This window comes from Ancylobacter polymorphus (assembly GCF_030813495.1).
GTDB classification, from domain to species: Bacteria; Pseudomonadota; Alphaproteobacteria; order Rhizobiales; family Xanthobacteraceae; genus Ancylobacter; species Ancylobacter polymorphus.
On record NZ_JAUSUI010000010.1, the window covers coordinates 111,039 to 166,971 of the forward strand.

General features: G+C 65.0%; 55 protein-coding genes and 1 pseudogene (2 of these 56 only partly in view). 29 read left to right on the forward strand and 27 right to left on the reverse strand.

The genetic code is table 11. From position 1 onward, the window contains the following. The 10 genes and pseudogenes from J2S75_RS19930 to J2S75_RS19975 form a co-directional block, all read left to right on the forward strand. Window positions 1-570 carry the 3' portion of a LysR family transcriptional regulator gene (locus tag J2S75_RS19930; RefSeq protein ID WP_307022538.1) on the forward strand. Its footprint begins 387 nt before the window's first position, so only the last 570 of its 957 coding nucleotides appear in the window; its start codon lies beyond the left edge, outside the window; it ends in the stop codon at window positions 568-570. Window positions 571-690: 120 nt separating this feature from the next. Beyond that, window positions 691-2,421, forward strand: coding sequence for a hydantoinase B/oxoprolinase family protein (locus J2S75_RS19935; RefSeq protein WP_307022540.1), 1,731 nt, complete (start codon window positions 691-693; stop codon window positions 2,419-2,421). Further along, on the forward strand, window positions 2,421-4,463 hold the full coding sequence (locus J2S75_RS19940; RefSeq protein WP_307022542.1) for a hydantoinase/oxoprolinase family protein: 2,043 nt from the start codon (window positions 2,421-2,423) through the stop codon (window positions 4,461-4,463). Before J2S75_RS19935 ends, J2S75_RS19940 begins: the two co-directional genes overlap by 1 nt. Before the next feature lie 125 nt (window positions 4,464-4,588). Then, the gene (locus J2S75_RS19945) at window positions 4,589-5,416 is read left to right on the forward strand and encodes an ABC transporter permease (RefSeq protein ID WP_307022544.1); all 828 of its coding nucleotides are present in this window, start codon (window positions 4,589-4,591) and stop codon (window positions 5,414-5,416) included. A gap of 53 nt (window positions 5,417-5,469) precedes the next feature. Further along, entirely contained in the window at window positions 5,470-6,306 is an 837-nt protein-coding gene (locus J2S75_RS19950) for an ABC transporter permease (RefSeq protein WP_307022546.1), read from the forward strand. A 19-nt stretch (window positions 6,307-6,325) separates the two neighbouring features. After that, window positions 6,326-7,117 (forward strand): ABC transporter ATP-binding protein, encoded by a 792-nt coding sequence (locus J2S75_RS19955; protein WP_307022547.1) that lies wholly within the window; start codon window positions 6,326-6,328, stop codon window positions 7,115-7,117. A 99-nt stretch (window positions 7,118-7,216) separates the two neighbouring features. After that, window positions 7,217-8,185: an ABC transporter substrate-binding protein gene (locus J2S75_RS19960; RefSeq protein ID WP_307022549.1), complete on the forward strand. Its 969-nt coding sequence runs from the start codon at window positions 7,217-7,219 to the stop codon at window positions 8,183-8,185. A 41-nt stretch (window positions 8,186-8,226) separates the two neighbouring features. After that, window positions 8,227-9,036 carry an SDR family NAD(P)-dependent oxidoreductase gene (locus J2S75_RS19965; RefSeq protein WP_307022551.1) on the forward strand — a complete coding sequence of 270 codons (810 nt, stop codon included), beginning with the start codon at window positions 8,227-8,229 and terminating at the stop codon, window positions 9,034-9,036. Window positions 9,037-9,108: 72 nt separating this feature from the next. Further along, window positions 9,109-10,533 carry an aldehyde dehydrogenase family protein gene (locus J2S75_RS19970; protein WP_307022678.1) on the forward strand — a complete coding sequence of 475 codons (1,425 nt, stop codon included), beginning with the start codon at window positions 9,109-9,111 and terminating at the stop codon, window positions 10,531-10,533. A 67-nt stretch (window positions 10,534-10,600) separates the two neighbouring features. Further along, window positions 10,601-11,358: pseudogene (locus tag J2S75_RS19975) on the forward strand (IS5 family transposase). 338 nt (window positions 11,359-11,696) lie between these two features. Here J2S75_RS19975 and J2S75_RS19980 read toward each other — a convergent pair. The 6 genes from J2S75_RS19980 to J2S75_RS20005 form a co-directional block, all read right to left on the reverse strand. After that, a complete protein-coding gene (locus J2S75_RS19980) occupies window positions 11,697-13,490 on the reverse strand; it encodes a thiamine pyrophosphate-dependent enzyme (protein WP_307022553.1) in 1,794 nt (597 codons plus the stop codon). Between the two features lie 160 nt (window positions 13,491-13,650). Further along, a complete protein-coding gene (locus J2S75_RS19985) occupies window positions 13,651-14,697 on the reverse strand; it encodes an ABC transporter substrate-binding protein (protein ID WP_307022555.1) in 1,047 nt (348 codons plus the stop codon). 71 nt (window positions 14,698-14,768) lie between these two features. Then, entirely contained in the window at window positions 14,769-16,262 is a 1,494-nt protein-coding gene (locus J2S75_RS19990; RefSeq protein WP_307022556.1) for an aldehyde dehydrogenase family protein, read from the reverse strand. Next, on the reverse strand, window positions 16,259-17,524 hold the full coding sequence (locus J2S75_RS19995; protein ID WP_307022558.1) for an amidohydrolase family protein: 1,266 nt from the start codon (window positions 17,522-17,524) through the stop codon (window positions 16,259-16,261). Before J2S75_RS19995 ends, J2S75_RS19990 begins: the two co-directional genes overlap by 4 nt. A gap of 17 nt (window positions 17,525-17,541) precedes the next feature. Next, entirely contained in the window at window positions 17,542-17,841 is a 300-nt protein-coding gene (locus tag J2S75_RS20000; RefSeq protein ID WP_307022560.1) for a hypothetical protein, read from the reverse strand. Then, on the reverse strand, window positions 17,828-18,193 hold the full coding sequence (locus J2S75_RS20005) for a Rieske (2Fe-2S) protein (protein ID WP_307022562.1): 366 nt from the start codon (window positions 18,191-18,193) through the stop codon (window positions 17,828-17,830). Before J2S75_RS20005 ends, J2S75_RS20000 begins: the two co-directional genes overlap by 14 nt. 160 nt (window positions 18,194-18,353) lie before the next feature. Between J2S75_RS20005 and J2S75_RS20010 the strand changes: the two genes are divergently transcribed. Next, window positions 18,354-18,833: a MarR family winged helix-turn-helix transcriptional regulator gene (locus J2S75_RS20010; protein WP_307022564.1), complete on the forward strand. Its 480-nt coding sequence runs from the start codon at window positions 18,354-18,356 to the stop codon at window positions 18,831-18,833. Between the two features lie 8 nt (window positions 18,834-18,841). Here J2S75_RS20010 and pcaQ read toward each other — a convergent pair whose 3' ends face one another. Continuing rightward, entirely contained in the window at window positions 18,842-19,756 is a 915-nt protein-coding gene (gene pcaQ / locus J2S75_RS20015) for a pca operon transcription factor PcaQ (RefSeq protein WP_307022680.1), read from the reverse strand. A 125-nt stretch (window positions 19,757-19,881) separates the two neighbouring features. On the opposite strand from pcaQ, the gene pcaD reads away from it, so the two are divergent. The 9 genes from pcaD (at window position 19,882) to J2S75_RS20060 (ending at window position 27,111) form a co-directional block, all read left to right on the forward strand. Then, window positions 19,882-20,676, forward strand: a complete 795-nt coding sequence (pcaD, locus tag J2S75_RS20020) for a 3-oxoadipate enol-lactonase (protein WP_307022566.1) — start codon at window positions 19,882-19,884, stop codon at window positions 20,674-20,676. A 25-nt stretch (window positions 20,677-20,701) separates the two neighbouring features. After that, a complete protein-coding gene (pcaC, locus tag J2S75_RS20025; protein WP_307022682.1) occupies window positions 20,702-21,064 on the forward strand; it encodes a 4-carboxymuconolactone decarboxylase in 363 nt (120 codons plus the stop codon). A gap of 31 nt (window positions 21,065-21,095) precedes the next feature. Beyond that, the gene (gene pcaH, locus J2S75_RS20030) at window positions 21,096-21,833 is read left to right on the forward strand and encodes a protocatechuate 3,4-dioxygenase subunit beta (RefSeq protein ID WP_307022568.1); all 738 of its coding nucleotides are present in this window, start codon (window positions 21,096-21,098) and stop codon (window positions 21,831-21,833) included. Then, complete coding sequence (gene pcaG, locus J2S75_RS20035) at window positions 21,833-22,459, forward strand: protocatechuate 3,4-dioxygenase subunit alpha (protein ID WP_307022570.1); 627 nt, start codon at window positions 21,833-21,835, stop codon at window positions 22,457-22,459. Before pcaH ends, pcaG begins: the two co-directional genes overlap by 1 nt. Window positions 22,460-22,469: 10 nt before the next feature. Beyond that, a complete protein-coding gene (locus J2S75_RS20040) occupies window positions 22,470-23,315 on the forward strand; it encodes a CoA transferase subunit A (RefSeq protein WP_307022573.1) in 846 nt (281 codons plus the stop codon). A 9-nt stretch (window positions 23,316-23,324) separates the two neighbouring features. Beyond that, window positions 23,325-24,104 (forward strand): CoA-transferase subunit beta, encoded by a 780-nt coding sequence (locus tag J2S75_RS20045; RefSeq protein WP_307022575.1) that lies wholly within the window; start codon window positions 23,325-23,327, stop codon window positions 24,102-24,104. Window positions 24,105-24,118: 14 nt separating this feature from the next. Further along, the gene (gene pcaF / locus J2S75_RS20050; RefSeq protein WP_307022684.1) at window positions 24,119-25,327 is read left to right on the forward strand and encodes a 3-oxoadipyl-CoA thiolase; all 1,209 of its coding nucleotides are present in this window, start codon (window positions 24,119-24,121) and stop codon (window positions 25,325-25,327) included. 2 nt (window positions 25,328-25,329) lie between these two features. Next, window positions 25,330-26,379 carry a 3-carboxy-cis,cis-muconate cycloisomerase gene (locus J2S75_RS20055; RefSeq protein ID WP_307022577.1) on the forward strand — a complete coding sequence of 350 codons (1,050 nt, stop codon included), beginning with the start codon at window positions 25,330-25,332 and terminating at the stop codon, window positions 26,377-26,379. A 279-nt stretch (window positions 26,380-26,658) separates the two neighbouring features. Further along, window positions 26,659-27,111 carry a hypothetical protein gene (locus J2S75_RS20060; RefSeq protein WP_307022579.1) on the forward strand — a complete coding sequence of 151 codons (453 nt, stop codon included), beginning with the start codon at window positions 26,659-26,661 and terminating at the stop codon, window positions 27,109-27,111. Window positions 27,112-27,710: 599 nt separating this feature from the next. Here the strand turns inward: J2S75_RS20060 and J2S75_RS20065 are convergent. The 3 genes from J2S75_RS20065 to J2S75_RS20075 form a co-directional block, all read right to left on the reverse strand. Then, entirely contained in the window at window positions 27,711-28,811 is a 1,101-nt protein-coding gene (locus tag J2S75_RS20065) for an ABC transporter ATP-binding protein (protein WP_307022580.1), read from the reverse strand. A gap of 19 nt (window positions 28,812-28,830) precedes the next feature. After that, complete coding sequence (locus tag J2S75_RS20070) at window positions 28,831-30,582, reverse strand: ABC transporter permease (protein ID WP_307022582.1); 1,752 nt, start codon at window positions 30,580-30,582, stop codon at window positions 28,831-28,833. 70 nt (window positions 30,583-30,652) lie between these two features. After that, the gene (locus J2S75_RS20075; protein WP_307022584.1) at window positions 30,653-31,645 is read right to left on the reverse strand and encodes a substrate-binding domain-containing protein; all 993 of its coding nucleotides are present in this window, start codon (window positions 31,643-31,645) and stop codon (window positions 30,653-30,655) included. A gap of 175 nt (window positions 31,646-31,820) precedes the next feature. Between J2S75_RS20075 and J2S75_RS20080 the strand changes: the two genes are divergently transcribed. Further along, entirely contained in the window at window positions 31,821-33,002 is a 1,182-nt protein-coding gene (locus J2S75_RS20080) for an ABC transporter substrate-binding protein (RefSeq protein WP_307022586.1), read from the forward strand. A 258-nt stretch (window positions 33,003-33,260) separates the two neighbouring features. Here J2S75_RS20080 and J2S75_RS20085 read toward each other — a convergent pair whose 3' ends face one another. The 14 genes from J2S75_RS20085 to traI all read right to left on the reverse strand — a co-directional run bounded on the left by J2S75_RS20085 (window position 33,261) and on the right by traI (window position 45,460). Then, complete coding sequence (locus J2S75_RS20085; protein ID WP_307022588.1) at window positions 33,261-34,415, reverse strand: Gfo/Idh/MocA family oxidoreductase; 1,155 nt, start codon at window positions 34,413-34,415, stop codon at window positions 33,261-33,263. A gap of 169 nt (window positions 34,416-34,584) precedes the next feature. Beyond that, a complete protein-coding gene (locus J2S75_RS20090) occupies window positions 34,585-34,989 on the reverse strand; it encodes an iron chelate uptake ABC transporter family permease subunit (RefSeq protein ID WP_307022590.1) in 405 nt (134 codons plus the stop codon). A gap of 303 nt (window positions 34,990-35,292) precedes the next feature. Next, window positions 35,293-36,579, reverse strand: a complete 1,287-nt coding sequence (gene trbI, locus J2S75_RS20095) for an IncP-type conjugal transfer protein TrbI (RefSeq protein WP_307022592.1) — start codon at window positions 36,577-36,579, stop codon at window positions 35,293-35,295. A 12-nt stretch (window positions 36,580-36,591) separates the two neighbouring features. Beyond that, window positions 36,592-37,044 (reverse strand): conjugal transfer protein TrbH, encoded by a 453-nt coding sequence (gene trbH, locus J2S75_RS20100; RefSeq protein WP_307022594.1) that lies wholly within the window; start codon window positions 37,042-37,044, stop codon window positions 36,592-36,594. A 3-nt stretch (window positions 37,045-37,047) separates the two neighbouring features. Further along, entirely contained in the window at window positions 37,048-37,884 is an 837-nt protein-coding gene (trbG, locus tag J2S75_RS20105) for a P-type conjugative transfer protein TrbG (RefSeq protein WP_307022686.1), read from the reverse strand. A gap of 17 nt (window positions 37,885-37,901) precedes the next feature. Next, window positions 37,902-38,561 carry a conjugal transfer protein TrbF gene (locus J2S75_RS20110; RefSeq protein WP_126280980.1) on the reverse strand — a complete coding sequence of 220 codons (660 nt, stop codon included), beginning with the start codon at window positions 38,559-38,561 and terminating at the stop codon, window positions 37,902-37,904. Between the two features lie 18 nt (window positions 38,562-38,579). Then, a complete protein-coding gene (gene trbL, locus J2S75_RS20115) occupies window positions 38,580-39,770 on the reverse strand; it encodes a P-type conjugative transfer protein TrbL (protein ID WP_307022599.1) in 1,191 nt (396 codons plus the stop codon). Next, window positions 39,764-39,964 (reverse strand): entry exclusion protein TrbK, encoded by a 201-nt coding sequence (trbK, locus tag J2S75_RS20120; RefSeq protein ID WP_307022600.1) that lies wholly within the window; start codon window positions 39,962-39,964, stop codon window positions 39,764-39,766. Before trbK ends, trbL begins: the two co-directional genes overlap by 7 nt. Next, window positions 39,961-40,761: a P-type conjugative transfer protein TrbJ gene (trbJ, locus tag J2S75_RS20125; RefSeq protein ID WP_307022602.1), complete on the reverse strand. Its 801-nt coding sequence runs from the start codon at window positions 40,759-40,761 to the stop codon at window positions 39,961-39,963. The genes trbK and trbJ overlap by 4 nt, the downstream gene beginning before the upstream one ends. Then, window positions 40,733-43,189 (reverse strand): conjugal transfer protein TrbE, encoded by a 2,457-nt coding sequence (locus J2S75_RS20130; protein WP_307022604.1) that lies wholly within the window; start codon window positions 43,187-43,189, stop codon window positions 40,733-40,735. Before J2S75_RS20130 ends, trbJ begins: the two co-directional genes overlap by 29 nt. A gap of 10 nt (window positions 43,190-43,199) precedes the next feature. Then, on the reverse strand, window positions 43,200-43,499 hold the full coding sequence (locus J2S75_RS20135) for a conjugal transfer protein TrbD (protein ID WP_029349440.1): 300 nt from the start codon (window positions 43,497-43,499) through the stop codon (window positions 43,200-43,202). Further along, window positions 43,492-43,863 carry a TrbC/VirB2 family protein gene (locus tag J2S75_RS20140; RefSeq protein WP_307022607.1) on the reverse strand — a complete coding sequence of 124 codons (372 nt, stop codon included), beginning with the start codon at window positions 43,861-43,863 and terminating at the stop codon, window positions 43,492-43,494. The genes J2S75_RS20135 and J2S75_RS20140 overlap by 8 nt, the downstream gene beginning before the upstream one ends. Further along, window positions 43,853-44,821, reverse strand: a complete 969-nt coding sequence (gene trbB, locus J2S75_RS20145; RefSeq protein WP_307022609.1) for a P-type conjugative transfer ATPase TrbB — start codon at window positions 44,819-44,821, stop codon at window positions 43,853-43,855. The genes J2S75_RS20140 and trbB overlap by 11 nt, the downstream gene beginning before the upstream one ends. 15 nt (window positions 44,822-44,836) lie before the next feature. Then, entirely contained in the window at window positions 44,837-45,460 is a 624-nt protein-coding gene (gene traI / locus J2S75_RS20150) for an acyl-homoserine-lactone synthase (protein WP_307022611.1), read from the reverse strand. Window positions 45,461-45,844: 384 nt separating this feature from the next. On the opposite strand from traI, the gene repA reads away from it, so the two are divergent. The 4 genes from repA (at window position 45,845) to J2S75_RS20170 (ending at window position 50,285) form a co-directional block, all read left to right on the forward strand. Further along, window positions 45,845-47,032 (forward strand): plasmid partitioning protein RepA, encoded by a 1,188-nt coding sequence (repA, locus tag J2S75_RS20155; protein WP_307022613.1) that lies wholly within the window; start codon window positions 45,845-45,847, stop codon window positions 47,030-47,032. Between the two features lie 72 nt (window positions 47,033-47,104). Continuing rightward, a complete protein-coding gene (repB, locus tag J2S75_RS20160; protein ID WP_307022615.1) occupies window positions 47,105-48,100 on the forward strand; it encodes a plasmid partitioning protein RepB in 996 nt (331 codons plus the stop codon). Between the two features lie 163 nt (window positions 48,101-48,263). Beyond that, window positions 48,264-49,613, forward strand: a complete 1,350-nt coding sequence (gene repC / locus J2S75_RS20165; protein WP_307022617.1) for a plasmid replication protein RepC — start codon at window positions 48,264-48,266, stop codon at window positions 49,611-49,613. A gap of 54 nt (window positions 49,614-49,667) precedes the next feature. Continuing rightward, on the forward strand, window positions 49,668-50,285 hold the full coding sequence (locus tag J2S75_RS20170) for a hypothetical protein (RefSeq protein WP_307022619.1): 618 nt from the start codon (window positions 49,668-49,670) through the stop codon (window positions 50,283-50,285). 15 nt (window positions 50,286-50,300) lie between these two features. Here J2S75_RS20170 and J2S75_RS20175 read toward each other — a convergent pair whose 3' ends face one another. Beyond that, window positions 50,301-51,383, reverse strand: coding sequence for a tyrosine-type recombinase/integrase (locus J2S75_RS20175; protein ID WP_307022621.1), 1,083 nt, complete (start codon window positions 51,381-51,383; stop codon window positions 50,301-50,303). Between the two features lie 77 nt (window positions 51,384-51,460). Between J2S75_RS20175 and J2S75_RS20180 the strand changes: the two genes are divergently transcribed. Further along, the gene (locus tag J2S75_RS20180; RefSeq protein WP_307022623.1) at window positions 51,461-52,012 is read left to right on the forward strand and encodes a hypothetical protein; all 552 of its coding nucleotides are present in this window, start codon (window positions 51,461-51,463) and stop codon (window positions 52,010-52,012) included. A gap of 41 nt (window positions 52,013-52,053) precedes the next feature. Here J2S75_RS20180 and J2S75_RS20185 read toward each other — a convergent pair whose 3' ends face one another. Together J2S75_RS20185 and J2S75_RS20190 are read right to left on the reverse strand one after the other, a co-directional pair. Next, a complete protein-coding gene (locus J2S75_RS20185) occupies window positions 52,054-52,461 on the reverse strand; it encodes a type II toxin-antitoxin system VapC family toxin (protein ID WP_307022625.1) in 408 nt (135 codons plus the stop codon). After that, window positions 52,461-52,715, reverse strand: a complete 255-nt coding sequence (locus tag J2S75_RS20190; protein WP_307022627.1) for a type II toxin-antitoxin system Phd/YefM family antitoxin — start codon at window positions 52,713-52,715, stop codon at window positions 52,461-52,463. Before J2S75_RS20190 ends, J2S75_RS20185 begins: the two co-directional genes overlap by 1 nt. Before the next feature lie 225 nt (window positions 52,716-52,940). Here J2S75_RS20190 and J2S75_RS20195 point away from each other — a divergent pair, with 225 nt between their 5' ends. The 3 genes in view from J2S75_RS20195 to J2S75_RS20205 are tightly spaced (at most 3 nt apart) and all read left to right on the forward strand, a layout consistent with a single transcriptional unit that may run on beyond the window. Continuing rightward, window positions 52,941-54,548 carry a TnsB C-terminal domain-containing protein gene (locus J2S75_RS20195; protein WP_307022629.1) on the forward strand — a complete coding sequence of 536 codons (1,608 nt, stop codon included), beginning with the start codon at window positions 52,941-52,943 and terminating at the stop codon, window positions 54,546-54,548. After that, entirely contained in the window at window positions 54,545-55,420 is an 876-nt protein-coding gene (locus J2S75_RS20200; protein ID WP_307022631.1) for a TniB family NTP-binding protein, read from the forward strand. Before J2S75_RS20195 ends, J2S75_RS20200 begins: the two co-directional genes overlap by 4 nt. Before the next feature lie 3 nt (window positions 55,421-55,423). Next, a protein-coding gene (locus J2S75_RS20205) for a TniQ family protein (RefSeq protein WP_307022633.1) crosses the window boundary here: on the forward strand, window positions 55,424-55,933 show its 5' portion. It continues 504 nt past the right edge of the window; the window shows 510 of its 1,014 coding nt (coding positions 1-510); it begins with the start codon at window positions 55,424-55,426; the stop codon falls past the right edge of the window.

Genomic DNA, 55,933 nt, shown 5'->3' on the forward strand with positions numbered 1-55,933 from the left:
GAAAGCGCTATCAACCGCGAGTGTGCTATCAATGGCGAAGTTGATTTCGCGCTCGTCTACAACGCACAGCCGCATGATGAACTTCAGATCATTCCGCTACTGCTTGAGCGCATCTTCGTCATCGCACCGCCCGAAGGTGTGGCGCAACGATGTTATCCCGACTTCTTCGAGTTCGACGACTTGGAGAAACTGCCACTGATCCTACCGAGCAGCCCGCACAGCTATCGTGCCGTACTGCATCAAGCGTCGGGGCGGAAGGACTTCGCACCGAATGTGATCATGGAGGTGAACGGCATCTCGACCTCGCTCGAAATGGTGCAGAAGGGACTCGGCTATACCGTATCGACCTATCAGCCGGTGCAGGGCCGCATCGAGGCGGGGAACCTCACCGGCGTTCCTCTGACCTCCGCCAATTGCGAGATCGCGCTGTCGCTCGTGCATCGCACTGATCGAGCGATGTCGCCGACGTTTCGCGACTTGAAGGCGATCATTCAAGAGGTCGCGTGCGGCATCGAGCCGTCACCGCACTGGCGGCCTGTCGCAGAGCTGGAACCCGCTATGCCGGTTTGAGATAGAACCGATCTCAAAATTATTCTTGATCGAAAGCTCCTCAAGAGCAACGTAATTCTAACGTTGCGCTTAAGACACAAAGCCAGTTCAAGCTTTGGAATCGTGGGGAGATGACTGACGGTGAACGCCATTGAACTCGAAGTTATTCATCAGTCGACTCTTCAGATCGCCCGGGAATTGACGTTGAATATGCTCCGTACTGGCTATTCGACGATCATTAAAGAGAGTCAGGACTTTACGTTCGCAATCTTTGATCGACGCGGACGGTTGGTTGCGCAAGGTATTCCGCAGCCGCTGCACATCGGTCCGCTGGTGGCGCAAGTGAATGAAATCCGGCGCAACTTCGCCGGCCGGACCAAGCCGGGTGATGCGTTCATCGTCAACCACCCTTATCGCGCCTGCCAGAATCACGCGACAGACGTGACCGTGATCTCGCCAGTGTTCATGGGGGAGGCACTTGTCGCCTACATCGGTAACATCGCTCACAAGCCTGATCTCGGTGGCAAAGTGCCGGGCACTAACAGCGGCGATGCCACCGACCTGTTTCAGGAAGGTTTGCTCATTCCGCCGCTGAAGATCCAGGTCGGCGGCGAGATAAACGAAGATCTGCGCGAGATGATCTGTGCCAATACCCGCACGCCGGAGGTCACCTGGGGCGACATCAACGCGCAGATCAAGACCAACAATTACGGGCTGGAGAAGCTCGCCGAGCTGTTTGACAAGTATGGTGTCGAGGCCGTGCTCGGCTGCTGGGAGCGCTGGATGGACATCTGCGAGGAGGAGCTTCGCAAAGAGATCGCCCGCATTCCCGAAGGCGTCTACGGTCCCGAAATCGACTATCTCGACGACGACGGCGTCGACCTCGAGCGCTCTCACCGTGTGTCGGCGTCGCTCGAAGTGAAGGGAGGCAAGCTCCATTTCATCCTCGACAGTGACGCCCAGGCGCGCGGCCCGATCAATCTGCGGCCCTGCGTGTCGCGCAACTTCATCGAGTGCCTCGTCAAGATGGTGTTCCTGCCGAACCTTCCGGTGAATGGCGGCCTGTCGCGGCTGGTCAGCGTCTCCTACCCGCCCGAGGGCTCGCTGCTCAACCCGCGCTTTCCGGCGCCGGTCAACATGTATGTCCGCCCGAGCCAGATAACGACGTCGGTTGTGATGCGCGCGCTCGCCAAGGCGGTGCCGGGCCGCGTGCCGGCGCCGGGCAGCGCCGCCGGCGGCTCGTTGAGCAGCGCCGGCCGGCATCCGGCGACGGGGCGCTGGTTTTCGCAATACGAGATCTTCAACGGCGGCACCGGGGCGCGGCCCTTCGCCGATGGCGTCAGCGCCATGGACGAGCTGGTCGTCAACGTCATGAACACGCCGGTCGAGGCGCTGGAATCCGAATTCCCGGTGCGCGTCGAGCGCTATGAATTGGCGACCGACTCGGCGGGTCCCGGCACGTTCCGCGGCGGGCTCGGCACACGCCGGCAATGGCGCATCCTGTCCGACGAATCCGCGATCAATCTGCGGACCGACCGTTTCAAACACGCCTCGCCGGGCCTGTTCTCGGCGCTGCCGGCGCAGCCCTCGCGCGCCGTGCTCAATCCCGGGACGCCGGAGGAACGCCCGCTCACCTCCAAGGTGTCCGGCCTCAGGCTGCACAAGGACGACGTGCTGAGCTGGCAGCTCGCCGGCGGCGGCGGCTGGGGCGATCCCTATAAGCGTGATCCCGAGCGGGTCCGGTCGGATGTGATCAATGGCTATGTCTCGATCGACGCGGCGCGGCGCGACTATGGCGTCGTCATCGACCCCGATGACTTCAGCATCGACCGGCTCGCCACCGGCAAGCTGCGTGTCGAGGAGGCTGCGTGATGAGCATGCGTATTGGTATTGACGTCGGCGGCACCTTCACCGACGTGACCGGTTTCGACGACCAGCTCGCCGAGGTGGTGCTAATCCGGAAATATTCGTCCAATCCCGCCGAGCCGATGCGGGTGATGCAGCAGATCGCGACGGATCTCGCCGGCGAGTTCGGCCCGGAGGCGGTGTCGCTGATCCTGCACGGCTCGACGGCCGCGCTGAACACGCTGCTCGAGGACAAGGGCGTGAAGGTCGGGCTGCTGACCACCGCCGGCTTCCGCGACGTCTACGAGATCGGCCGGCAGTGGCGCGGCGAGGAGGTGTTCAACATCTTCGCCCCGCCCCCGAAAATGCTGCTGGAGCGCCGCGCCGTCCAGGAAGTGCGCGGCCGCCTCGACTGGAGCGGCGCCGAGGTCGAGCCGCTCAACCGCGAGGACATCGAACGTGGCGTGCGGGTCCTGCTGGAGCAGGGCGTCGAGGCGATTGCCGTCGCCTTCCTGTTCTCCTATGCCAACCCCGCTCACGAGCGCGAGGCCGGCGAGATCATCAAGGCGATGGCGCCGGGCCTGTTTGTCGCGCTGTCGAGCGACGTCAATCCGGAATGGCGTGAATATGAGCGCACGGCCTCGACCGTGGCCAATTGCTACATCGGTCCGCCGGTCTCGCACTATCTGCACAATCTCGAGGAGCTGCTGGTCGAGACCTTCCCGAACTGCCGCCCCCTGATGATGAAGTCGGACGGGGGCGCCGGCAGCGCGACCATGCTCGCCAACAAGCCGATCCAGACCGTGATGTCCGGGCCGGTCGCCGGGGTGATCGGCAGCCGCTATCTCGGCGATCTGAAGGGGATCGAGAACCTCATCACCTTCGACACCGGCGGCACCAGCTCCGACATGGCGGTCATTCCCAACCGGCCGCTGTTCAAGTCCGAGGTGGCGGTCGGGCGCCATCCGCTGCGCACCCAGACCGTCGACATCGACACCATCGGCGCCGGCGGCGGCTCGATCGCCTCGGTCGAACTCAGCGGCGTGCTGCGGGTCGGCCCGCGCAGCGCCGGCGCCTGGCCGGGTCCGGCCTGCTACGACCGCGGCGGCACCGAGCCGACGCTGACCGACGCGCTGGTCGTGCTCGGCCATCTCAGCCCGTCGGCGCTGCTGCAGGGCGACATGCGCCTCGCCAGCGACAAGGCCTGGCAGGCGGTGCGCGACAAGCTGGCGACGCCGCTCGCAATGAGCGAGACCGAAGCCGCCTGGGGCGTGCTCACCGTGCTCGCCAATAATTGCGTCACTGCGATGCGCACCATTACCGTGGAACGCGGCTACGACCCGCGCGAATTCGTCCTGGTGCCGTTCGGCGGCATGGGGCCGACCATCGCCAGCAAGATCGCGGCCGACCTCGGTGTCGAGCGCCTGCTGGTGCCGCGCGATCCCGGCACCTTCAGCGCCTGGGGCATGCTGGTCACGGACGTGCACCAGGAGATGAGCCAGACCCGGCTCGTGCCGCTGGACGGCGCCGAGCCCGCCGAGGTCGAGGCGCTGTTCGCGGCGATGGAGGAGCGCATTCTCGCCGATCTGGAGCGGGAGAGCTTTCCCCGCGAGCGGCTGCACACACTGCGCTCGGCCGGCATGCGCTATCGCGGGCAATCCTATGAGGTGGCGGTGCCGCTCGGCCCGATCACCGGCCGGGCGGACCTCGACCAGCTCGCGGCGCGCTTCCACGAGGCGCATTACCGCCGCTACGGCCATATGGCGCAGAACGAGACGATCGACATCGTCAGCTTCAAGGTCACCGGCGTCGGCGAGATCAACAAGCCGGTACTGACGCCGGTGGCGCGCCGCGACGACGCCGTCGCCGAGCCCGTCGGCCACCGCAGCGCCTATTTCGGCGCCGAGCATGGCAGGCTGGAGGCGGCCGTCTACCGCCGCAGCTCGCTCGTTCCGGGAGCAAAGGTCACCGGCCCGGCTATCTTCGAGGAGCGGACCTCGACCGTCGTGCTCTATCCCGGCCAGGTGGCGACGGTCGACGAATATCTCAATCTGGAGATCGAGCGCTGACGATGTGAGGCGTGCCTCGGGACGACGCCAAAGCCGGAACAAAACCGGCGGCGACAAGACGTTAGGGAAGGACTCGCTCCGCCATGCGGCGTCGCGAGAGGAAACACACAAGGAGGCGCAAGCCCATGAGCGCTCCCATGTCCATGGGACTCTCGAAGGCGAGACCGATGCCGTCGGTCCGCCTGTCCGAGCGCGCGCAGCGACAATTGGTCGGTGCCGGCACCGTCGTCGCGCTGCTGCTGCTGTGGGAGGGCGTGGTCGCATCCGGCCTCGTCGACCCGCTCTACATCTCGTCGCCATCCCGCATCCTGCGCGTCGCGATCGATCAGTTCGGCTCGGGCGCCATCTGGCCGGACATCCGGGTCAGCAGCATCGAGTTCCTGGTGGGCTATGTCGCCGCGATCCTGGTCGGCATCCCGCTCGGCCTGATGATCGGCTGGTCCCGCCGGCTCAACTATCTGCTCGGGCCGTTCATCGACATCCTCAACGCGGTGCCCCGCGTCACCTTCCTGCCGCTGCTGATCCTGTGGTTCGGCATCGGCATGAACTCCAAATTCGCGGTGGTGTTCATGGGCGCGGTGATCCCAATCGTCATCGCCACCCATGCCGGCGTCCGGGCCAACGAGGCGCGGTTCATCCGGGTGGCGCGCAGCTTCAGCGCCAGCGAGTGGAAGATCATGACCGCGATCATCCTGCCGGGCACGGTGCCGTTCCTGTTCGCCGGCCTGAAATACGGCGCCGGACGCGCGCTGCTCGGCGTCGTCGTCGGCGAAATCTATGCCTCGACCGCCGGCGTCGGCCACATGATCGTCGAAGCCGGCAATCTGTTCGATACCGACACGGTGTTCTTCGGCGTGCTGCTGTTCATGGCAGCCGGCGTCGCCGTGACGACGATCCTCAACCGGATCGAGCGCCACTTCGACGCGTGGCGGCCTCGGGGGTTGGCACAATGACGGCTGCGAGCGGATATCCCCGTCGTCTGGGCGCCGCGGGAGACTGGCGCACCATGCTGCGCGAGAGCTATCTCGCCTGCGAGCGCGGCATCCTCGGTGCGCTGGCCATGGCGGTCTTCCTCGTTGCGTGGGAAGGGCTGGCCCGCGGCTGGTGGGCCGATCTGCTGCAGCCGGCGCTGGGCACCGCCGCGAACGTGCTGCGCATCCGGCCGATCTTCCTCGCTTCGCCCTCGGCGATCGCGGAGATGGCGTTCCAGATGTATTTCGTGACCGGCGAAATTTGGCCTCATCTCGGCCTGAGCGCCTTCGAGTTCGTCGTCGGCTTCCTGATCGCGGCCTCGATCGGCATCCCCCTCGGCCTGGTCGCGGGCCGTTACCGCCTCTTGTCCTATGCCGTCGAGCCGCTGCTCGCCGCGCTCAATGCGACGCCGCAGGTGGCACTGCTGCCGCTCGTCGTGCTGTGGATGGGCACCGGCCTGCCGGCGCGCATCTTCATCATCGTCCTGCTGATGATCGTGCCGATCCTGATCAACAGTCATGCTGCGGTGCGCACCATCGATCCGAAATGGCTTCGGCTCGCGCGCAGCTTCAGCGCCTCCGAGTGGCGGCTGTTCCGCACCATCGTTCTGCCGGCGGCGGTGCCATTCCTTCTCGCCGGCGTCCGTCTCGCCATCGGCCGCGGCATGATCGGCATTGTCGTCGGTGAAATCTACGGCTCGGCAGTGGGCGTCGGCGTGATGATCAATCAGGCGGGCTCGACCTTTCAGACCACCCGCGTTTTCGTCGGCATCCTGACCATTGTCGTCGCCGGGCTCGTCCTCTCGGAGGTCGTGCGACGCATCGAACGCCGCGTCGAGGTTTGGCGTCCGTCCACCTCCGCAGACAGCTAGACGCGAGGAAACGTATATCATGACGATCAAACTCGAAGCACACCGGATCGGCCTCGAATATGGCGATCCCGAGAGCGACGGCCGTCTGGTCGCCCTGAATGACGTCTCCCTCTCGATCCATGAGAACGAGTTCGTCTCCATCGTCGGCCCGTCAGGCTGCGGCAAGACCACCTTCCTGTCGATCGTCGACGGCCTGATCCGTGCCACCGCCGGCCAGATCCTGCTCGGCGGCACGCCGGTGTCGGAGCCGGGACCCGACCGCGCGGTGGTGTTCCAGGATTCCTCGCTGCTGCCCTGGCGCACCGTGCTCGGCAACGTCGTGTTCGGCCTCGAATGCATCGGTGTGCGTCCGAGCGAGGCGCGCGAGCGCGCCGCCCATTACATCGAGATGGTGGGGCTGCGCGGCTTTGAGAACCGCTACTCCTACCAGCTCTCCGGCGGCATGCAGCAGCGGGTCAATCTCGCCCGCGCGCTGGTGATGGATCCGCAGATCCTGCTGATGGACGAGCCCTTCGCCGCCCTCGACGCGCAGACCCGCGAGCTGATGCAGGAGGAGCTGCTGAACATCTGGCAGGCCTCCGGCAAGACCGTCCTCTTCATCACGCACCAGATCGACGAGGCGATCTTCCTGTCCGACCGCGTCATCGTGTTCTCGGCGCGGCCGGGGCGGGTGAAGGAATCCGTCGATATCGAACTCGACCGTCCTCGTTCGCTGAAGCTCAAGCGCGACCCGCGCTTCCACGCCTATGAGGACCGGATCTGGAGCCTGATCCAGGAGGAAGAGAAACCGCGCGCGAAAGCCGCCGGCTGATGCCTGAGCAATAGAAAAGAGCCAGGGAGGAAAGACATGTACTGGAACAGACGGGCCGTACGGCCAACCCATCGTGCCGCCATGGCGGCATTCGGCGCTATGCTCGCGCTCTCTGGCCCCACGGGCGCCGCGCGCGCTGACGAACTGATTCCGTTCAAGGTCGCCATATCGACGCCGGTGGTCTCGATCCTGCCGGTGTTCCTCGCGGCGGATGGCGGCTTCTACAAGAAGCAGAGCCTCGACGTCGACATCATCTCGACCGAGGGCGGCACCAAGGGCATGCAGGTGCTGCTGTCCGGCGAGATCCAGGCCATGCATGTCGGCCTCTCCCCGGTGGTCGCGGCCAATGCGCAGGGCGCCGAGGTGCGCGCCATCGCCTCCACCACCAACACGCTGCCGATCAGCCTCTTCTCCGCGAAGAAGCTGACGCCGCCGCTGCCGAAGGGCACCACCATCGGCATCAGCACGCTCGGCTCGGAGACCGACATCGCGCTCACCATCGCCTTGAAGGCGCTCGGCCTCGCGCGGTCCGACATGCAGATCAACCAGATCGGCGGCACCTCGCAGCGCTTCGCCGCCATGTCGGCGGGCCGCATCGAAGCGGCACCGCTGCTGGAGCCGGGCACGACGGCGGCGCGGCAGAAGGGCTTCACCGAGGTCTACGACCTCTCGGCGGCCAAGACGCCCTGGATCTTCGACGCCGTGGTCGTGACCACCGACTACGCGAAGGACCACGCCGACGCGATCCAGCGCTTCCTCAAGGCCTATGTCGAGGGGGCCTATTGGGGCATGGCGAACCCGGACAAGGCCAAGGAGGTGATCTCCCGGCGCTTCAAGACCAAGGACCCCGCGGTCATCGACAGCACCTACAACGAGTTCAAGCGCCTGATGCCGCGCGACGCCCGGCCGTCGGTCGAGGGGTCCGCCAACGTCATCAAACAGCTCGCCTCGACCGGACTCAAGCTGCGCAGCGAGAAGGTCGAGGACTATGTCGACCTCGGCCCGATCGATGCGCTCGAGAAGAGCGGCTTCATCGCCGAAATGCAGCGCCAATATGCCGTCCAGTGAACGGACCGGCCATCGTCCCCGCCCAGATACGAGAACCAGCCATGAATGATCCAGCACCGACCTTCCCCGGCGCCATCGCCCTCTCTCCCGGCCGCTTCTGCCTGAAAGGCCAGGTCGTCATCGTCACCGGCGGCGGCAAGGGCATTGGCAAGATCTATGCGCAGGAGTTCGCGCGGGCGGGGGCGGCGGTCGTCGCCTCCGACATTGACGGGGCGGCGGCGGCCGATGTCGCGGCCGGCCTCGTGGACGAAGGTCTCAAGGCGGCGTCGAGCCAGACCGACATTGCCGATCCGGCCTCGGTCGAGCGCATGGTCGAGACCGCGCGCGAGGCGTTCGGCACGGTCGACGTGCTGGTGAACAACGCCTCGCTGATGAGCGTACTACCGCGCCGGAACTGGATGGAAATCCCGGTCGAGGAATGGGACCGGGTGATGGCGGTCAATCTGCGCGGCATGTTCCTGTGCTGCAAGGCGGTGTTCCCGCTCATGAAGGAGAAGGGGCGCGGCAAGATCGTCAACATCTCCTCGAGCCGGGTGTGGGAAGGCACGCCGCTGCGCCTGCACTACACCACCTCGAAGGCGGGCGTGGTCGGCTTCACCCGCGCACTCGCCCGCGAGGTCGGCCCGTTCGGCGTGACGGTGAACGCGGTCTCTCCCGGCAACACGCTGAGCGAGACGCAGGTGCAGAGCTCCGACCCGGCCTATCTCGCCACCAAGGCGCAGGGCCGCTCCATTCCGCGCGGGCAGACGCCGGACGACCTCGTCGGCGCGGTGATGTTCCTCGCCTCGCCCGCCAGCGACTTCATCACCGGCCAGACCGTCAATGTCGATGGCGGCCGGGCCATGCACTAGCCCGAGCCCGCATCGCACGCCAACGGAGAGGAGCGGGGAATGAATGTCGAGCTCGACCAGAGGCGCAACCGCATGCTGATCGGCGGTGCGCTCGTCGAGGCCGAAGGCGGGGAGACGCTCGTCTCGCTCAATCCCGCCAATGAAGAGGTGCTCGGCCATGTGCCGGCCGCGCGGGCCGCGGACGTGAACCGCGCCGTCGCGGCGGCCGAGACCGCCGGCACCGACTGGGCGGCGCTCGACGTGCGCAAGCGCGCGAAATATGTGCGCGCCGTCGCGGAAGGCATCCGCGCGCGGGCCGACGAGATCCTGCGCGTCGAGGTGATGGACACCGGCAATACCATCTCGAAGATGCGCGCCGACGTCGACACGGCCGGCAATGCCCTGGAGCACTATGCCGGCCTCGGCTCGGAGATCAAGGGCGAAACGATCCCGGCGAGCGCGCAGAACCTGCACCTCACTCTGCGCGAGCCTTATGGCGTGGTCGGGCGCATCATCCCCTTCAACCACCCGATCAAGTTCGCCGCCAATGCGCTCGCCGCGCCGCTGATGGCCGGCAACACGGTGGTGCTGAAGCCGCCGGAGCAGAGCCCGCTCTCGGCGATGATCCTCGCCGAGATCTGTCGCGAGGCATTGCCGCCCGGTGTCGTCAACATCGTGACGGGCACCGGCCGCGAGACGGGCGAGGCCCTGGTGCGCCACCCCTCGGTGCGACGCCTCGCCTTTACCGGCTCCGTGCCGACCGGAATGGCAATCCAGCGCGCGGCGGCCGAAGTGGCGGTGAAGCACGTCACGCTGGAGCTCGGCGGCAAGAATCCGCTGATCGCCTATCCGGACATGGACCCGGAAAAGATCGCCGAGGTGGCGGTTCGCGGCATGAACTTCGCGTGGCAGGGGCAGTCCTGCGGCTCGACCAGCCGCCTGCTGCTGCACGAAAGCCTTTACGAGCCGGTGTTGAAACATCTGGTCGCGCGTGTCGCGGCGCTGCGTCTCGGCGATCCGCTGGATCCGCAGAGCCAGATGGGCCCGATCAATTCGGCGGCCCATTATGAGCGCGTCCGTGCCCTAGTTCAGGCGGGGATTGACCAAGGTGCAACGCTTGCCCATGGCGGCCGTCGGCCGTCGGACGAGCAGTTCCGGCGCGGCTATTGGCTGGAGCCGACGGTATTCACTGATGTCGTTTCCACCATGCGGATTGCGCAGGAGGAGATCTTCGGCCCGGTCCTGTCCGTGATGCGCTGGAAGGAGGAGAGCGAGGCGTTCGCCATCGCGAACGCCACCAGTTTCGGGCTGACGGCCTCGATCTGGACAAATGATATCCGCGCGGCTCTGCGTGCGGCGCGTGCCGTCCGCGCTGGCTATATCTGGGTCAACGGCGCATCCGGCCATTTCTACGGCACACCATTCGGAGGCATGAAGAATAGTGGTCTCGGCCGCGAAGAAGGTCTCGACGAGTTGTTGAGTTATACTGAAGTCAAGACGATACACATCATACTTTGAGAGACACTAGGGTCTAAACTCAACGGATAGATTGTGATTCAATCGGCTCATTGGAGAGGTAGGTCCCATGAGCCGATTGTTCTGGTTGAATGACGAGCAATGGTCGAAGATCGAGCCGCTGCTGCCGCATTATGGCAGCCCGCCTCGGGTCGATGACCGGCGCATCCTGAGCGGGATCGTGCATGTGCTTCGTTGCGGCTGCCGCTGGTACGATTGCCCGGCGGAATACGGCCCCTACACGACGGTCTATAATCGCTTCAACCGCTGGTCCCGGAAGGGGATCTGGCAGAGCATCTACGCCGCTCTGACCGGCGACAGGCGCACGCACCGGCAACTTCTCGCCGACAGCACCCACATCAAGGCGCATCGCTCGGCGGCCGGCGCCGAAAAAGGGGGGAGCAATGTCAGGCGATTGGTCGCTCCCGCGGTGGTCGAACGACTAAGATCCATGCCCTGAGCGACGGCAAAGGGCGTCCTCTCGTTCTCGCGCTCACGCCCGGGCAGGCCGCAGACATCAGGATGCTGCCCGTCATGCTCGACGCCGCACCACCAGCCGACGAGCTTCTCGCCGACAAGGCCTATGACAGCGATGCCGTCCGTGAAAATCTCATCGACAGAGGCATACGCCCGGTCATCCCCAACAAGGACGATCGCAGATTCCTTCATCCCTTCGATCGCAAGCGCTATCGGGATCGCAACGCCATCGAGCGCATGTTCTGCCGCCTCAAGGACTTCAGGCGCATCGCCACCCGCTACGACAAGCTCGCCAGGAACTATCTGGCTTCGCTTTGCCTCGCCGCTCTCGTCTCATGCTGGCTGCGTTGAGTCTCAACCCTAGGCTACACGGCGCGCGAGGAGTCTCGCTCCTTGTGCGTTTCGACGTCTGAAGCGTTCCCTGATCCGCGTGATGCTGTACCTAACGGCCAACCTCCGCGGCCTCGCGCCGAGCGAGTTGCCACGCGCGCTCACCTTCGAAAGTAACGCCCCGCAGCACAGTGCTCCAAAGCATCGCAGCGACTTCGCACCTGCACTATCAGCCCTCAGGCATTCAGAATGCGAATACACAGTTGCCGGTGCGATCGGGATCGCCGAGGGTTTTGATATCCCATCAACACTTCGCAATGCTCATATAGGGCGCGCGGCATGACCTGCGGCAAGGCTGATCAGCGGCGCCCATCCTGTGGGCGTCCATCCTCCCGTCCAATGGATACGTCGAGCAGGAACGGCCGGCCCAACCTAGCGGCAGCCACAGCCTGTGCCATCGCCGCTTCGAGTTCTTTCATCGAGGCGAGCGGGCCGACGGCGTCTACTCCCTGCGCTCGCGCCATCGCCGCGATGTCTGGAGTTGGGCCATCAATAGCCTGCCCGACCCAGCGATTCGTGCGGTTGCGGCCACGAACGACAGCGACCGAGTCCTGGTGCAGAACGTCGTTCAGATAGGCCTGGTTATTGGCGACGATCACCAGTGCCGGCAGTCCGTACTTGGCGGCGGTCCAGAAGGCGTTGATTCCCATCAGGCAATCGCCGTCGCCGATGACGCTGACCGCCAGCCGGCCGCTACCCTTGAGGGCGAGCGCGGCGCCAATGGCAAGACCCGGCCCGGAGCCGATGCCGGCGCCACCATCCTTGCCCAGATAGTCGAGCGGCTCATGATTGGGAAAGCGCGCCGTCGGCCAGCCGCGCGGGAGGCTCGCCAGCGTTACGTCCTGGCCGTCCGTGGCAGCGGCCAGCGCATGCGCGATATGGTGCATGGTCAGTCGACCGTCCTTAAGCGGAGGCACCTGATTTCCGGGGCTTCGCGACAGGTCAGGTGCGCTCGGGCGGACGCTAACGCTGAGCGCGGTAACAAGGGCGGCGACGGCGGCATCGGCGTCGCACAGTAGGCCGATATCGACCGCCGGAAGGGCGCAGTGCTCCTTTCCCCAGCCATTGTGCAGATGCATGTCGTCGCCGGCATGGATGACCGGGACCGGCGGCTCGCATCCGTCGAAGGCGATGCGCAGCACTCCGCCGAGATCGACCGAGCCGAGGCTAACGATAAGGTCCGCCTCCCTCAATACGGCCTTAGCTTCGGAAGTGAGCTTGTTAAATGGCTGGCCGACATGCAGCGGATGATCGCTCGGCACCATGGCGCCGGCCTTGAGGTCAGACAGCATGCGCCCGTCAACATGCTCGGCGAGGGCGAGACGTAGATCCATCGCCGCCCGCGTCCGGGCGCCGCGCCCAAATAAGAACACCGGCCGCTTTGCTGCGCGCAGCCGTGCGGCCGCTGCGCGCACGGCGCCTGCATCCGGCGCAGCCGGAGCGGGAGGCGCGTAGCGGGAGACGTCGGGAATCGTCACCGGCGCGGTGAGAGGCTGTTCCTGCAGCGCCGCGTCGAGGCAGACATAGACGGGGCCGCAGGGTGAGCTATTCGTCATCTGCCAGGCGCGCAGCAGGCTCTCCGGCATCGCCGCGACCGAGGCCGGTTGATCGTCCCATTTGATGAAGGGGCGGATCAGCGCAGCCTGGTCCTGCGCTGTGTGCAGCCAGTCGATCCATGGACGGCGCATTGCCGCGTCCATCGGGCCGGTAGCGCCCAGCATCAGCATCGGTACGCGGTCGCACCATGCGTTGAAGATCGCCATCGAGGCGTGCATCACCCCGACATTGGCGTGCAGCGCCACCGCCATCGCGCGGCCCGTTACCTTAGCGTAGCCATGGGCGATCGCCACGGCATGCTCCTCATGCAGGCACATGAGCATGCGCGGCGTCTCGTCGCCAAGGCAGTTGACCAGGCTGTCATGCAGTCCGCGATAGCTGGCGCCGGGATTGAGCGCGATAAAAGGGATGGCCAGCGCGCGCAGAAGGTTTGCGGCGACATCGCTGCCCCAGAGCGTCTCGTTGCCGCTACGCCCTTCAAGGCCGACATCGGCATGGCCGGCGCTCTGGCTGTCAGGATTCATCGTCACGTTCATTCGGGCCACCCTTAGGCAGAAATAAGATCCGGAGCCGGCTCGGTCGCTCGCGGTGCGCCAACTCGAGTGTGTAGGGGCGCCGCGGCGCCAGACGCGCGCGGTCGCACGGTGTTGCGGGGGCTAGGCGGTGCAGCCCTGCCCGTGCCTCACGGGACGCGGTTCAGTCGGCTTTCCCATCCAGGACCAACTTCTTGTAGAGCGGATCCCACTTGTTGAAGCCGTCGAGCGTCACCGCTGGATCGGCCACGCGGATCTCGACGTCTTTCATCGGCGAGGTTACCTTGGTCGAAGTAGGGACGTAGTCCAGCGTCGTCAGGATTTTCTGACCGTCGCTTAGCATGTACTCGGCGAATAGCGCGGCGGCATTCGGGTGCTCGGCGTTTTTGACCACAGCGACGCCGCTGGCGCGCGCCACTGCCGGCTCGATCACCGTCCAGTCGATCGGCGCACCCTTGGCCTTCGCCTGTGCTGGCATGTAGTTGTAGACGGTAAGTCCAAGCGGCACCTCGCCGGCGGCGACGAGGTTGTTGAGCAGGGAATGCCCCTTGCGGATCGACAGCCCATTGGTGCCGACCAGCTTGCGGAAGAAATTGAGGCCCCTCTCCTCGCCCATGATCTGCAGGACGGTGATGAACCAGTCGATGTCCGAAGCCTCATAGCCGAGCTTATTCTTCCATCTGCGATCAAGCAGATCCTCGTAAGACTTCGGCAGGTCGCCAGCTTTGATCCGATCAGTATTGTAAGCCTGCACCCAAACGGCAAGGAAGGTACCGACCCACGTTTTGCTGGCTGGCATCGAGCCGGGGCGCAGCTCGGCGAAGCGCGGTGAGTTCAGCGGCTGCAGCATGCCTTCGCGACTGAGCGCCTCCAGCTCCGGCGAACTGGTGTGGATGGCGTCGACCGACCGGCGGCCCGCCTTTTGCTCCTGGACCGTGCGCTGGAGGATCTGGTCGCTTCCGGCGCGCCAAACCGTCACCTTGATCCCGTATTTATCCTCGAACGGCTTGCTCAACGCGTCTACATCGCTCTTGGCGAGCGAGGTGTAGAGCGTGAAGCCTCCCTCGGCCTTGGCGGCGGCCTCGAGCTTCGCCAGCCGATCGGGGCTGTTGGATGTCAGCAATGAATTGTCGGCCCCTTTTGCGGTGGGCGCTGCCAGAGCGATGCAGATAGCAATATGCCAAAACAGATACTGCAGGCTTTTTTTCATGTGTTCCCTCCCATTGAGACGATATTGCTACTCCGTCTTCATTCGGCACGCCCTCTACTAGGTCTCCTGCGTCAGCTGATCTTCGAGTGAGATGAAGTGGTCTTCATCGACATCAGATGTACGGTCTTGATTTCGGTGTAGCTGAGCAACTCGCCCAGCCCCTCCTCGCGGCCGATACCGCTATTGCCGAAGCCCCCGAACGGCGTGCCGTAGAAATGACCCGACGTGCCGTTGACCCAGATGTAGCCGGCGCGCACTGCGCGCAGCATCCGCAGGGCCGCCGCGTGATCGTTCGTCCAGATTGCCGCCGCGAGGCCGTAGCGGGTCGAATTGGCGAGGCGAACCGCCTCCTCCTCAGTATTCCAGCGGAAGATCGACAGCACCGGCCCGAAAATCTCCTCACGGCCGATGGTCATGGACGGGTCGACCTCATCGAATACCGTTGGCTCCAGCCAGTAGCCGCGCTCGAATGCGGCGCCCTTGGGCCGTCGGCCGCCGGTGAGCAGGCGCGCGCCTTCCTCCACGCCGGCGGCTACCATGCCGCAGACGCGCTCGTAATGGGCGCGCGAATTGAGCGGCCCCATGTCGCTGGCTGGATCGAGTGGATCGCCGAGCCGCAGAGCACGCACTTTGGCGACTACACGATCGACGACCGTTTCGTAGACCGACTCATGCAGCAGCAGACGGCTCATTGAGCCGCAGGACTGGCCCTGCCAGGCGAAGTTCATCGCTGATACCGCCGCGTCGGCTATCACCTGCGGATCGACATCCGGGAAAGCGATCAGCGGATTCTTGCCGCCGAGCTCCAGGCTGACCGCCTTGACCGCGGTTTCCGCTGCCGCCTTCTGGATCGCCAGCCCGGTCGGCACCGAGCCGGTGAAGCCGATGCGCTTGACACGCGGGTGGCGCACAAGGGTGTCGCCCACTGGATGGCCGTTGCCGGACAGGATGTTGACCACCCCCGCCGGTACCACGTCGCGGCAGATCTGCGCGAGGATGCCGGCTGAGAGCGGGCTCTGCTCCGGGGTTTTCAGCACCACCGCATTGCCCGCCATCAGCGGCGCTGCCAGTGCGTTGGCAGCGAATTTGATGGGATGGTTGAACGGCACGATGCGGCCGACCACGCCGTAGGGTTCGTGCAGCGTCAGATGCAGGTGCTCGGCGCTCGCCGGGACGGTCTCGCCCTTCAACTCGGTGCCCAGCCCGGCGTAATAGTCGAGCGCATTGGCCGCGGATTCTACGTCTCGCCGCATCTTGGCGATGGTGTTGCCGGTGTCGCGCACCTCGAGGTGCAGGATTTCATCGGCGCGCTCGCGCATGCGGGCGGCGATCTGACGCACGACCTGTCCGCGCGACCGCACTGAGGTGGCGGCCCAGGCGGGAAAAGCCCGCTCCGCCGCTTCCACCGCCCGGTTGACATCGCCGGGTGTGGCGGCCGGGCAATGGCCGATCACCTCTTCATTCGCCGGATTGATTGATTCCAGCAGCTTCCCGTCGACGCTGTCAGTCAACTGGCCATCGATGAGCATCGAGGTCGAAAGGGCTTCGATGGCGCGCGCCCTCATGCGCCGACCTCCGCTCCAACGCCAGCGGCGCGCGCCTTGGCCTCGCGGGCACGCAGCTTCTTCTCCGACCAGACCGGCTCGATATTGAACAGCTTGAGCGCGGTCTCGCCGAGGATATTGCGCTTGCCTTGCTTGCTGAGGAACGGCAGATCGTAGATCGTGCTCGGCAGATCCATGTCCCAGTGGGGGTAATCGGACGCGTAGAGGAGCTGGGTCTCGGCCTTGAGCATCTCGAAGGTGACTTCGAGCGCCTTACGGTTGTGCACCATCTCCATCGGCTGCGAGGAGTAGTACATATCGGCGATGTACTCGCTCGGCCGACGCTTGAGCAGCGGAGCTTCGGAGGAGCGCATCATGTACTCGCTGTCGAGGCGCTGCATGAGGAATGGCAGCCAGGCAAGGCCGCTCTCGATCCACATCACCTTCAGTTTGGGGAAGCGCTCGGGCAGGCCGTTCACGATCCAGTTCGTGAGATGGATCATGTTGAACACGGTGAAGCCGAGTGCATGAACCGAGATGAAGCGGTTAAGCTGCGACATCGACTGGTCGAACCAGTTGTAGCCGGCATGGAAGGAGAGCGGCAGGCCGCGCTCTTCCAGCATGCGGTAGACCTTCATGTACGCATTGTCGAAGATCGGCCGGTAGCGTGTTGAGGTAACCATGAAGCCCACGACGCCCTGCTTGCCGCCGAACTCCTCGATCATGCGGATGCTGGCGTCAGGATCGTTCAGCGGCAGATAGAGCATCGAGCAGATGCGCCGCTCCTCGCTGAGCACGGTCTCGTACAGCCAGCGATTATAGGCGCGGGCCAGCGTTACTTCCATTTCGACCTGCGGATGCATGCCGAGATGCAGCATCGGCGTCGGGAACAGGCAGGCCATGTCGACGCCCATGGCATCCATCCAGCGGCGCGCCAACGTGATGTCGCGATGCGGCGAGGGAGGCGTCTGCTCGGTTTTGCGACGAGTATAGCGCGTCACCCGGCCGCCGACGTCCTGGAAGCCGATCTGGCTCGGCTGGAAATTGGTGCGGCCGCCGCCGATCTTGGCCTTGCTGAGCGCGAGATGGCGGACCGTGGGGTCGTCGATGTATTCGGCGATCTGGCCGAAGGATTCGTTCTCGTAGTGATGCGAATCGACGTCCATGATGAATAGGTCGTCGTAGTTGCGCGCATCCGCCTGTCTGGCGGCGTTTTTGAGCAGTGTGCTGGTGTCGAACTCTTCCGTCGCCAGATCGCGAACGTTGTTGGCAAACATGTCCATGATGAACCCCTGATGGATTAGATTTCGCCGGCCCAGGATTGCCAGAGCCCGAGCTCGAACACTTGGAGATCGGCGGCCCGGAGCATCGAGAGAGCTGTGATGGACACGTCGGTTGCGGTGACGTCGGATTTCTCCGGGAAAGCGCTCAGCTTACGTCCCTCGACCTGACGCTTGGCGGAAAAGGCGCGGACCGCCTGAACCAGCAATTCCTGCAGCGCGGCGTCTGGAACGGTGGCGAGATCGTCATGGGCGAGCGCCTGCGACAGGTAGAGCGCGGCGGCCGAGAGCGTGCGTTCGATGGAGTCAGAGCACGACATAGAGGCTGTCCTGTCGTTCGACCACGTCGTAGCGCTTGAGTCGCAGCGCGGCGTCGCCGATGCAGTTCCCAGTGTCGAGGTTGAACTCGTAGCCGTGCCACGGGCAGACGATGTGGTCCTCGGTGTCGGAGAAGCGATGGCCGAAGAATTGCCGCTCTTCGTTGAGTACGGCTTCGACCTTTGGCATGCGCACCCCTTCGCACGCCGGTCCGCCCTGATGCGGGCAGCGGTTGAGATAGGCGTAGCACTGTCCCTTGTGGCGGATCACGCCGATCTCGCGATCGTCGACGGCAACGACCTTGACGTTGCCCTCCCCAAGATCGGACGCGTTGCAGACGAAAATCTCCGGCATCTCACTTCCTCAAATTAGTATGATTCCATACGGTATGGCATTTTACTATTATGTCAACGGGCCATTGCGCGTGATTGACAAAACGACGAAACATGCTGTTCGGAGAGGCAATTAGACGGGCGTCGGGCACGACGGATCGAAGCTGTGGGGATCGAAGCTCATGAAGGATGGCGCGACGCGTTCGGCCAGAACGGCGGACCTCGTACATCCGCCGGCGATCCAAAAGGAATCGCCGGGCATCGGCCGGATGCTGCGGCACGCCGGCAAGGCCTATAATCGTGTTTTGCAGGAGCGACTCGCCACCTACGACATCGGGTTGGCGGAATATCTGCACCTGCGCGCGCTGTGGTCGCGCGACGGCATTTCCCAGATCGAGCTGGCGCAGAGCATCGGCATCGAGAAAGCTTCGTCCACCGCCGTACTCAATTCGCTGGAAGCCAAGGGATTGATCGCGCGTAGCCGAAACGCGCAGGACAAGCGGCAGGTCAACGTGGTGCTTACTCAGGAAGGCCAGTCCTTGAAGGACACGCTGCTACCGGCGGCACGCTCGGTTGCGTTCCAGGCGGTGGACGGGTTCGAGGAGGCGGAGATCCTCATGCTCATCGGCCTGCTGCAGCGCCTGACGGCCAATCTGAGCTAGCCTCCATCTCACCTGCGCTTGGCGGCGACGTCACGGATGGACTGGAGCAGCGCTTGCGCCGGCAAGGTCAGGCTGGTGTCGACGCGGCTGGTGAGGCCGACCGGACCGAGCGTCTCCGCCGTGTCGACCGGCAACGTTGCCAATATGCCGTCGGCGACATCCTCCGCGACCACGCCCTCGGAGATGATCCACACCGCATCGGAGGAGCGGGTGAAGCCGCGGCCGAAGGCGTCTGAGACGGTCTCCACCTCGTCGCGCAGCCGGCCGATGCCGTTGGCGATCAGCAGGCGCTCGACGATCGGCCGGATCACCGAGCCGGGCGGCGGCATCACCACCTGGTAGTTCTCGATCATCGCGATGTCGAACGGGTCGTGCGCCAGCAGCGGATGGCCGGCGCGCACCACCAGCGCCACGCGCTCGGAATAGAGGTGCTCGAAGGCGAAGCCGATCATCGCCTCCGGCTCGGCCATGCGCCCGACCACGAAATCGACGTCGCCGAGCCGCAGCAGCGACAGGAGATAGGCGTTCGGCCCGGTGACGATGCGCGCGCGCGCCGACAGCCCCTGGGCAGCGAAGCGCTCGACCGCCCGCGGCAGGATGCGCGCCGACACAGTGGGCAGCGCGCCGACCGTCACCAGCACCGATCCCGAGGAGGCGCTGGCGATGGAATGCACCCCCTGGCGCAGCGCGGTGACGCCGACCGCGGCGTAGCGCAGGAAGATCTCGCCGGAGGCGGTGAGCACCAGGCTGCGCCGGCTGCGGTCGAACAGCGCGGTGCCCAGCAAGTGCTCGAGCTCCTGCAGCGTCTTGGAAACCGCCGGCTGGGTGATGCCGATGAGCGCCGCCGCCTTGGCGACACTCTTCAGGCGCGCCACTTCGAGGAAACAGGCAATATGGCGCAGTTTGATGCGGGGATCCAGCACATGTCCCATCGCCAATATGCCCTGGAGGTTATGTTTTACGCGCAACAAGTCATTTTACATAACCGTTCTTCGAGTCCTATGAAAGACGCAACGCCGCGCAAACGCGGCCCCAGGGAAACGCATCCATGGCCTTCGCGCGGATCGGCGACCAGCTGCTGCATTACCGGCTCGACGGGCCGGCGGAGGCCCGCGTGCTGGTGTTCGCCAATTCGCTCGGCACCGATCTGCGCATCTGGGACGCGGTCGCCGCCGGGCTCGACGGCCGCTACCGCCTGCTCACCTATGACAAGCGCGGCCACGGGCTTTCCGGCGCGCCGCCGGGCCCCTACCCGCTCGACGCCCATACCGGCGACCTCATCGGCCTCCTCGACCAGCTCGGCATCGAGCGCTTCGGCCTCGTCGGCATCTCGGTCGGCGGCATGATCGCTCAGGCGCTCGCCGCCCGCGCGCCGGAGCGGGTCGAGGCGCTGGTGCTGGCCGACACCGCGGCGCGGATCGGCACGCCGGAGATGTGGAACGCCCGCATCGCCGCCGTCGAGGCCGGCGGGCTCGGCGCCATCGCCGACGCGGTGATGCAGCGCTGGTTCAGCCCGTCCTTCATCGCCGAGCGGCCGGTCGAGCTCGACGGCTGGCGCAACCTCCTGCTGCGCACCCCGGTCGAGGGCTATGCCGGCACCTGCGCCGCCATCCGCGACGCCGATCTCTCCGCCGCCGTCGCCACCATCGCCCGGCGCACCCTGGTCGTCGCCGGCGCGGACGACCAGTCGACCCCGCCGGCCCTGGTCGCGGCGACCGCGGCGCTTCTGCCGGACGGCGCCTTCGTCACCATACCGGGCGCCGGCCATCTGCCGCCGATCGAGCAGCCGGCGGCCTTCACCCATCTGCTGCAGCGCTATTTCGCGGAGGTCGGCTTTGCCTGACAGGTCGGAACGTTACGTCACGGGGATGGCGGTGCGCCGCGCGGTGCTGGGCGACGCCCATGTCGACCGCGCCAGTCTCGCCATCACCGCCTTCGACGAGGATTTCCAGACCTTCATCACCGAATCCGCCTGGGGTTCGGTGTGGGCAAGGCCGGACTTCACCCCGCGCGAGCGCTCCATCCTCACCATCGCCCTGCTCGCCGCGCTCGGCCATGACGAGGAAGTGGCGATGCATGTGCGGGCGACGCGCAACACCGGCGCCACCGCCGGGGACCTGCGCGAGGCGATGCTGCACGTCGCCGTCTATGCCGGGGTGCCGGCGGCCAACCACGCGATCAAGATCATCAAGCAGACCCTGGCCAGCATGGAGACCGGGGCGGCGGCCTGAGCCTTCGGGAGCGGGCGAGGAGGAGCACGACATGAGGAACAGCATCGGCGACCAGCGGCCCTTCTACCCGCGCGACCGCGCCTTGCATCCGCCGGCCTTCACCCCGAACTACAAGAGCACGGTGCTGCGCGCGCCGCAGCAGGCGCTGCTCTCGCTGGAGAGCTCGCTCTCCGAGCGCACCGGCCCGGCGTTCGGCCACGGCCTCATCGGCGCGCTCGACAACGACCTGATCCGCAACTACGGCCATGGCGGCGAGGCGATCGGCCAGCGCATCGTCGTCTACGGGCGGGTGCTGGACGAGGACGGGCGGCCGCAGGCCGGCACGCTGGTCGAGTTCTGGCAGGCCAATGCCGGCGGGCGCTACCGCCACAAGAAGGAAGGCTACCAGGCGGCGCTCGATCCGAATTTTGGCGGCTGCGGGCGCACCCTCACCGATCAGGACGGCGTCTACTCCTTCCGCACCGTGAAGCCCGGCGCCTATCCCTGGCCGAACGGCGTCAATGACTGGCGCCCGGCGCACATCCATTTCTCGCTGTTCGGCCACGCCTTCGCGCAGCGGCTGATCACCCAGATGTATTTCGAGGGCGACCCGATGATCCGGCAATGCCCGATCGTGCGCACCATCGCCGACGACGCCGCCATCGAGCAGCTCACCGCCCGGCTCGACCGCCAGAACACGCTGCCGATGGACGCGCTCGCCTATCGCTTCGACATCGTGCTGCGCGGCCGCCGTTCGACCGTGTTCGAGAACAAGCTGGAGGGCAATTGATGTTGAACCAGCTGCGCCCCTATCGCGAATCCGCCTCGCAGACCGCCGGCCCCTATGTGCATATCGGTTGCACGCCGAACCAGGCGGAGATCACCGGCGTCTGGGCCGAGGACCTCGGCGCCCGCATGCTGCAGCCGCAGACCAAGGGCGAGCGCATCGTCGTCGAGGGCATCGTCTATGACGGCAGCGGCGCGCCGCTGAAGGACGCGGTGATCGAGATCTGGCAAGCCGACGCCGCCGGCCTCTATGCCGGCCCCGGCGAGAGCCGCGGCGCCGCCGACCCCGCCTTCCCCGGCTTCGGCCGCCAGGCGACGGATGGCGACACCGGGCTGTTCCGCTTCGAGACCATCAAGCCCGGCCGCGTGCCCTATGACGACGGGCGGCTGCAGGCGCCGCACATCTCGGTGTGGATCGTCGCGCGCGGCATCAATATCGGGCTCAGCACCCGGCTCTATTTCGCCGACGAGGCCGAGGCCAACGCCGCCGATCCCGTGCTGCTGCGCGTGCTCGATCCGCGCCGGCGCGGCACGCTGATCGCCGCGCCCGCCCCCGGCGCCGAGCCCGGCGTCTATCGCTTCGACATCAGGCTCCAGGGGCCCGACGAGACCGTCTTCTTCGATATCTGAAAGAGCTTCCATGGCCCGTTTCATGCCGCTCGCCGACGCCGTGGCGGACAATCTGCGCAACGGCGACACCACCGCCTTCGAGGGCTTCACCCATCTGATCCCCAATGCCGCCGCCCATGAGGCGATCCGCCAGGGCTTCACCGACCTGACGCTGATCCGCATGACGCCGGACAGCCTGTACGACCAGATGATCGGCATGGGCATGGCGAAGAAGGTGGTGTTCTCCTATGCCGGCAATCCCGGCGTCGGCCTGCTGCGCCGCATGCGCGACGCCATCGAGAACCAGTGGCCGCGCGCCATCGAGACCGAGGAGCACAGCCACGCCGCCATGGCCAATGCCTATGAGGCCGGCGCGGCCGGGCTGCCCTGCGCGGTGTTCCGCGGCTATCGCGGCGCCCAGCTCGCGCAGGTGAACCCGAACATCCGCCAGGTGGCCTGCCCGTTCACCGGCGAGACGCTCGCCGCCGTGCCCTCGATCCGCCCGGACGTCACCTTCATCCACGCCCAGAAGGCCAGCCGGCGCGGCGACGTCTTGGTGGAGGGCATCATCGGCGTGCAGAAGGAGGCGGTATTGGCCGCCAGGCGCGCCGTGGTGACGGTCGAGGAAGTGGTCGACGACTTCGCCGGCGTGCATCCCAATGCCTGCGTGCTGCCGCACTGGACGATCAGCGCCATCGCCGTGGTGCCGGGCGGGGCGCACCCCTCCTATGCCCATGGCTATTACGCGCGCGACAACGCCGCCTATCTCGAATGGGACAAGATCTCCGCCGACCGCGACCTGTTCGCCGCCTGGATGAAGACCAACGTGCTCGACGCCGGGCCGGATGCCTTCGCCCAGCGCGTCGCCGACCTGTGAGGCCCGAGGATGAACAGCTTCACCCCCAATGAGATGATGACCATCGCCGCCGCGCGGGCGCTGTCCAATGAGGATGTGTGCTTCGTCGGCATCGGCGCACCCTCGGCCGCCTGCAACGTCGCGCGGCTGACCCATGCTCCCGGCATCACGCTGATCTATGAGAGCGGCACCATCGGCACCGCGCCCGACGTGCTGCCCCTGTCGATCGGCGACGGCGAATTGTGCGAGACCGCGCTGACCACCGTCTCGGTGCCGGAGATGTTCCGCTACTGGCTGCAGGGCGGGCGCATCACCACCGGCTTCCTCGGCGCGGCGCAGATCGACCGCTTCGGCAACATCAACACCACCGTCATCGGCCCCTATGACAAGCCGAAGGTCCGCCTGCCCGGCGGCGGCGGCGCGCCGGAGATCGCCACCTCCAGCCAGCAGATCTTCATCACCATGAAGCAGTCGACGCGCGGCATGGTGGAGAAGATCGACTTCTATACCTCCTTCGGCCACGGCGATGGCGGCGACCATCGCGCCCGGCTCGGCATCGCCACCAAGGGGCCGGTGCTGCTGGTCACCGACCTCGCGGTCTGGCGGCCGGATCCTGAGACCAAGGAATTCACCGTGGTCTCGCTGCATCCCGGCGTCACCCGCGCCAACGTGCAGGAGACCTGCGGCTGGAAGGTCGCCTATGCGGCGGATGTCGAGGAAACCCCGCCGCCGACCGAGCTCGAGCTCACGACCCTGCGCGACCTCAACGAACGCACCGCCCGCGCCCATGCCGCCGGCAAGGGGAGCTGACCATGGAGCTGACCATGCGGGACGCCTTCATCTGCGCCTATCTGCGCACCCCGATCGGCCGGTTCGGCGGCGCGCTCTCCACGGTGCGGGCCGACGATCTCGCCGCCGTGCCCTTGAAAGCGCTGATCGAGCGCTTCCCCGCCCTCGACCTCGAAGCGGTCGACGAGGTGGTGCTCGGCTGCGCCAACCAGGCCGGCGAGGACAACCGCAACGTGGCGCGCATGGCGCTGCTGCTCGCCGGCTTCCCGGCCTCGGTGCCGGGCACGACGATCAACCGGCTGTGCGGTTCCGGCCTCGACGCGGTGATCACCGCCGCCCGCGCCATCCGTGCCGGCGAAATGGACCTCGTCATCGCCGGCGGCGTCGAATCCATGTCGCGCGCGCCCTTCGTGATGCCGAAAGCGGAGAGCGCGTTTTCGCGCGCGGCGGAGATCCACGACACCACCATTGGCTGGCGCTTCGTCAACCCGCTGATGCGCCAGCAATATGGCGTCGATTCCATGCCGGAGACCGGCGAGAACGTCGCCGAGGACTTCCAGGTCTCGCGCGCCGACCAGGACGCCTTCGCCCTGCGCTCGCAGCAAAAGGCGGTGGCCGCGCAGGCCAATGGACGGCTGGCCAGGGAGATCGTGCCGGTGAGCGTGCCGGCCCGCAAGGGCGCCGCCGTCATCGTCGACAAGGACGAGCACCCGCGCGCCGACACCAGCCTCGAAGGCCTCGCCAGGCTGCCGACGCCGTTCCGCAAGAACGGCTCGGTGACCGCCGGCAACGCCTCCGGGGTGAATGACGGCGCCGCCGCGCTGATCGTCGCCTCCGCCGCGGCGGTGGAGAAGCACGGCCTCACGCCGATCGCCCGCATCCTCGGCGGCGCGACCGCCGGGGTGCCGCCGCGCATCATGGGCTTCGGCCCGGCGCCGGCGACCCGCAAACTGTGCGCCCGCCTCGGCCTGAAGCCCGGCGATTTCGACGTGATCGAGCTCAACGAGGCCTTCGCCAGCCAGGGCCTCGCGGTATTGCGCGATCTCGGCATCGCCGACGATGCCGGCCACGTCAATCCGAATGGCGGCGCCATCGCGCTCGGCCATCCGCTCGGCATGTCGGGCGCGCGCATCGCCGGCACCGCGGCGCTCGAATTGTCGCTGACCAGCGGGCGCTACGCGCTCGCCACCATGTGCATCGGCGTCGGCCAGGGCATCGCGCTGGCGCTGGAAAAGGCGGCCTGACCATGCAGCCTCGCCGGCCGCTGCTCTCCGCCCTCGCCGGCGACGACGAGATGGAGGCGCTGTTTTCCGACGACGCCGACCTCTCCGCCATGCTGCGCACCGAAAGCGCGCTGGCCGCCGCCGAGGCCGAGGCCGGCCTCATCAGCCCGGCCGCCGCCGCCGCCATCGCGGCCGGCTGCGAGGCCTTCGCGCCGGACTGGGAGCGGCTCGCGGCCGGCATCGCCCGTGACGGCGTGGTGATCCCGGAGTTCGTCCGCCAGCTGCGCGCCGCGGTCGACGCCGAGCATGCTGGCGCGGTGCATCTCGGCGCCACCAGCCAGGACATCATCGACACCAGCCTGGTCTGCCGGCTCAAGCAGGCGGTGGAACTGCTGGACGGCCGCCTCGCCCGGCTCACCGACCTCCTGTGGCAGCTGCGGGCGGTCGATGGCGCGCTGCCGGCCATGGCGCATACCCGCATGCAGCAGGCGCTGCCCTTCACCGCCGGCGACCGCATCGACACCTGGCTGCGCCCGCTCCGGCGTCACCACGACCGGCTGGCCGAGCTGCTCTCCCGCCTCGTCGTGGTGCAGTTCGGCGGCCCGATCGGCACACGCGACGGCCTGTCCGGCCAGGGCGAGGCGGTGGCCGCCGGGCTTGCCGCGCGGCTCGGCCTGGAGCCGGCGCCCTGCTGGCACAGCGCACGCGACGGCCTCGTCGAGTTCGCCGCCTGGCTGGCGCTGGTCTCCGGCACGCTCGGCAAGATCGGCCAGGACATCGCGCTGCTGGCGCAGAACGAGGTCGCCGGGGTGTCGCTCGCCGGCGGCGGCTCGTCCTCCGCCATGCAGCACAAGGTCAACCCGGTCGGCGCCGAGGTACTGGTGGCGCTGGCCCGCTTCAATGCCGGCCTCGCCGGCACGCTGCAGCAGGCGATGGTACATGAGAATGAGCGGTCCGGCGCCGCCTGGACACTCGAATGGCTGGTGCTGCCGCAAATGGCGGTGACCACTGCCGCCGCGCTGCGGATCGCCCTCTCCCTCCTCGGCGGCCTCCGGATGAAGTCAGTTGTCTGAGCCTGCAACCGGACTATTAAGCGCCGGAAGCCAGCATGCCCTGAGTCTCTTATGGCGATTGCTGAGGTTGTAATCTGAGTCCCACAATATCATCGCAGGCCGATAGCCTATACCGCTGCTCATTACCGCCTCTGGTCCAAGCTCCTTCTGATTCTCCTCCCGCTGCAAGAATCCTCCTCACCAGTCGGGTGTATAGCGCAGGTAGGCCGCTGATTTACTTGCCGGTCGATTCAGTTGTCGAAATCCTCGGTACAATCGAGCGCGATTGGAGGGTACCCCGTGCACGGTATCGACTTCAGCTCCTGGCGAAGCCTCTTCATGGTCCTGATCGGCCTCGCACTGTTCACCCTCATCAGCGTCGGTATCTACGTGCTGACGGCATTCACAATCCAGCGGCGACACGAGCGCAGCACCCGCGAAATCAATGAACGCATGCGCGCGCTCATCGCTGCCTACAAGACGCTCAATAGTTCGGACACCGGCACTTTGACCGTCGATTCGACGAATCCGCTCAATCTCCATCGACAAGGTCCGACCGTCGATAGGATGATCGAAATTGAGGGCGCGCTTTCGGACATTATCCTGCTCGGAACCGTAGAGCAGGTTCGCCTCGCGGTGCGGGCCGTGCACGATCTTTTGAACGGGGGTCTTGTCCGTACGAATGAGCTGACGGCGTCGCTCCGCCAGTCGATTCGCGAAGAGCTGAACATCGGTCCGGCACCCTCGAACTGACCATCGGACAGCAATGCCCGGTGCTACTCTCGAACTCGGAAGCATCCGGGAGATCCATGTCCCGAGGGGCGAAAAAGGCGTAATCTGGCCGAGGAGTGAGTAGGCATTGACTTGGTGGCGGGGACGGCTTCGGGCCAGCTTCGCTCGCGGACGACGCGGTCTCATCCGCTTACCGGAAGGTAGACGGCATGCCCGCGGGCAAAATGCCATCCGGTACAAACGATAGGCGACGGGATTACCTATTGTATCACCGGTAGGAGGCCAAAGACGTCGTGACGCGCCGTGGCTAACAGGAGAGCGTCCTTTTAAGACGAGGCATGCATCGTCTTGGCGCTGGTCCAGCGCCCATTCAATCCAGCGTGCCGCTAGCGCCAGGCTCCATCAATGCACGCGTCGCGGGCGGGGAGCACAGCCCGAAGCTCCAGCACCGCCTGGATGCTGGAGCGTTGATCTTTGCCGCAGATCGTTAAAGACCGTTGCCCGCCGTCGCTGCGATCGGCCTGGCCTTTCTCGTCGGCATGGAGATGAACCAGGCCTGCAGAAGAATTGTTCGGGCGTCTTTGGTGATGATCAGTCGAGGACGCAGCCGATATGCGGTCTCACTGAGTGGCAAGCATCGTGCATTTCGCCGGATCGATGGCGATATTGATGCCTTCGCCGACATGCGTTCGCAGAGAGGGATGCGCGCGGGCGAGGAGACTTACCCCGTTGATCTCGACCCGGAAGTCGAGCACCTCGCCGAGAAACACCTTGGCCTCGACGACGCCGGAAAGGCGGTTGAAGCCCTGTTCGGTGGGCGCGCCTTCCGATAAATGCAAATCTTCCGGCCGGATCGACAGCGAGATCGAAGCGCCGGGCGCCGGCCTGCTGCGCGCCTCGACCCGGAGCTGGCCGATCGACGTGTCGACGACGAGTTCCTCGCCCGACATGCCGCGCACCGTGCCGTCAATGAAATTGGTGCTGCCGATGAAGTCGGCGACGAAGCTGGTGGCGGGGCGCTCATAGATATCGCGCGGCGACCCGATCTGCACGATACGGCCCTGATTCATCACTGCGATCTCGTGTGACAGGGCGAGTGCCTCGCTCTGGTCGTGCGTCACATAGATGGTGGTCAGGCCGAGATCGCGCTGGGTGCGCTTCAGCTCGAAGCGCATCTTGTCGCGTAGCTTGGCGTCGAGGTTAGACAGCGGCTCGTCGAGCAGCAGGAGCTGAGGCTCCATCACCAGCGCCCGCGCCAATGCCAGGCGCTGCTGCTGACCGCCGGACAGCTTCGTAGCCTCGCGCTCGGCAAGATGGTCCAGCGAAACCGCTTCAAGGCACGCCATGACCTTGTTGCGGATCTCCGTGGCAGCGGGTCGGTTACGCCGCATCTGCAGCGGAAATGCCGCATTTTCGAACACGTTCATGTGCGGCCAGATGGCGTAGGACTGAAATACCATGCCGAACTGGCGCTGGTTCGGCGGCACGAACACGTTCATGTCGGACGAATAGACCATGCGATTACCGGCGCGGATGGTGCCGGCGCTCGGCCGCTCCAGCCCGGCGATCGAGCGCAGGGTCGTAGTCTTACCGCAGCCGCTCGGGCCGAGCAGGGTGAACAGCTGGCCGGTTGGAACGGAGAATTCCACATCATGCGCGCCGGCGACCTGTTTGCCGCTACCGTCTCGGTAGATCGTGGTCAATTTTTCTACGGATAGCATTGTTTCCTCCCTTTTTGTTTTAGTTTTCGCTGATGCCGAAGCGCTTCGACACCGATTGGACGACCATCAGGAAGCAGAACAGCGCCACGATCATCATCACGCCGAAAGCCGAAAGCTCGACATATTGACCGTTCTGCCAGAACTCCCAGATCATGATCGACAGCACTTCGTTGCCGGGGCTGTAGAGCAGGATCGAGCTCGAAAGTTCGCGCACCGAGACGACGACGATATAGATGAACCCGGCGACCAGGCCCGGCTTCAGGAGCGGGAACACGACGCGGCGGAAGGTGGCGAACCAGGATGCCCCGCTCATGGCAGCCGATTCCTCAAGGTCCTTGTGGATCTGGACCATCGAGGTGCTGTTGTAGCGCATGCCATAGGGCAGGAACTTGGTCACATAGGCGACCATCATGATCCACAACGTGCCGTAAATGCCGATGTCGAAGTGCAGGTAGAAGATCATTGTCGCCAGGCCGAGCACGATGCCGGGAAATACCAGCGGCATCGAGGCCAGGAGATCGAGGAGCCAGCGGCCGGGGATCTTGGTCTTGATGGTAATCCAGCAGATCACCGAGGTCAGCAGCATCACGATGGTCGCGCCGCCGAGCGCCAGCACCGTGCTGTTCCATACCGAGGTGTAGAAGCCCGGATAGTCGAGCACGCGGCCATAGGCGGCGAAACTCAAATTCTTGAGCGCGGCCATGGAGGGTGCGGCATAGTAGCTCTGCAGCGACGCCCAGAACAGCACCAGGAACGGCAATGCCACCACAAGCACGACATATAGGATGAACAGGCCGCCGGTCAGGTAGCGCCAGCGGCCGATGTCGAGCATGCGTGGCCGAAAGCCCTTGCCGGTGACGGTGGAGTAGCGCGAACCCTGGCTGGAGATCCGTGACTGATAGTAGATCGCGACCGAGGTCAGCACCAGCAGCACCGCCGCATAGGCCGAGGCCAGACCGATATTGCTGGGATAGCTCTGCACCGCCTCATAGATCGCAGAGGTGAACACCTGGATACCGACCGGCAAGCCGAGCAGCGCCGGCACCTCAAAGGATTCGATGGCGCGGATGAACAGCACCAGGAACGAGGCGAGGATCGCTGGCCACGCCAGCTTCAGTGTGATGCGGCGCGCGATCTGGAACACCGGCGCGCCGCTCATCATCGCGGATTCCTCGAGCGAGGGGTCCATCGCGCGGAACGCAGCCGTCACCATCAGGAACGCCACAGGCGCATAGTGCAGCCCATCCACCCAGATCATCCCGGGTAGCGAATAGATGTTGAAGACCGGCTGGCTCAGGCCGAACAGATCCTTCAGCACCAGATTGAAGATGCCGATCTGCGGGCTGGCGATCATGATCCACGAGGCGGTGAACAGGATTCCCGGGATCACAAGCGGGATGATCGACATGGCGAAGAAGAGCGACTTGAACGGCGTGTTGGTCCGCTCGTTCACCCAGGCGAAGAAGGTGCCGAGCGCCAGGGCGAACAGGGACGTCCCGAAGGCGAACTGCAGGGAATTGCCCATCAGCCGCAGCGAGTCCGCACTGCCTAGCGCGCGCTCGTAGTTCTCCAGCGTGAAGACCGCCGGCTGGTTCAGCGTCGCGGTGGTCATGAAGCTCTGCCAGACCAGGAAGCAGAGTGGGATCAACGCCAACCACGCCACCACGAGAATGACGGCACCGATCAGGAACCATTTGATCTCGATCGGCCTTTTTACTTGGGTGGCAGTATCGACGACGCTCTCGTCGCCTGCCAAAGACGTTCCAACCATTGGAGATCCCACCCTAAAATGGCCGCTTTTGCGGCTTTCCGTTATGGGCCGTTGTCCGGCCTTGTTCAGATTAAATGACGAAGGCTTCCAGCGTCTCCGGCGCGAAAAGCTCGCGGGCATCGAGCAGACGCTTCGACAGGCCCTGCTCGTAGGAATAGCGCAGGAAGACGTTCAGCGTGTCTTCGTTCTTCTCGAAACCGTTGGGCCAGAAATCCTTGCCCATGTGAGCCTCGGTGTCCTCCAGATGCGCCACCGCCCACGGCAGCATGGTTTTGAGCGCCGCGGTCTGCTGGAGGTCGTGATAGGTCTTGGCCTGCGAGCTCACCAGCGCCTTGTACAGCGACTGCGCGATCCAGCGGTTGCGCTCATACACTTCGCGCCGGATGGCGACGATGTGCATCATCGGGAAGATGCCCGTGCGCGCATAATAGTCGCGCTCGACCGGGACATAGTCCTCGAACAGCCGCCGCACCGGGCCATTCGGGCCGGTATAGCTCGAGGGCTTGCGTGCGGTGTAGAGCGCGTCGATCTCGCCGTCGCGCAGCATGGCCGACAGCGTCTTGCCGGCCGCGATCGGCTCGACCTTGATGCGGTCCGGCAGGTCGAGCTTGAGCTTCTCGGAGCGGTTGGGCTCCTCCTCGCCGCCGGTGTGATAGGTTACGCTCTCGACCGGGACGCCGTATTCGTCGGAGAGCACGCCGCGGATCCAGACCGGCGCCGTCATCTGGTATTCCGGGCAGCCGACCCGCTTGCCGACGAGATCCTTCGGCTCATGGATGCCGGAGTCGGCGTTCACATAGATCGACGAGTGCCGGAAGAAGCGGGACGGGAAGAAGGGAATGGCGATGAACGGCCGTTCCTCCTTGAACAGCGACACCGTATAGGACGACAGCGACATCTCCGAGACGTCGAATTCCCGGTAGCGCAGCATGCGGAAGAAGGTCTCTTCCACGGAGAGGCTGAGGCAGGTCAGCTCAATGCCGTCCGGCTTGACGGAGCCATCCATCAGGGCACGCGTGCGATCGTAGTCCCAGCAGCTCATAGTAAGGCGAAGATCGGCCATCCTTATCGCTTCCTCATGCGTTCTTGTTGTTCGTCATTACCGCTTGCGTTCGTCCAGGCGTGTGGACGAGGCGCCGCAACGTGCAACCTGCCTTGCAGCCGCGCGGCATATCCAAGAGTTTTTTTGCTGGAGAGCACGCAGTTTTTTGTTGTTCTACCTTCAAGCCAGTGCGTGCATGCTGAAACAACTCGGCAAGGTGATACCTCGCGAACCAGAATCCACGACGGACGCCGGACCGACCAGCAACAAGGCACGGAGCCAATGCCGCACGGCATTGCAGAACCCCGGCCGACTAGGGAGAGGATCCATGACACCCAGCCGACGCTCATTCGTGCTCGGAGGTTCGGCGTTGCTCGCGCTAGCGCCGTTCATCGGCCGCGCCCGCGCCGACGCCGCGCTCCTTACCTCGACCGCATCCGACCGCCAGGAGAAGCTCGCGGCGGCGGCGAAGGCCGAGCGGTCAATGACGCTATACACTTCCATCGCCCAAGGCGACGTCCAGCCCCTGGTCAAGCCGTTCGAGGACAAATACGGCATCAAGGTCACGGTCTGGCGGGCGAGCGGCGATACGGTGCTGCAGCGCGTGATCCAGGAGCAGCGCGCGGGCCGCGCAAGCGTCGATGCCATACATGTCAGCGCACCGGAAATGGAGGCGATGGCGCGCGAAGGCGTCTTCCAGCCTGTCGCTTCGCCCTATTTCGCCGACCTGCTGCCAGGCTCGCTGCCCGATCACAAGCTGTGGGCGGGCACGCTGCTCTCGGTGTGGGTGCAGGCCTACAACACCAATCTGATCAAGAAAGACGAGCTGCCGAAATCCTATGCGGACCTGCTCGATCCGAAATGGAAGGGCAAGCTCGGCTTCGAGTTCGAGGACATCGACTGGTTCATCGCCGTTGTTCGGCAGATGGGCGAGGAGGAAGGCCTGAAGTTCTTCCGGCAGCTGGTCGGTACCAACGGGCTGTCGATCCGCAAGGGCCATTCGCTGCTCAACACGCTGGTGGCCGCCGGCGAGGTCCCGCTCGCCCTCACCGTCTACAACTACATGCCGGTGCAGGCGAAGGCGAAGGGCGCGCCGATCGACTGGTTCGTGATCGATTCCGGTATCGCGCGCGCTAACGGCGTCGGCGTGGTTAAGACCGCGCAGAGACCCAACGCGGCCGCCCTGTTCGAGGACTACATGCTGAGTGACGCGCAGAAGACGCTGAGCCAGCTCAACTATGTCCCGACATCAACCAAGGTCGAATCGCCGCTTGGCAACACCAAGATCCTGATCACCAATCCCGCCGACACGCTCGACTTCGCCAGCAAGTGGGAGCCGCTCTACCAGCGCATAATCGTCAAAGGCGTGTCCAACTGAGCCGAGATGAGTGACAACAAGAACGGTCGACGACCTTCGTTCGGCCGTTCTCGTCAGAGTCTAGTGATCGCCAACTCGCCCGAGCGCTTTCGCGCGCCAGTCCTCTGAATGATCGACGGTCGCCAGCAATGGCGAGACCTCATTCTCGGCCAGCCACTAAGCTACAGCCACTTGAGCACCCAGGTCATCCTGACGTGCTCCGGACCCCTGCAGCGACACGCAGCGTGTCGGCACCCGGCTCAGCAGCCATGTCCAGCTTCATTTCGGTACGCTCACCTGTTGGCGCAGGCCGACTGCCTGCCCACTGCGGGCAGATCGGAGGGCGGCGTTGCAGACTTCGAGATTGGCCAGGCCCCAGCGCCCGTCATGCACGGTAATGGCGAGGCCCCGGATCGCGTCGTGGAATTCGGCGGCCACCAGATCGTGCGGCGTGCATGTGGTCTCCAGCGCGATCTCCTCGCGCCCATCGGGGCGGTAGACGATGATGCCGCCCGGCGACTGGCGCAGGTCGCCCCGCTCGCAGCTCACCACGGTCAGGCCGAAATGCGGCTGAAACGGCGCCCCGCTGCGATCCGCCTTCTTCACCCGTTCGCGCTTTAGCGCCTGCTCGTCGCGTGCGCCCTGATGCGCCACCGGCTGTGGTACCGGCGCGGGAAAGCCCCATTCGGATACCCCGCCGCACAGTTCCGCGCCCGACAGCCGGCCATAGCCGTTATAGATTGCGGTGGCCGCCGCGCCGTTCTCGAACTCCAGCATCAGGCAATGTGCGCCAATCGTGCTGCGCTCGGGATCGAGATCGAAGGTACGCGCATAGACGTTGCGCAGCATGCCGCCGCCGAGCAGGCGAACGATATCCACCTGATGGGCGCCCTGGCGGAACAGAACGCTGCCGCCCTGGTCCGGATCGAGCTCGGTCAGCCGGCGCGGCCGGTACACCCAGTCGGTGTAGTTCCAAGTGTTGATCATCTTCACCGCTCCGAGGTCGCCCGACGCGATCACGTCGCGCATTCGGCGGATCGGCAGGTCGAAGGAGTGGGAATGTCCGACGAGCAGCACCCGGCCGGCCGCCGCCGCCGCGGCGACCATCGCCTCGGCCTCGTCAAGCGAACTCGCCATCGGCTTCTCAACGATGACGTGCTTGCCGGCCCTGAGGGCGAGCACGGTCTGCTCGGCATGCAAGGGAGTGGGGGTCGCGATGTAGACCGCGTCGAGCCCGGGATGGGCCAGCAACGCTTGAAAGTCGCGATAGGCGGGTACCTCATGGCTAGCGCTGAATGCGGCGCCCGTTACCTCGTCGGGTTCGGCGGCAGCAGCGATCTTCAGGCCCGGGTGGCGAACGAACGCCGGTGCGCAGGACCTTGCTGCCATCCCCAGTCCGGCAATGCCAATACTGATCGATTCCATCATCCCCATGGTCTATTCCGCAGAATCGCGAGCGAACGGCTCGAACACCATTAACAGTTCCCTCGCGATCGGAGAATCGCGGGAGTGCAGGGATTTGCCGGGAGCGGAAGCCGTTTTAGCTCGATGCGTCAGTATGTCGGATCACACCACTTGGCCGACTTGCAGCCGCGGTGTTCAATCATGGTTGATCGTGTCCATTCGTATTCTTTGGACGCGATGCTCTCGCCGCAGCCGCACCGCCGAGCGCAACCGTCTCTCGGCTCCAGCCAAGAAGCGAGGGCGTCCATAGGGTCGCGATTGTCAGTGCCAATGACGCTCCGGCGGAGACGCCAAGGGTTGTCGGCTCGGCAAGTGGGTTTCGCAGAACTTGCTGGAACAGCACGCCAGCTAGAGACAGGGTCGCCCCGCACACGATCGAAACCAGCATGCGCGGAAGAAGACTGTAATGGATGATGAGCTCCGGAATCGAGAGAACGTCGGGAGCAAATAACGCTTCCAGCAGTTCACGCGCCGGCGTCTCGGCGGAAAGATTAGCGATGGAGAAGCAGCTACCAAGCTCTCGAGTGTAGAGCCGCGACGCCACTCCAGTTTCCCCGCCGCTGTTGCAGATCAGACACGCTCCTGATCCGCTAGTGGTGGGTTCGCGTTGCCCGCCATGTCAGCAGCCAGGCCGCGATGAAGCACAGCGTTGCCAGGATTACGGCTGTCGCGCTCCGGTCGACCGGCACCATCACGAATGTCAGAAGACCCACCGCGACCGGCGTGCCCAGCAGGAGGGTGAAGCGTCATTCCGGCTTGAACAGCAGGGCGCAGGCCACATTCGCCGCGGAAAGAACCACGTTGTTCGTCCAATCGAACCAAACAGCCAATCCTCGGCTCCCTCCTCTCAACCGCGATAGATCCCGGGAAAGATGATGTCCTGATCGACAAGGACGTTGAACTTGTAACCGGGTCGGATTTCAAGCGTCGGCTGCACGTCGAGGTTCTTGTTGATGGTTCGCTCCGCGACCCGGCCGAAGGTCTCCGCGAAATTCCGCCGCGCGGCATCCTCGGCGGTGTTGCCGTTGTTGAACGGGTTGTTGTTTTGCGGGACGGCCATGTCGATCCCGGCGCCGATGACGGCGAGAAGGATCGCGGAGCCGAACGTCTTCAGATAGTGGTTGTCGACCTGGTCGTTGAAGCCGCCATAGCCCTCGGCATCGGTCCCGGCCATGCCGCCGATCTGAAGCGTCGAGCCGTTCGGGAAGATGATGTCGGTCCATACGACGAGCACGCGGGACTGGCCGAACGACACCTTGCTGTCATAGCGCCCGAACAGCTTCGTCCCCTGCGGGATGAGCAGGCGGTGCCCGGTCGCGCTGTCGTAGACATTCTGGCTGACCTGCGCGGTGATGCGGCCGGGAAGGTCGGAGTTGATGCCGGTGATGAGCGTCGCCGGGATCACCGAACCGCGCTTGAGCTCGTACAGGGAGCGCTGCGGCACGACCTGGTTGGGAAGGTAGCCGAGCTCCTTGATGTCGGCGTTGAAGAAGTCTTCCTTCGTGCGCTGCGCGTTCGGGTCGAGGTTCTGGCCCGTGAGGCCAGCGCGTAACGCAGCACCATAGAGGTCAGCGGCCGCGCCGGCGCCCGCGGCGCTGGCGCCGCCGGGTTGCGCGCCGGCGGGATCGGTCCGCGCGTTGCTGCGCAGCTTGTCGACGTTGACGGCGATCGGCGAGTCATAGGCCGTGTCGTTGGCCTGCATCCGCGACATGCGTTGCCGCTGGAGCTCGCGATAATACTGCTCGTCGGCCTCTCGCTTGAGCCGCGCCCGCCACACGGCTTCCGGTTCGCCTTCCGTCTGGCGTTCAGGCTGCACGACGGCGGGCTTTGGTGCGGCCGCCGGCTCGGTGCGCTCCGGCGGCGTCGGCTGGAACACCGGCGCCTCCGTGGGCTCGCCGATGATCCCGTCCGAGACCCCGCGCTTCAACTGGTCGGCATAGGTCGACGCCGGCGCGCCTCCGGCCTGCTCGATCGACGGGTTGCGCGAGAAGTACAGTCCGCGGGAGCTCAGCCCGTAAATGATCACGGCGAGGAAGGCGACGACGAGAACGATCGCGATGACGATCGGCAGGCGATTGATCCGCCGGATCTTCGGTTCCGCCGCGTCGCCGCCGAGCTTGAGGGATTGAACCATGCTCCCCTCCCCTCACCCGCGCTGCATGACCGAGAGCGGACTCGTGGGCGTCGCTCCAGCCGCGGTCGCGGTATAGGCGCGGCCGAGATCGAGCGAGCCGGTTGAGAGGCGCGCGAGCACCTGGCCGTCATAGCTGCCGATCACATAGGCAAGCGGGATCAGCTTCTCGCCTTCGGCCTTCTGATCGCTGACCACAGCATAGCCCCAGGCCTTCAGCGAGGCCTCGAGCGCCCCGCCGAACGGCGAGCCATCGGCCTTCAGCAGGATCGTCCCGGTTCCCGGGCCGACGTGCTCGGCGAGGCGGCTGACCATGTCGCCGGCGATAGCGCTGGCCGCGGGACCTGAAATCTCCTGCGGCGCGGAGCTGGCCACGAGCCCCTCGGTTCCGAAGGTCTGGCAGCCGGCGAGCAGCGCGGCGGCCAGGGCGATGACAAGGAAGCGGGGGACGAGATATTGCGCGCTCATCGCCTACCCTCCCCTGCTGATGGTGATCTTGTCCTGGTGCCAACCGACGCCGGAGACGAGGACAGCGCGATCGACGTTGTAGTCGACCACCATCATGTTGCCCTTCATGCGGTAGTTGACGATGCGGTTCTGCCCGCCGGAGACGACGAAGAGGACCGGGGCGTCCTGTCCGGACATCGAGCGCGGAAACTGAATGTAGGTCTTCTGCCCGTCCGAATAGACGCGGGTCGGCCGCCAGCCGGCATTGCCGCTGACGCTGTACTGGAAGTTCAGCTGCTCGGCCGGCACGCCGGCGCCCGGGATCGTGCTGGCCTCGAGCCTGGCGTTGATGTCGGAAAGGCGGGTCGACACGTCTTCGGGATATTCGAAACCAATGCGCGCCATGTACTGGCTTTGATGCGACTTGAGCTGGATATGGTAGGTGCGCCGCGACGTCGTCACCACCATCGACGTGACCAGCCCCGGCTCGGCCGGCTTGACGATCAAATGGATCGCCTGCCCGCCCACGGCTCCGGACGTCGCCGGCTCGACCTTCCAGCGCACCGTGTCGCCGACGAGCACATCACGCACCACCTCGCCGGCCTGCAGCTCGATATCGCAGACCTGCAGCGGCGAGCACACGACCGAGGGCTGGATCTCGCCATAGAGGAAGATCACCTTTCCGTCCGCCCCTCTGGTGACCAGCCCACGCGAGCCCCGCCACCGTCCGGAGATGCTCGTGCCGCGGGCCTCGTTCGCGCTCATCCCCTGGGCGGCGGCCGGCGCGGCGACGAAACTCATCGCCATGATAGTCGACAGCGCGAGCAGCATGGCGGCAATGATCGTTCCTTCTCTTGTCATCGGAATGCGCGGGCCTTTCACAGCTGGGCGGTCCATTCGAAGTCCCGCAAATAGAGGCCGATCGGATTGAGGCGGATCACGCCCTCGTCCTGCGGCGGGGTCAGTGTCACGGTCGCGATGCCGCGGAAGCGGCGCACCGCGGTCTCCTTGCCCTTCCGGTCGCGCTCATATTCGGTCCAGTCGATCTGGTAGCTCTGGTTGGAGAGGGGCACGACGTTGTTGACCTCGATCGCCACTGTGGCGTTCTTCGCCTTCTCGAATGGGGAATTGCCGCGAAACCAGGCGTTGATCTTCTCGGTCGCCGGATCGGAGGTGCGCAGCAGCGCGTAGGTGCGATCGATGTATTGCTTCTGCACGACGGCGTCGGGCGTCACGCTGCGGAAGTTTGAGACGAAGGTGCCGAGCGTCGCGCGCACCACGCGCGGATCGGCATATTCGATCTGCTGGGGAAAGCCGGCCGTCACCGCGGTGCCGAGCCGGTCGACCTCGACGATGTAGGGAACGAGCTTCACCTGCGTGCTCTGATAGAGCGCGTAGCTGAAGCCGACCACGGCCATCAGCATGCCGGTGATGCCGACGAGACGCCACGCGGCTGCCGCTTTCACATAGGAGCCATAGCGCTCGTTCCATTCCTGGCGGGCGGCAATATAGGGATTGTCGGGCGGACTGGCGGCCATGCTGAAGCGCGTCTCCCCTCACTTCTCATCAATCGGCGGTGGCGGCGGTGGGGGCGCCGGCGATTTCTGCCGCGACTGATCGAGCTTGGCGTTCGCCAGTCCGAGCAGCGATCCGGCATAGGCGCCCGGCGATGCGATCGCTTTCTCCTTTGCTGCCGAACCAGCAGCCCAGCCGGCATTGCTGATTCCGGACGCCATGCCGCGCAGGGCCGCTCCCGCCATCGACGAGCCACCCGCCCGAGCGCTCCTCGCCGCCGACGCGCCAGACATCGCCGCGCTCGCGCCGAGGAAAGCGCCGCCTGCGGCGAAGGTCGCGGCCTGGCCGCCATGGCGGATCGCTTCCATGCCACCGGAGATCGAGGCGCCCTGCACGACGCCCTGGACGATCGGCGGCACGTACATGGCGATTATGAACACCACGACCGAAATGCCGGCGATGGCAAGCGTCGTGATGAACTGGTCGGATGTGGCCGTCGGCGCCTCGGCGAGGCCGAGCAGCACTTCCGAGCCGATACGCGCGATCATGACCAGCGCCATCAGCTTCATGCCGACCGAGAAGGCATAGACGAGATAACGGACAGCGAAGTCCTTGGTGAAGGACGAGCCGCCGAGCCCGAGCATGATCATGCCGGCAAGAAGACCGACATACATCTCGACCATCACGGCTACGAAGATCGCCGCCACCAGGCTGAAGGCGATGACCACGATCACCATCGCAAAGACGGCGGCAATCGCGAGCGCATTGTCCTCGAACAGGCCGAACTTCGCCTGCTCCGACATCTTGGAGGCGACACGGATGCCGGCGTCGAAGATGTTCGCCGGCGAAGCCGAGCCGCCATTGGCGCCGATCTGAAACAGGCTGTCGACGATCGCTTTGGCGAAGGCCGGTCCCCGGTCGAGGATGAAAGCGAACAAGCCGATGAACATGATCTTGCGGACGAGCTCTGCAAACCAGGCGTCGAGCGAGGCAGCCTGCAGGGCGAGCCACACCGCTGCGATGCCGACCTCGATGCCGGCGAGGATCCAGAACAAGGAGCGCGCGGCATTCATCACCGTCGTCTCCCAGCCCTTGGCGGCCGTTGAGACCTGGTTCTCCAGCGTGGTCAGCACGCTGCCCTGCTGGGCGAGCGCCGGCGCGCTGGCGAGCAGGATCAGGGCAATGACGATGAAGCCGGTTTCGAGCGCACGGGACGGACGGGTGACTACCATCGTGGTTTCATCTCCTGGCCGCCGCGCACCGGGCGATTGGGATCGCCACCGAGAAAATCCTCTGCACTCTGGCGCTGTGCCTGCGCGGCCGGCGGCGTCGTGTCGGACGCGGGCGTGACGACGAACCAGATCACCGTGAGGCCGACGAGCGCGAGGACGGCCGCCAGTGCGGCCATGACGACCGGCCGGCTCACCAGCGCGGCTCCATGGTTTCTCCGCCACGAATGTTGTTTACTGGTGCATTGAAGAACTGCTCGCGCCGGGCCTGCGAGAGATCCTTATCGGCCTGCTTCGACTGGAACCAGGTTCCCATCATCGTCGTCTGCTGGGATACGAGACCGCGCAGCTTCTGAAATTGCGCGACCTGTTGGGCGGCGATCTGGTGGCCGACCTGGAGCGCCTTCATCTGCCCGTCTGCCGATTGCGACATCGTGCGGAGCGAGCTCATCGTCGACTCCTCCGACGAGAACTGATCGGCGGTGAGGCCGGCGGCCTTCAGCGTGCCGGCGATCGTGTCGCGGGTCGTCGTCGACCAGTTCTGATAGGTCGAGGAGAAGCTCGCGCCGCTGGGCAGGTTGGTCTTGAAGTCGGCATAGCTCTGGAAGCGCTGCTTCAGCACGTCATCGGCATTGCTCATCGAGAAGGCGATGCCCTGCCCTTGCGCCGCGAGACTACGGAGGCGGTTGAGATCGTTCTCTACTTGGCCCCAGATCTGGTTCGGCAACTGCGCCGTGTTCTGCAGCATGTTCTCGTAGATGCGCAGCTGGTTCTGAATCTGCTGCGCCAGCTGCGTGATCTGTGTGACCTGGTTGTTGATCTGCTCGGCCGACTTGGTCACCAGCGTGACGAGCTCGCCGTTGTTCAGGAGCTGCGTCCATTCGGTCGCTCCGCCGGCCGCCGATCCGGCGGCGGCCGGCGAGACATGCGCGATCACGGCCACGAACGCCGCGCCGGCGACAAATCTAACCGTTGAGAAGCAGTGCTGCGGCATTGCCAATTCCTCTCTGTTGGAGCCAGCGTTCCGGCCAGCCGTCGCCATGCTCGGCCTTCAGCGCGGCAATCTGCTTGAGGTCTTCCTTGCCGGAGGCGCCGGCGAAGGAGAGCGCGACCGGGCCGAGCGCCATGTCGAACAGGCGCCGGCCTTCGGGCGAAGCGACGTAGTATTCCCGTTTCGGCAGCGCGGTCGCGACGATCTCGATCTGGCGTTCGTTGAAACCGATGCGCTCGTAAAACTCGCGTGTGCCGAGCTCGCGCGCCGCGCCGTTCGGCAGGCAGATCTTCGTCGGGCAGGACTCCTTCAGCACGTCGATGATGCCGGAGCGCTCGGCATCCGAGATCGACTGTGTCGCCAGGATCACCGCGCAGTTGGCTTTGCGCAGCACTTTCAGCCATTCGCGGATCTTGTCCCTGAAGGTCGGGTGGCCGAGCATCAGCCATGCCTCGTCGAGCACGATGAGGCTCGGCGCACCGGTCAGCCGCTTCTCGATCCGGCGGAATAGATAGAGGAGCACGGGCACGAGGCTGCGCTCCCCCATGTTCATCAGCTGCTCGATCTCGAAGGTCTGGAAGGAGCGCAGTGACAGCCCGTCGCTCTCCGCATCGAGCAGCTGACCCATCGGCCCGTCGACCGTGTAGTGATGCAGCGCTTCCTTGATCTCGCGCATTTGCACGCCCGATACGAAATCCGAGAGCGAGCGGCCATTGGCCGACGCCATCAGGCCGACCTGGCGGGAGATGGCATTGCGATGATCGGGCGTGATGGTCACGCCCTGCAAGGCCACCAGCGTCTCGATCCATTCCGACGCCCAGGCTCGGTCACCGTCGGTGCCGAGCTCGGACAGCGGGCAGAAGGCGAGCGTCGGAGAGCCGTCGCCGTCGCTCTCGCCGATCTCGTAGTGATCGGCGCCGGCCGCCAATGTGAGCGGCAACATGGAGCGGCCCTTGTCGAAGGCGAAGATCTGCGCCTGCGCGTAGCGCCGGAATTGCGCCGCGATCAGCGCCAGCAGCGTCGACTTGCCTGAGCCCGTCGGACCGAAGATCAAGGTATGGCCGACATCGTCGACATGGAGGTTGAGCCGGAACGGCGTCGAACCGCTCGCCACCAGCATCAGCGGAGGCGACCCCGGCGAATAGTACGGGCAAGGTGCCGTCGGGGCGCCAGACCACACCGAATTGAGCGGGATCAGGTCGGCGAGGTTGCGGGTGTTGATCAACGGCTCGCGGATGTTCGCGTACCAATTCCCCGGCAGGCTGCCGAGGAAGGCTTCCGTGGCGTTGATGGTCTCGATCCGCGCGCCGAAGCCCTCGGCCTGGATAAGGCGACGCACCGCCTCGGCCTTCTCACGCAGCCGGGTCTCGTTGTCGTCGAACAGCACGATCACCGGCGTGTAGTAGCCATAGGCGACGAGCTGCGACGAAGCCTGGGCGATGGCATCCTCGGTTTCCGCCACCATCGCCAACGCGTCCTGGTCGACGGAGCGCGACTGCGTCTGGAAGAGCTGGTCGAAGAACGGCCTGACCTTCTGCTGCCACTTCTTGCGGGTGCGCTCGAGCCGCGCGCGCGCCTCCTGGTCATCGAGGAAGATGAAGCGAGACGACCAGCGATAGGTCAGCGGCATCAGGTCGAGCGAATTCAGGATGCCCGGCCAGCTCTCGGCCGGAAGCCCGTCAATGCCGACAATCGCGAGGTAGTGGCTGTCGACCATCGGCGTGAGGCCGTGGCTGAACTCGGCCGTCGCCAGCCAGTCCAGGTACATCGGGATCTCGGGAAGGCGGACGGGGTGGTTCTCGCCGGTGATGCAGAAGCGAATGAACTGGAACAGCTCGTCATAGCGCGCGGTCTGGAAGCCGCCTCGCTCCTCGACCGTGCGCGTCACCATGCGACGGATCGACAGGACATTGCCGAGATATTGCTCGACCTCGCGGATCGAGGTCAGGAAGCTGTCGAGGACGGTGTCCGCATAACGCGCGGCGCGGCTCTCGCTGTCGGAATAAACATACCGGGCAAGTCCGGACCGCCGCCGCTCCGGCGGCCGCCAGGTGAGGATCAGCGCGTGGCGGCTCTCGAAATGTCCCCTGCCCTCCTGAAAATGCGCGCGCCGCTCGTCGTCGATCGCGCGCGTGACCGCATCGGGAAAGTGGCACTCCTCGCGGGCGGGATAGTCGGATGTGGCAACCCGCACCGCCTCGACCTGGATCATCCAGCCGGTGCCGAGCCGGGACAGGATCGCGTTGATCTGCCGGGACACCTCGTTGCGCTCCGCATCCGTGGAGCTCTCGGAGTCAGGCCCAGCAAAGTACCAGCCCGCCATGAGCGAACCGTCCTTGAGTAGGATGACGCCGTTCGCCACGATCGCGGCGTAGGGCACAAGATCCGAGAAGGACGGGCCGGAATGGCGGAAGGAGCGCAGCGCAACCATGGGCGGGGCCTCAGAAACGCCGCCAGGGCGTCGATGTGGGGCGGTAGTAGGGCCTGTAGCCGACATGGCGGGCATAGACGCGCCGCATCATCGGGTCCGCCTTCGCCATCATCCGCAGCGCCGCGACCACGACGATCCAGACCGCAATGCCGAACAGCGCGGAATAGGGCGTCAGAACGACGAAGATCAGGATGGCGGCCGCAAGGCCGGTCAGCAGCACCAGCTCGCGGTCGGCGCCGAGCAGCAGGTTCGGGCGCGACAGCGCCCGATGGATGCGCGAACGGTCGAGGGTCGATCCCGGTTCAGCCACGACCGCCCTCCCCTGCCCGCTCGATCAAGGATGAGGACGCAACGTCGCCGATCGAAGCGCCACTCGCGCCAAACAGCGCAACGATCTGGGTGGCTCCGAGAAGGATGCCGGCGACGAGCACGACATACATGAGGCGCCGTGCGAAATCGTTGAGCTCGCCGCCGAAGATGAGCATGCCACCGGCTACGGCGACGGCAGCCAAGGCGATGAAGCCGGCGACCGGCCCGGTGATCGACTGCTGGATCTGCTGCAGCGGGCCTTCCCATGGCAGGCTGCCGCCGCCCGAGGCGAAGGCAGGCTCGGCGAGCACCAGCGCGAGCGCCAGTGCCGCGAGCGCGAGCTTGCACAGACGTTCATGCGACATGGCGTTCCTCCTTCGGCGAATAGGACTCGGTGCGATAGTGGCCATTGACGAAGCTCTCGACGTGCAGGACATCACGGACGACGCGGCCCTTCGGCGTGCGTTCGATCGAGACGATGAGGTCGACGGCCTCGCCGATGACTTCGTGCATCGGCTGCTGGCTGGCCTCGGCGGTGAGCTGCTCGAGGCGCCGCAGCGCGGATTCCGCCGTGTTGGAATGGATTGTCGTCACACCGCCGGGGTGGCCGGTATTCCACGCCTTGAGCAATGTCAGCGCGGCCCCGTCGCGGACCTCGCCTACGACGATGCGGTCGGGACGCAACCGCATCGTGCTTTTCAGCAGCCGGCCCATATCGATCGAGTCGCTGGTGTGCAGGGCGACCACATTCTCCGCCGCGCACTGGATTTCAGCCGTGTCCTCCAGGATCAGAATCCGATCGTCCGGCGCCGACTCGACAACCTCGGCGATGACCGCGTTGGCGAGCGTGGTCTTTCCCGAGCCGGTGCCGCCGGAGATGACGATGTTCATCCTCGAGGTGATCGCGTTGCGGATCACACAGGCCTGATGCTCCGTCATGATCTTCGCGGCGACATAGTCGTCGAGCGGAATGAGCCGTGAGGCGCGCCGGCGGATGGTGAATGCCGGCGCCGCGACGACAGGCGGGAGAAGCCCCTCGAAGCGGTGGCCGCCGATCGGCAGCTCGCCCGATACGATCGGGCGATCCTCGTCAGCCTCGGAATGGAGCGCATGCGCCACGCTGCCGATGACGATCTCAGCAGTTGCCGCATTCATCTCCCCGGCCGGCGCGACGCCATGGCCGAGGCGCTCAATGAACAGGCGGCCATCGGGATTGAGCATGATCTCGACGACTGTCGCGTCATCGAGGGCAACGCAAAGCTGGTCGCCGAGCGCTTCCTGCAGCTTGCGGACCAGACGCGGATGGGAACGAAGCTGGGCCATGACAGTCCTCCTCGCTCAAGCCGCACGCAGCTGCGGGCAGAAGGTCGAGAAATAGGATGCGGGCCGGACGCGCTCGAAGCTGCGCCGGTCGGCGGGAAGGATGCCGGCGACCGCGGTCGTCTCGCCGATCCTCCGCGGCTCCCCCAGGCGCTTCATCGGCCAGCCGGCACGGTTGAGGATGCGTTCGACGCGAAGGTCGGTGCCGGTGACGATTTCGCGATAACCGCTCACCATCGCCCATTCGATGATCGCGGCGAACATGGTGAGCGTCGCGTCGTGGAGCGAGCCCCCCGCCCTGCCCTCGTCGAGCGCCGTGTCGACGCAGAAGCGGGAGCTCTCGACCATGACGGGGTTCGGCTTGTACAGGCCGGAGGCCGCAAGGTCCGGGAAGAGCACGTTCATCATGGTCGGCCCGGTCGCCGGCAGCAGCCGTGCGCAGCCGACGACCTGCGACGTCGATGAGAGCGCGACGATGTAGGTCGGCGAGAAGCCGTCGAACTGGTCGCTCTCGCGACCGTTCCGCACGTCGACCGCCCAGCCCAATCGCTCCTTGAAAACGCGGGCACGAAGTCGATGCATGGAATCGACAAGGTCAGCAAAGTCATCATGCGTTTCGGCAGGAATAGCCAGTGCCCGCATCAGTATTGCTCCGATTCGAGTGTGTTCGGAGACAGGGGGCACGTTTGCGCAGATCGCCGCGACTAGCGAAATTATGAGTGCGACTCGACGGAAGCTGCGCTGAGTCGCCCCGAGATTGAGGAAATCGAGGCCTAGAAACCTCCGAAATCGAACTCCCAGGGCTAATAGATTTACTAGTCGGCACTCGCCGTGCGCGAGTCGAATGCCCGGCTAAATAGCTGATTCAACGGGATAAACCGATGAAGGTGCAGCGTCTTGCGACGCCTCGCGTTAACGACCTGTTAACTCTATTCTCCTTGCCAAGGGGGGAGAATCGGACATACTGGCGCCAAATTGGCCGGAAGACCTCATTCTGGCGCTATTTTCCTCGCGAGGCCGGTTGGAATGGGTGCGCTTCCACCTTTCGAATTTGATGAGAAGATCCTTGGCCAAGGCGCCGAGATCTCGCGTAGGCTCGACCAGCTTCGTCTGGAGAACTTTCCGCCGGACGCGAAGAAGACGTTGCGACGCTTCCCGATGTCCGAGGTTGCGCACTACCTCGGGATCAGCCCTAACAATCTCAAGCGGCTTCATCTCGAGGGAAAGGGGCCGGAGCCGCTCATTGCTGCGGCGGGCCGCCGCTTCTACACGGCCGAGCAGATGATGGAGCTGCGGCACTATCTCGACAAGAACGGCCGCTCGGACGCCAAGAAGTATGTCCCCTTCCGGAAGCCGGGCGAGAAGCTGCAGGTTGTCGCTGTCGTCAATTTCAAGGGCGGGTCCGGCAAGACGACGACGGCTGCGCATTTGGCGCAGCATCTTGCGCTGACGGGGCATCGCGTTCTCGTGGTCGACCTCGATCCGCAGGCGTCGCTCTCCGCATTGCATGGCTTCCAGCCGGAGCTTGACGGCAATCCGTCGCTCTATGATGCGATCCGATATGACGATAAGCGCCGTCCGATCTCGGATGTGATTCTGCCGACGAATTTTCCACTGCTGGAAATCATTCCGGCCAATCTCGAGCTGCAGGAATTTGAGTTCGACACTCCCCTCTCGATGCAGACGTCTAACGAAGGCAAAAGGTTTTACAGCCGGCTTGGACGGTCGCTCGCAGAGGTCGATGAACGCTTCGACGTCGTGGTGATCGACTGCCCCCCTCAATTGGGTTTCCTCACTCTGACCGCACTGACAGCGTCGACCTCCGTGCTGGTCACGGTCCATCCTCAGATGCTCGACCTGATGTCGATGAGTCAGTTCCTTCTCATGCTGGGGAACTTCGTCAAATCCATCCGCGAAAAAGGCGCTCCGGTGAAGATCGACTGGCTCCGCTACTTGATCACTCGGTTCGAGCCAACCGACGTGCCTCAGACCCGAATGCTGGGCTTCATGCAAACCGTCCTGGCCGAGGAGCTGCTCAAGAATCCCATGCTGAAATCAACGGCGATTTCCGACGCCGGCTTGACCAAGCAGACGCTTTACGAGGTTGAGCGCAAGAGCTTCAGTCGCGACACCTACGACCGCGCGATCGAGGCCTTGGATGCTGTGAACTTCGAGGTCCAGGGGCTGATCCACCGGGCATGGGGGCGGATGTGATGTTGACCGCCGTCAAAACAGTCAAAAGGCGTCGTGTTTTCAACCGGATAGACGATATTGTGAGGCCGAGCGATGGCTCGTAAGAACCCCTTTGCCAATATCCTGAATGACAAGGAGCGGCCCGCTGAACGTTCCGTCGTGGAATATGCCGCAAGGGGCGCGTCGCGCTCAATTCTCGGCACGCTGGACGAAATGGCGGAGCGCGCCGACAAGCTTGCAACGGGCGAGACGATCGTAGAGCTCGAACCCGACGCGATCGACGCCTCATTCGTGCGCGATAGGCGAGCGCACAACGAGCAGGAGTTCAACGAGCTCCTCGAGGCGATCCGCGAAAACGGCCAGAACTCCCCTATCCTCGTCCGCCCCCATCCCAAGGCCAGCGGCCGCTATATGGCCGTGTTCGGTCATCGTCGCCTCCTGGTCGCGAAGACGCTGGGCCGAAAGGTTCGGGCCGTCGTCAAGGAGATGGTGGATAGCGAACACGTCGTGACCCTCGGCCAGGAGAATTCGGCTCGGTCGAACGCGCCTTTCATCGAGCGGGCGCTGTTTGCCGCCGACCTCGCCCGTCTCCGCTACGACGAGGACAATGCCATAATCCTCAAGGCGCTCTCGATCGACCGCACCACCTTGTCGAAAATGCTGTCGGTCGCGGCATTGCCGGCGAGCGTTCTTGAAGCGATCGGCGAGGCCAAGGGCGTCGGCCGCGATCGTTGGTACGAATTGAAGCTGTTGATGGACAAGCCATCCAACCAAGACGTCGCGTTTGAGGTGATCAAAGAGGAGGGCTTCGCTTCTCTCCCGAGCGATACGCGCTTCGATCGCCTTGTCCAACGGCTCAAGGCCGTTCGGTCGCGGAAGCGGCCGCAGGCCGGTCCCGAGAAGCGCATCTGGTCGCCGACCGGAGGCTCCGTGTCGGCTGATATCACCGCGGACGCGAAACGCTTCACTCTGGCGATAAAGGCCAAGAGTTCGGAAGCGCGAGCGTTCGGAGACTATTTGTCGGAGAACCTCGATCGCCTCTACGAGGCGTTCCGGCGGGATTCGACCCAACCGAGAGAGGAACCGTAACCGCAAAAGAAAAAGGCCCCCGAAACGAGTTCCGGAAGCCCTTCTCCTAGATTGAGCACCTAGAGAATCGCACTTCCGCGAATCGCAGTCAAGAGTCCTACGACAGGTCAAGACGTCGTTTTCGGCGAGCCGGCTTCTTTTGCCTAGCGATAGGTGAAGGAAAATGGAGACGTATGTCGCGACGACGCCCTTTGGGCGGCGAACAATGACACTTGGTCAAATTGCAAGCCAGGTGAAGGCACGCTCGGCGCCGAAAGACGCCGTCGTTCATAAATGGCAGACCTTTCAACATATCCGCGAGGCCCGCGACCTCATTGGAGCGACGGATCGCGCGCTTGCGATCCTGAATGCCCTGTTGTCGTTTCACCAGGAGACGGCGCTTACCGGCGATGCCGACATCGTCGTATGGCCGTCGAACGAGCAGCTGATGGCGCGCGCCAACGGCATGCCGCCCACGACCCTCCGCCGGCATCTGGGGGTGCTCGTCGAGTGCGGGCTGATCATTCGGCGGGATAGCCCGAACGGGAAGCGCTTCGCCCGGAAGGGGCGGGGTGGTCAGATCGAGCAGGCTTTCGGCTTCGATTTGTCGCCGATCGTCGCGCGCGCAGCCGAGTTCAAGGACCTGGCGGAAGCCGTGCAGGCCGAGAAGCGCGCCTTCCGTGTCGCCAAGGAACGGCTGACGCTCTTGCGCCGGGATATCGTCAAGATGATCGACACTGGCATCGAGGAAAGCGTGCCGGGCAATTGGGGCAGGGTGCAGCAGAGCTACCAGGCGGTAATGAACCGTTTACCACGTTCGGCGCCGCGGCAGATCATCGAGAGCATTTGCGACGAGCTCGAGGCGCTGTGGCGGGACATCCGCGACGTCCTGGAATCATTTGCAGATTCACAAAATACGGACGCCAATGAGTCCCATTTTGGTCGCCACATACAGAATTCAAATCCAGACTCCCTTTCTGAATCTGAAAATGGCTATCGAGATAAGAAAGAAGCGGGCGGCAGCGCGGAGGAAAACGACAAGCTGCGGAGCTTGCCGAGGCGTGACCTGCCATTGGGGATCGTGCTGGACGCCTGCTCGAACCTGCGTGAGCTCGCCCAGGGCGGTGAAATCCGCCACTGGCGCGATTTTCTGGCCGCCGCGGAGCTTGCCCGGCCGATGCTGGGGATCAGCCCGAGCGCCTGGCGGGAGGCGCGCGAGGTCCTTGGGGAGCAACAGGCCGGGATTACGCTGGCGGCGATGTATCAGCGCGCCGACCAGATCAACAGCGCCGGCGGCTACCTGCGCAGCCTGACGGAGCGGGCCCGGGCCGGCAAGTTTTCCACCTGGCCGATTGTCATGGCGTTGCTGCGCGCGAAGCTCGATGCCTCGAAACCGCCCGCGGCACGGCCGGAAGCCGCCGACGAGCCCAGCGGGCCGCGGCAACAGGGCGGTACCGGCGGCGTCCTGGCGAGCTCCGAGCTCCGGAGGCTTCTGGAAAAGCGGCCGAAGGATCCAGGCCGTGGGTGGGAATGACTCTGTCAGTGGAGACGACTCAGCTTTCTGGCGAATGCCGAAGGGGAGGGCGATTTGAGCGGAAGTTCAACATCAGTTGGCGCCGCGATCGCGGCGACCTTGGATCGCGCCGAGCAATTGCGCAGCCTCGGCGATCGCCCGGCTCGCGTTCGGATCATGACGATCTTTGGAGATGATCGATCGGGTCTGACCATTCACGCCAGCATCAGGTCCAACACACCCGCGGAGCTCCGCGCGCAGCGGGGGCTCGGAGTGAGATGCATTCCCTGGGACGAGCTGGACGCCCGCGCGGGCGAGATCGTCGACCTCGTCGACGTGGTTGTCGGTGAGGTGACGCTCGCGGTGAAGAACGCCCCTCCGGTCGAACGCCCAAGCAGGTCACAAAGCGACGTTGAGATCGACAAATTCGGCAGCCTGATCGATCAACTCGGCCGTACCCTTACGCACTCGGCTATGGCCGTTCTGAAGGACAATCAGAACCCGAGAATGCCAAGAGACGTGGGAAGCGAAGCCACCATGGTTGCGGCGCTCAAGCTCGCAGCATTGGCGGCCTTCACCGCGAATATTGGCGCGAATGACGCGCAGGACGAACTGCGTCTTGCGATCGGCGACGTGATGAGCAAGGCGAGTGCTTCGCCGGAACTCTCCGGACGGCCGCCGCTGAATTCCTGAGTGGGAAGGGCGGGTTCAGAGGCCTGCGGCCTTGGTGAGGTTCACCCGGAAGCGGTCACGCCGGCGTTGGTAGCGGCGGGTCATTTCCGCGCTGGCATGGCCGAGCTGCTTCTGGACGTAGCGCTCGTCGACCTCGGCCGAGGAAGCGAGGCCTGCGCGCAACGAGTGGCCGGCGAATTTCTGCTCCCGCTCGCCCTCCGTGAGGTCGCCTCTGACCCCGGCGGCGAGCGCGGTCCGCTTGACCAGGCGAGCCACCTGCTTGTCGGTCAGCCTGTCCGGGCCGACGTTCTTGCCCTGTCCGGTCACGCGCCGAAAGAGGGGGCCGTGACCGATCTTCGCTAGCTTCAGCCAGGTTTCGAGGGCCGCGACAGGGCAGGTCGCGTCCGACGAGCCGCGACCGATCTCGACCTCGCGCCAACCGTTCTTGCCGCGCAGCGTGACGATCATACCCTTCTTGAGGATCTCGATCCATCCGCCACCATCCTCGGTGTCGTCACGATGGAGGTCGAGACCGACGACCTCCGATCGGCGGAGGCCGCCGGCAAAGCCCAGCAGCAGCATGGCGCGGTCGCGCAGGCCCCGCAGCGTGGCGCGATCGAGCGTCTCGATCATGGCGATGACGTTCTCGGGCAGCACCGCCTCCTTTTGGCGCGGCGGGGCGGCATGCGTGTTGCGGATGCCGGCGAGGACGGTCGCGATATGCCGATCGGTGCGATCAAGCGCCGTGCCGCGCTGCGTATAGTTCCAGGCCAGGGCCGACAAGCGCCGTTCGATCGTCGAGACGGCATTCGGCTTGCGGTCGGCCGTCGCGGCCCCGGAGGCGCAGGCGGTGATGTAGAGGCCGACGACCTGAGGGGAGGGCGGGAACACCTCGAGCCCCTGGCGCCGGCACCACCCCGAGAAGTGCCGCCAATCGGAACCGTAGGCCTTGCGGGTGTTCGCCGAGCTCGCAGCATCGACATACTCGCGGGCGCGGTCGGCGAGCTTCTCGAGGTGAACCGGCAGCGCGGAGGACGACGCTGCGTCGGCAACAGTCGGGAGAGGGGAGGGGGAGTTCCGGTCGCCCCGGTTGTCTTCGCCGATCGGCCCTGCGGTCATCAATTTACCTCCGTGGGGCGCAACTGTTAGTGGTGGTTGGCCTTGACGATACAATCCGCTTTCGGGAGTCACCCAACATGGACACGCGCCGCTATGAATTGGTGTTCGACGCCGAATTCTCCCTCGTCTACCTCGTAGGCGAAGCGCCCGAAGCGGGCACGGTGCCGGCCGAGCTGACCCATGCCGAATGCCTGCGCATGCTCGGCTCTCGCGACGGTGCCGTGACGATCTTCACGGCGCGGGAATGGGACGTCACCGTCGCCGTCGAGATCTCCGAGCGCGCGCCACAGGAGGATTTTGACGGCTGGGAGCACGTTGTCGAAGCGGCGATCCGCGTCGGCGCAGACGGTCTGCGCCTCGGAAGCGACGGGGCCTCCGCGTTCAAGGAAGCGAAGCGCTTCCATCTTGAACCCGGCACCTATCGGGTCCGCGTCTCCTACGGCGGCTTGAGGGGGATGGAGGACGGGGACAGCGAGCTGGACGATGACCACTATCGGATCCAGCTCTGGCCCGGTCCGCAAAGCGAACCCGTGGTCTTGAAGCAGATGGACCCGGCGATCGCGGCATCGATGCCGTACCCGCAGATGTATGGGCACTTTATCGAACACAGCCTTTTCCCAAAGGAGTAGCCTCGCTCGCGGGACGTGGCGATGCCCGGCGGTTTCCTGCATCAGCTCGGGCTCTCCCAGGGGTTGACGACCGACGCGCCGGTATCCTCGAAATCCGCGACATTGCGGGTGACGAGGATGAGGTCGTGGACGATCGCCGTGGCGGCGATCAACCCGTCGATATCGCCGCGCGGGCGGATGGCGGCGATGCGGCCCCATTCGACCGAGATCTGATCGGTCACCGGCAGGATGCGGTCGGCGTGGTCGTGGCGGATCCTGCGCAGCCACTCGGCGAGGTGGCCGGCGGCCTTCGGATCGGATCTCTGCTTCAGCGCGATGCCGCGCATGATCTCGCCGAGCGTCAGGGTGCTGAGGTGCACGCTGCCGGGATCGACCGAGCGCAGCCAGGATGTCGCCTGTGGCGAGCCGCGCCGGGCCTCGGAGACCACATTGGTGTCGACGAGGTACATCAGAGCGCGACGCCGCGGCTCGGCGTCTTCGCCCGAGTGCTGGCGGCCTCGGCGAGTTCGTCGTCCCAGGCGGGGCCGGCGAGCAGGTCGTCGACCAGGCTCGGCCGGCCGGCGCGCAGCGCGTCGTAGTCGGCGGCCGAGAGCACGACGGCGGCGCGCTCGCCGCGCAGGGTGACGATCTGCGGTCCCTCGGAGCGTGCTCTTTGCACCACGCGGGAAAACTGGTTCTTGGCGTCCTGCAGCGGCCATTCCATCGGCATGCGCTCCTAGCTAGACTGTCTAGCTATATAGGGGGCGTGTCCGACGGGTCAAGCAGCCGGATTTCCAGCAAATGTCGGTTGACCGTTTTTTGTGCTGCACACATGCGGCCCTTTTCAATAGCTTAGACGATTCAGATTTGCGAGACTGATTCACTTTTCGTGAGACTACGCTACAATCCGATTCGGATATAGTGAGATCACGTTGGCGATCATCGCACCATGGCTATCGACCGCAACGAGGTTGGCGACCAGGAATGGGAAAGCGCTCTCGCCCGTGCCGAGGTGCTGCGACGCTTGCCGAACCGTCCAAGCCCGGGTGAGATTGCCGATGCGACGGCCGAATTGGACGTCAGCCGCTCGACGCTGTTCCGCTGGCTGAAAGCGTTCCGGGAAGATCAGCGGGTCGCCGTTCTGGTTGGCCGCAAGCCTGGTCGGCAGCGACGCGGGATCGATGCCTTTGAGCCCGCGTTGAAGGCGCTGGTCGATGAAGCGATCCGAACCTTCTATGCAACGCCGGAACGCCCCACGCTGACCCGGCTATGGAAGCACGTTTGTTCGGCGTGCCGCCACAATCACCTGACGCCGCCATCGATCAGACGCCTGAAGGGCTATATTGCGACCTTCGACGCGGAAGCTATGACACGGCGTCGTGAAGGCAAAGCGCGGGCCGATGCGCAGTTCCTGGCGCTCCCAGGCGAGTTTTCGGTGAAGCATCCGCTACAGGTCGTCCAGATCGATCATACGAAGGTCGACGTGACGGTTGTCGATCCGATCGAACGGCAGCCGATCGGCCGCCCCATCCTGACCATCGCCGTCGATGTCTGCACCCGGATGGTGCTGGGCTTCTACCTGTCCCTGGAGGCGCCGTCCGTGACATCGGTAGCGCTCTGCCTGACGCATGCGATCATCGACAAGACGCGCTGGTTGGCGGACCGCGGGATATCGCTGGAATGGCCGGCAAGCGGCCTGCCCGAATGCATTCACGTCGACAACGGCGCCGAATTCCACTCTCGCGCCTTCAAGCTCGGCTGCGATGATCACAATTTCGTCGTCTCCTACCGTCCGCCGGGAGCGCCACGATTTGGCGGGCATATCGAGCGCTTGATCGGCACAATGATGGGCGCCGTTCATCTGCTGCCCGGCACGCACTTTTCCAATGTGCTTGACCGTGGCGACTACGACTCCGAGGGGCGCGCCGTAATGACCATGCGCGAGCTCGAGGCCTGGCTGGCGCTGGAAATCATCGCCTATCATTCCGACCTGCACCGCGGCATTGGTCGGCCTCCGATCGCGGCTTGGAATGAGGCCATAGCCGCGCATCCGCCCCGGCATGTGCGCGATCCGCTGGCCTTCCTGATCGATTTCCTGCCGTTCGAGCCGCGCGTGTTGCGGCGGACCGGCATTCATCTCAACAACATCTGCTACTGGTCGGATGGCTTTGCGCGCTGGATTGGCAGGTGCGACGACAAGGTTCTCGTCAAATACGACCCGCGGGACCTGCATCAGGTCTTCGTCAAGCTTGGCGGGAACTATCTGATGGCGCCGACGCGCAATCCCGGGCGCCCGGCGATCACGCTATGGGAGCAGAAGGCGGCGCTGCGCGTACAGCGGGCTCGCGGCCGCCGCGAGATCGACGAGGAGACGATCTTCCAGACGATCGCCGCACAGCGCGCCCTGCTGGACCAGGCAACGCGGGAAACCACGCAAACCCGCAGGCTACGGGCTCGCCGCGCCCATCTGCAACCAAGGCCGGCGCTTCCGGCAAGCGCTCCTGCGGATGAACCGGTGATCGCCTTACCCCATTTCCCGGTGGAGGTTTGGGAATGACGGCCTATCCGCATTTAGATCCCGCCGTTCAGAGCCACGCCGATCTGCCCGACCGCGAGCGTATCGAACATATTCGGGTCGACCGCTGGATCGACTATCCGCGTGCACGTCAGGCGCTCGACAAGCTCGAGGAACTGCTTCTGTTTCCCAAGCGCGCCCGCATGCCCAATCTGCTGATCTTCGGCGCCTCCGGGATGGGCAAGACGATGATCATCGAGAAGTTCGTGCGCGCCAATCCGCCAAGCTTCGATGAGAGCAGCGGGATCCATCATCGGCCGGTTATTGTCGTGCAGATGGTCGCCTCCCCAGACGAGGGACGTTTCTATCATCGCTTGCTTTCTGTGATCGGCGCACCGCCGCCGACCCGCGCGACGCTCGGGCAACTCGAGACACAGGCGCTGCGGCTGCTCCAGGAGATCGCGCCGCGCATGCTGGTCATCGACGAGGTCCAGAATCTGATCGCCGGCACCTATCGCGAGCAGCGCCGGATGCTCAATCTGCTACGTTTCCTCGGCAATGAGCTGCGGATTCCCCTGATCTGCCTCGGTTCGCACGAGGCACGCGACGCAATTCGGGGCGATGCCCATCTCAACAGCCGCTTCGAACCCTACGGCTTGGCGCCGTGGCGGCCTGATGCCGACTTCCACGGGCTGATCGGCGGTCTTCTGTACTCGCTGCCATTGCGCTTGCCGTCGGAGCTGACGGACAGGGCCCTCAAACGTCTCGTTGAGGCTAATGGCGGAATCACCGACGCGATCTTCAAGATGGTCAGGGGTCTGGCGACAGACGCCATCCTCAACGGCACAGAACGGATCACGTCGGCCGCGATCCTTGATCACCGCGTTACCGCGCCGACGACCTTCGCGGCCTGACTCATGGCGGGGGAGGGGAGGGCGCCGCTGCCGGTCGTGCCGCCGCCCTTTCGGGACGAACGGCTGAGTTCCTGGCTGGAGCGGATCGCCGACGTCTATCTGGTTTCGCTCGATGATCTGCGAGCCCATGTTGGATGGTCCCGGCCTGCGCTGCAGCTCGAGATCGATCCCGTGCAGACCGATATGGAACGCATCGCTGCCGCGACGAATTCTTCGGTTGAACGCCTGTTCGGCATGACCTTCCATGACGCACCGTCGCGCTATCGCAGCCTGCTTCGGCCTGACGCGCGTGAGATATGCCCGGTTTGCTCGCGCGGCATGCAGCGACCGCCAAGATTGCGAACGTGGTCTTTCGCCTTCAGCTTCTATTGCGATCGGCACCGTCAGCCACTGCAAAGCCCGGATACAAGGGGCGCCAGCGTGTTGAGCGATGTCGGATCAGCTTCCCGCGGCGCCGCGATCCTGTCCAACTGGGCCAAAGGCGGCGAAACCGCCGTCGTGCCCGTCGACGCC

What these genes read in the sequence shown, in the direction of transcription:
- J2S75_RS20080 (WP_307022586.1), top strand. Translation starts at nt 31,821, where the DNA reads ATGCTGAAACAACTCGGCAAGGTGATACCTCGCGAACCAGAATCCACG.
- trbG (WP_307022686.1), bottom strand. Translation starts at nt 37,884, where the DNA reads ATGACAAGAGAAGGAACGATCATTGCCGCCATGCTGCTCGCGCTGTCG.
- pcaH (WP_307022568.1), top strand. Translation starts at nt 21,096, where the DNA reads ATGAGGAACAGCATCGGCGACCAGCGGCCCTTCTACCCGCGCGACCGC.
- J2S75_RS19990 (WP_307022556.1), bottom strand. Translation starts at nt 16,262, where the DNA reads ATGAGGGCGCGCGCCATCGAAGCCCTTTCGACCTCGATGCTCATCGAT.
- J2S75_RS20010 (WP_307022564.1), top strand. Translation starts at nt 18,354, where the DNA reads ATGAAGGATGGCGCGACGCGTTCGGCCAGAACGGCGGACCTCGTACAT.
- J2S75_RS20180 (WP_307022623.1), top strand. Translation starts at nt 51,461, where the DNA reads ATGGACACGCGCCGCTATGAATTGGTGTTCGACGCCGAATTCTCCCTC.
- J2S75_RS20110 (WP_126280980.1), bottom strand. Translation starts at nt 38,561, where the DNA reads ATGGCCGCCAGTCCGCCCGACAATCCCTATATTGCCGCCCGCCAGGAA.
- J2S75_RS20130 (WP_307022604.1), bottom strand. Translation starts at nt 43,189, where the DNA reads ATGGTTGCGCTGCGCTCCTTCCGCCATTCCGGCCCGTCCTTCTCGGAT.
- J2S75_RS20005 (WP_307022562.1), bottom strand. Translation starts at nt 18,193, where the DNA reads ATGCCGGAGATTTTCGTCTGCAACGCGTCCGATCTTGGGGAGGGCAAC.
- repB (WP_307022615.1), top strand. Translation starts at nt 47,105, where the DNA reads ATGGCTCGTAAGAACCCCTTTGCCAATATCCTGAATGACAAGGAGCGG.
- J2S75_RS20175 (WP_307022621.1), bottom strand. Translation starts at nt 51,383, where the DNA reads ATGACCGCAGGGCCGATCGGCGAAGACAACCGGGGCGACCGGAACTCC.
- trbI (WP_307022592.1), bottom strand. Translation starts at nt 36,579, where the DNA reads ATGGTTCAATCCCTCAAGCTCGGCGGCGACGCGGCGGAACCGAAGATC.
- J2S75_RS20040 (WP_307022573.1), top strand. Translation starts at nt 22,470, where the DNA reads ATGGCCCGTTTCATGCCGCTCGCCGACGCCGTGGCGGACAATCTGCGC.
- J2S75_RS19965 (WP_307022551.1), top strand. Translation starts at nt 8,227, where the DNA reads ATGAATGATCCAGCACCGACCTTCCCCGGCGCCATCGCCCTCTCTCCC.
- J2S75_RS20190 (WP_307022627.1), bottom strand. Translation starts at nt 52,715, where the DNA reads ATGGAATGGCCGCTGCAGGACGCCAAGAACCAGTTTTCCCGCGTGGTG.
- trbH (WP_307022594.1), bottom strand. Translation starts at nt 37,044, where the DNA reads ATGAGCGCGCAATATCTCGTCCCCCGCTTCCTTGTCATCGCCCTGGCC.
- J2S75_RS19950 (WP_307022546.1), top strand. Translation starts at nt 5,470, where the DNA reads ATGCTGCGCGAGAGCTATCTCGCCTGCGAGCGCGGCATCCTCGGTGCG.
- J2S75_RS20140 (WP_307022607.1), bottom strand. Translation starts at nt 43,863, where the DNA reads ATGTCGCATGAACGTCTGTGCAAGCTCGCGCTCGCGGCACTGGCGCTC.
- J2S75_RS19955 (WP_307022547.1), top strand. Translation starts at nt 6,326, where the DNA reads ATGACGATCAAACTCGAAGCACACCGGATCGGCCTCGAATATGGCGAT.
- trbJ (WP_307022602.1), bottom strand. Translation starts at nt 40,761, where the DNA reads ATGCCGCAGCACTGCTTCTCAACGGTTAGATTTGTCGCCGGCGCGGCG.
- J2S75_RS19980 (WP_307022553.1), bottom strand. Translation starts at nt 13,490, where the DNA reads ATGAACGTGACGATGAATCCTGACAGCCAGAGCGCCGGCCATGCCGAT.
- J2S75_RS20055 (WP_307022577.1), top strand. Translation starts at nt 25,330, where the DNA reads ATGCAGCCTCGCCGGCCGCTGCTCTCCGCCCTCGCCGGCGACGACGAG.
- trbL (WP_307022599.1), bottom strand. Translation starts at nt 39,770, where the DNA reads ATGGTAGTCACCCGTCCGTCCCGTGCGCTCGAAACCGGCTTCATCGTC.
- J2S75_RS20065 (WP_307022580.1), bottom strand. Translation starts at nt 28,811, where the DNA reads ATGCTATCCGTAGAAAAATTGACCACGATCTACCGAGACGGTAGCGGC.
- J2S75_RS19985 (WP_307022555.1), bottom strand. Translation starts at nt 14,697, where the DNA reads ATGAAAAAAAGCCTGCAGTATCTGTTTTGGCATATTGCTATCTGCATC.
- J2S75_RS20000 (WP_307022560.1), bottom strand. Translation starts at nt 17,841, where the DNA reads ATGTCGTGCTCTGACTCCATCGAACGCACGCTCTCGGCCGCCGCGCTC.
- J2S75_RS20075 (WP_307022584.1), bottom strand. Translation starts at nt 31,645, where the DNA reads ATGGCCGATCTTCGCCTTACTATGAGCTGCTGGGACTACGATCGCACG.
- J2S75_RS19960 (WP_307022549.1), top strand. Translation starts at nt 7,217, where the DNA reads ATGCTCGCGCTCTCTGGCCCCACGGGCGCCGCGCGCGCTGACGAACTG.
- J2S75_RS19940 (WP_307022542.1), top strand. Translation starts at nt 2,421, where the DNA reads ATGAGCATGCGTATTGGTATTGACGTCGGCGGCACCTTCACCGACGTG.
- J2S75_RS20195 (WP_307022629.1), top strand. Translation starts at nt 52,941, where the DNA reads ATGGCTATCGACCGCAACGAGGTTGGCGACCAGGAATGGGAAAGCGCT.
- J2S75_RS20200 (WP_307022631.1), top strand. Translation starts at nt 54,545, where the DNA reads ATGACGGCCTATCCGCATTTAGATCCCGCCGTTCAGAGCCACGCCGAT.
- pcaF (WP_307022684.1), top strand. Translation starts at nt 24,119, where the DNA reads ATGCGGGACGCCTTCATCTGCGCCTATCTGCGCACCCCGATCGGCCGG.
- J2S75_RS20085 (WP_307022588.1), bottom strand. Translation starts at nt 34,415, where the DNA reads ATGGGGATGATGGAATCGATCAGTATTGGCATTGCCGGACTGGGGATG.
- pcaG (WP_307022570.1), top strand. Translation starts at nt 21,833, where the DNA reads ATGTTGAACCAGCTGCGCCCCTATCGCGAATCCGCCTCGCAGACCGCC.
- J2S75_RS20045 (WP_307022575.1), top strand. Translation starts at nt 23,325, where the DNA reads ATGAACAGCTTCACCCCCAATGAGATGATGACCATCGCCGCCGCGCGG.
- pcaD (WP_307022566.1), top strand. Translation starts at nt 19,882, where the DNA reads ATGGCCTTCGCGCGGATCGGCGACCAGCTGCTGCATTACCGGCTCGAC.
- repC (WP_307022617.1), top strand. Translation starts at nt 48,264, where the DNA reads ATGGAGACGTATGTCGCGACGACGCCCTTTGGGCGGCGAACAATGACA.
- J2S75_RS19970 (WP_307022678.1), top strand. Translation starts at nt 9,109, where the DNA reads ATGCTGATCGGCGGTGCGCTCGTCGAGGCCGAAGGCGGGGAGACGCTC.
- traI (WP_307022611.1), bottom strand. Translation starts at nt 45,460, where the DNA reads ATGCGGGCACTGGCTATTCCTGCCGAAACGCATGATGACTTTGCTGAC.
- trbB (WP_307022609.1), bottom strand. Translation starts at nt 44,821, where the DNA reads ATGGCCCAGCTTCGTTCCCATCCGCGTCTGGTCCGCAAGCTGCAGGAA.
- J2S75_RS19995 (WP_307022558.1), bottom strand. Translation starts at nt 17,524, where the DNA reads ATGGACATGTTTGCCAACAACGTTCGCGATCTGGCGACGGAAGAGTTC.
- J2S75_RS19945 (WP_307022544.1), top strand. Translation starts at nt 4,589, where the DNA reads ATGAGCGCTCCCATGTCCATGGGACTCTCGAAGGCGAGACCGATGCCG.
- J2S75_RS20185 (WP_307022625.1), bottom strand. Translation starts at nt 52,461, where the DNA reads ATGTACCTCGTCGACACCAATGTGGTCTCCGAGGCCCGGCGCGGCTCG.
- J2S75_RS20070 (WP_307022582.1), bottom strand. Translation starts at nt 30,582, where the DNA reads ATGGTTGGAACGTCTTTGGCAGGCGACGAGAGCGTCGTCGATACTGCC.
- pcaC (WP_307022682.1), top strand. Translation starts at nt 20,702, where the DNA reads ATGGCGGTGCGCCGCGCGGTGCTGGGCGACGCCCATGTCGACCGCGCC.
- repA (WP_307022613.1), top strand. Translation starts at nt 45,845, where the DNA reads ATGGGTGCGCTTCCACCTTTCGAATTTGATGAGAAGATCCTTGGCCAA.